At 39.0% G+C, this 57,671-nt stretch carries 49 protein-coding genes and 1 tRNA gene (2 of these 50 cut by a window edge); 31 read left to right on the top strand and 19 right to left on the bottom strand.

What is annotated here, in order from left to right; all coding sequences use genetic code 11:
- The 7 genes from glpK to mnmA form a co-directional block, all read left to right on the top strand.
- Positions 1 to 631, top strand: the final stretch of a protein-coding gene (gene glpK / locus NST97_RS09140) for a glycerol kinase GlpK (RefSeq protein WP_311066448.1). The gene continues 860 nt to the left of window position 1, outside the view; only the last 631 of its 1,491 coding nucleotides appear in the window; its start codon lies off the left edge, out of view; its stop codon occupies positions 629 to 631.
- Between the two features lie 276 nt (positions 632 to 907).
- Entirely contained in the window at positions 908 to 1,348 is a 441-nt protein-coding gene (locus NST97_RS09135; RefSeq protein ID WP_094244569.1) for a hypothetical protein, read from the top strand.
- A gap of 338 nt (positions 1,349 to 1,686) precedes the next feature.
- Positions 1,687 to 2,037, top strand: a complete 351-nt coding sequence (locus tag NST97_RS09130) for a n-acetylglutamate synthase (RefSeq protein ID WP_198318546.1) — start codon at positions 1,687 to 1,689, stop codon at positions 2,035 to 2,037.
- Between the two features lie 552 nt (positions 2,038 to 2,589).
- Positions 2,590 to 3,174: a DJ-1/PfpI family protein gene (locus tag NST97_RS09125; protein ID WP_341343142.1), complete on the top strand. Its 585-nt coding sequence runs from the start codon at positions 2,590 to 2,592 to the stop codon at positions 3,172 to 3,174.
- Between the two features lie 947 nt (positions 3,175 to 4,121).
- A complete protein-coding gene (locus tag NST97_RS09120) occupies positions 4,122 to 5,480 on the top strand; it encodes a transposase family protein (protein ID WP_341343141.1) in 1,359 nt (452 codons plus the stop codon).
- Between the two features lie 285 nt (positions 5,481 to 5,765).
- Positions 5,766 to 6,200, top strand: coding sequence for an RrF2 family transcriptional regulator (locus NST97_RS09115; protein ID WP_063387215.1), 435 nt, complete (start codon positions 5,766 to 5,768; stop codon positions 6,198 to 6,200).
- An 82-nt stretch (positions 6,201 to 6,282) separates the two neighbouring features.
- The gene (gene mnmA / locus NST97_RS09110; RefSeq protein ID WP_082829590.1) at positions 6,283 to 7,395 is read left to right on the top strand and encodes a tRNA 2-thiouridine(34) synthase MnmA; all 1,113 of its coding nucleotides are present in this window, start codon (positions 6,283 to 6,285) and stop codon (positions 7,393 to 7,395) included.
- 44 nt (positions 7,396 to 7,439) lie between these two features.
- Here the strand turns inward: mnmA and NST97_RS09105 are convergent, their stop codons facing one another.
- The gene (locus NST97_RS09105) at positions 7,440 to 8,318 is read right to left on the bottom strand and encodes an IS982 family transposase (protein WP_339196453.1); all 879 of its coding nucleotides are present in this window, start codon (positions 8,316 to 8,318) and stop codon (positions 7,440 to 7,442) included.
- 218 nt (positions 8,319 to 8,536) lie between these two features.
- Here NST97_RS09105 and NST97_RS09100 point away from each other — a divergent pair, with 218 nt between their 5' ends.
- From NST97_RS09100 to ltrA, 4 genes are all read left to right on the top strand, one after another.
- The gene (locus NST97_RS09100) at positions 8,537 to 9,481 is read left to right on the top strand and encodes an LLM class oxidoreductase (RefSeq protein ID WP_063387217.1); all 945 of its coding nucleotides are present in this window, start codon (positions 8,537 to 8,539) and stop codon (positions 9,479 to 9,481) included.
- Positions 9,482 to 9,524: 43 nt separating this feature from the next.
- Entirely contained in the window at positions 9,525 to 10,169 is a 645-nt protein-coding gene (locus tag NST97_RS09095) for an SDR family oxidoreductase (protein WP_063387218.1), read from the top strand.
- A gap of 234 nt (positions 10,170 to 10,403) precedes the next feature.
- Complete coding sequence (locus NST97_RS09090; RefSeq protein WP_339197235.1) at positions 10,404 to 11,057, top strand: sugar phosphate isomerase/epimerase family protein; 654 nt, start codon at positions 10,404 to 10,406, stop codon at positions 11,055 to 11,057.
- Between the two features lie 650 nt (positions 11,058 to 11,707).
- Entirely contained in the window at positions 11,708 to 12,970 is a 1,263-nt protein-coding gene (gene ltrA / locus NST97_RS09085) for a group II intron reverse transcriptase/maturase (protein ID WP_327848818.1), read from the top strand.
- Positions 12,971 to 13,062: 92 nt separating this feature from the next.
- Here the strand turns inward: ltrA and NST97_RS09080 are convergent, their stop codons facing one another.
- Genes NST97_RS09080 through efeO form a run of 3 tightly spaced genes read right to left on the bottom strand, consistent with a single transcriptional unit; the run spans position 13,063 to position 17,006 of the window.
- Positions 13,063 to 14,820: an FTR1 family protein gene (locus NST97_RS09080; protein ID WP_339197232.1), complete on the bottom strand. Its 1,758-nt coding sequence runs from the start codon at positions 14,818 to 14,820 to the stop codon at positions 13,063 to 13,065.
- A 32-nt stretch (positions 14,821 to 14,852) separates the two neighbouring features.
- Positions 14,853 to 16,151, bottom strand: coding sequence for an iron uptake transporter deferrochelatase/peroxidase subunit (gene efeB / locus NST97_RS09075; RefSeq protein WP_341343140.1), 1,299 nt, complete (start codon positions 16,149 to 16,151; stop codon positions 14,853 to 14,855).
- 3 nt (positions 16,152 to 16,154) lie between these two features.
- Complete coding sequence (gene efeO / locus NST97_RS09070) at positions 16,155 to 17,006, bottom strand: iron uptake system protein EfeO (protein ID WP_341343139.1); 852 nt, start codon at positions 17,004 to 17,006, stop codon at positions 16,155 to 16,157.
- Positions 17,007 to 17,548: 542 nt separating this feature from the next.
- On the opposite strand from efeO, the gene NST97_RS09065 reads away from it, so the two are divergent.
- From NST97_RS09065 to NST97_RS09050, 4 genes are all read left to right on the top strand, one after another.
- A complete protein-coding gene (locus NST97_RS09065; RefSeq protein WP_341343138.1) occupies positions 17,549 to 19,399 on the top strand; it encodes a sigma-54-dependent Fis family transcriptional regulator in 1,851 nt (616 codons plus the stop codon).
- A 154-nt stretch (positions 19,400 to 19,553) separates the two neighbouring features.
- Positions 19,554 to 20,546: a thiamine pyrophosphate-dependent dehydrogenase E1 component subunit alpha gene (locus NST97_RS09060; RefSeq protein ID WP_063387224.1), complete on the top strand. Its 993-nt coding sequence runs from the start codon at positions 19,554 to 19,556 to the stop codon at positions 20,544 to 20,546.
- Between the two features lie 26 nt (positions 20,547 to 20,572).
- A complete protein-coding gene (locus NST97_RS09055; RefSeq protein ID WP_063387225.1) occupies positions 20,573 to 21,607 on the top strand; it encodes an alpha-ketoacid dehydrogenase subunit beta in 1,035 nt (344 codons plus the stop codon).
- Between the two features lie 77 nt (positions 21,608 to 21,684).
- Positions 21,685 to 22,902: a dihydrolipoamide acetyltransferase family protein gene (locus tag NST97_RS09050; protein ID WP_341343137.1), complete on the top strand. Its 1,218-nt coding sequence runs from the start codon at positions 21,685 to 21,687 to the stop codon at positions 22,900 to 22,902.
- 151 nt (positions 22,903 to 23,053) lie between these two features.
- Here NST97_RS09050 and NST97_RS09045 read toward each other — a convergent pair whose 3' ends face one another.
- The 6 genes from NST97_RS09045 to NST97_RS09020 all read right to left on the bottom strand — a co-directional run bounded on the left by NST97_RS09045 (position 23,054) and on the right by NST97_RS09020 (position 32,033).
- Positions 23,054 to 24,496 (bottom strand): sigma-54-dependent transcriptional regulator, encoded by a 1,443-nt coding sequence (locus tag NST97_RS09045; RefSeq protein WP_063387227.1) that lies wholly within the window; start codon positions 24,494 to 24,496, stop codon positions 23,054 to 23,056.
- Positions 24,497 to 24,514: 18 nt separating this feature from the next.
- The gene (locus NST97_RS09040) at positions 24,515 to 26,164 is read right to left on the bottom strand and encodes a GAF domain-containing sensor histidine kinase (protein WP_144597045.1); all 1,650 of its coding nucleotides are present in this window, start codon (positions 26,162 to 26,164) and stop codon (positions 24,515 to 24,517) included.
- Positions 26,165 to 26,166: 2 nt separating this feature from the next.
- Positions 26,167 to 27,315: an iron-containing alcohol dehydrogenase gene (locus tag NST97_RS09035; protein ID WP_063387229.1), complete on the bottom strand. Its 1,149-nt coding sequence runs from the start codon at positions 27,313 to 27,315 to the stop codon at positions 26,167 to 26,169.
- Positions 27,316 to 27,574: 259 nt separating this feature from the next.
- Positions 27,575 to 29,062: an aldehyde dehydrogenase family protein gene (locus NST97_RS09030; RefSeq protein WP_063387230.1), complete on the bottom strand. Its 1,488-nt coding sequence runs from the start codon at positions 29,060 to 29,062 to the stop codon at positions 27,575 to 27,577.
- Positions 29,063 to 29,064: 2 nt separating this feature from the next.
- Complete coding sequence (gene adhP, locus NST97_RS09025) at positions 29,065 to 30,084, bottom strand: alcohol dehydrogenase AdhP (protein WP_063387231.1); 1,020 nt, start codon at positions 30,082 to 30,084, stop codon at positions 29,065 to 29,067.
- A gap of 299 nt (positions 30,085 to 30,383) precedes the next feature.
- A complete protein-coding gene (locus NST97_RS09020; protein ID WP_339197223.1) occupies positions 30,384 to 32,033 on the bottom strand; it encodes a ribulokinase in 1,650 nt (549 codons plus the stop codon).
- A 207-nt stretch (positions 32,034 to 32,240) separates the two neighbouring features.
- Here NST97_RS09020 and NST97_RS09015 point away from each other — a divergent pair, with 207 nt between their 5' ends.
- The 3 genes from NST97_RS09015 to NST97_RS09005 all read left to right on the top strand — a co-directional run bounded on the left by NST97_RS09015 (position 32,241) and on the right by NST97_RS09005 (position 35,442).
- Entirely contained in the window at positions 32,241 to 33,329 is a 1,089-nt protein-coding gene (locus NST97_RS09015) for an alcohol dehydrogenase catalytic domain-containing protein (protein ID WP_339197220.1), read from the top strand.
- A 19-nt stretch (positions 33,330 to 33,348) separates the two neighbouring features.
- Positions 33,349 to 34,587 (top strand): MFS transporter, encoded by a 1,239-nt coding sequence (locus NST97_RS09010; protein ID WP_339197217.1) that lies wholly within the window; start codon positions 33,349 to 33,351, stop codon positions 34,585 to 34,587.
- Between the two features lie 90 nt (positions 34,588 to 34,677).
- The gene (locus tag NST97_RS09005; protein WP_063387235.1) at positions 34,678 to 35,442 is read left to right on the top strand and encodes a DeoR/GlpR family DNA-binding transcription regulator; all 765 of its coding nucleotides are present in this window, start codon (positions 34,678 to 34,680) and stop codon (positions 35,440 to 35,442) included.
- A 163-nt stretch (positions 35,443 to 35,605) separates the two neighbouring features.
- Here NST97_RS09005 and ssuE read toward each other — a convergent pair whose 3' ends face one another.
- The 3 genes from ssuE to NST97_RS08990 form a co-directional block, all read right to left on the bottom strand.
- Complete coding sequence (gene ssuE / locus NST97_RS09000; protein WP_117016930.1) at positions 35,606 to 36,145, bottom strand: NADPH-dependent FMN reductase; 540 nt, start codon at positions 36,143 to 36,145, stop codon at positions 35,606 to 35,608.
- Positions 36,146 to 36,424: 279 nt separating this feature from the next.
- Entirely contained in the window at positions 36,425 to 37,186 is a 762-nt protein-coding gene (locus NST97_RS08995) for a class I SAM-dependent methyltransferase (RefSeq protein WP_341343136.1), read from the bottom strand.
- Positions 37,187 to 37,262: 76 nt separating this feature from the next.
- Positions 37,263 to 37,571, bottom strand: a complete 309-nt coding sequence (locus NST97_RS08990; RefSeq protein ID WP_063387238.1) for a hypothetical protein — start codon at positions 37,569 to 37,571, stop codon at positions 37,263 to 37,265.
- Between the two features lie 363 nt (positions 37,572 to 37,934).
- Between NST97_RS08990 and NST97_RS08985 the strand changes: the two genes are divergently transcribed.
- From NST97_RS08985 to NST97_RS08975, 3 genes are all read left to right on the top strand, one after another.
- Positions 37,935 to 38,261 (top strand): VOC family protein, encoded by a 327-nt coding sequence (locus NST97_RS08985; protein ID WP_341343135.1) that lies wholly within the window; start codon positions 37,935 to 37,937, stop codon positions 38,259 to 38,261.
- A 150-nt stretch (positions 38,262 to 38,411) separates the two neighbouring features.
- Positions 38,412 to 39,575 (top strand): tryptophan synthase subunit beta, encoded by a 1,164-nt coding sequence (gene trpB / locus NST97_RS08980; RefSeq protein ID WP_063387240.1) that lies wholly within the window; start codon positions 38,412 to 38,414, stop codon positions 39,573 to 39,575.
- A gap of 1,429 nt (positions 39,576 to 41,004) precedes the next feature.
- Positions 41,005 to 41,078: transfer RNA gene (locus NST97_RS08975), tRNA-Gly, on the top strand.
- Between the two features lie 119 nt (positions 41,079 to 41,197).
- On the opposite strand, the gene NST97_RS08970 is transcribed toward NST97_RS08975, so the two are convergent.
- Positions 41,198 to 41,863: a B3/B4 domain-containing protein gene (locus tag NST97_RS08970; protein ID WP_339193263.1), complete on the bottom strand. Its 666-nt coding sequence runs from the start codon at positions 41,861 to 41,863 to the stop codon at positions 41,198 to 41,200.
- An 82-nt stretch (positions 41,864 to 41,945) separates the two neighbouring features.
- Between NST97_RS08970 and queG the strand changes: the two genes are divergently transcribed.
- Genes queG through trmL form a run of 3 tightly spaced genes read left to right on the top strand, consistent with a single transcriptional unit; the run spans position 41,946 to position 44,546 of the window.
- Positions 41,946 to 43,079: a tRNA epoxyqueuosine(34) reductase QueG gene (gene queG / locus NST97_RS08965; RefSeq protein WP_327848606.1), complete on the top strand. Its 1,134-nt coding sequence runs from the start codon at positions 41,946 to 41,948 to the stop codon at positions 43,077 to 43,079.
- A gap of 40 nt (positions 43,080 to 43,119) precedes the next feature.
- A complete protein-coding gene (locus NST97_RS08960) occupies positions 43,120 to 44,040 on the top strand; it encodes an amidase domain-containing protein (RefSeq protein ID WP_339193262.1) in 921 nt (306 codons plus the stop codon).
- A gap of 32 nt (positions 44,041 to 44,072) precedes the next feature.
- Positions 44,073 to 44,546 (top strand): tRNA (uridine(34)/cytosine(34)/5-carboxymethylaminomethyluridine(34)-2'-O)-methyltransferase TrmL, encoded by a 474-nt coding sequence (trmL, locus tag NST97_RS08955; protein WP_094244585.1) that lies wholly within the window; start codon positions 44,073 to 44,075, stop codon positions 44,544 to 44,546.
- A gap of 200 nt (positions 44,547 to 44,746) precedes the next feature.
- Here the strand turns inward: trmL and NST97_RS08950 are convergent, their stop codons facing one another.
- The gene (locus NST97_RS08950; RefSeq protein ID WP_327863191.1) at positions 44,747 to 45,859 is read right to left on the bottom strand and encodes a glycerol dehydrogenase; all 1,113 of its coding nucleotides are present in this window, start codon (positions 45,857 to 45,859) and stop codon (positions 44,747 to 44,749) included.
- A gap of 450 nt (positions 45,860 to 46,309) precedes the next feature.
- On the opposite strand from NST97_RS08950, the gene NST97_RS08945 reads away from it, so the two are divergent.
- Positions 46,310 to 48,205 (top strand): PrkA family serine protein kinase, encoded by a 1,896-nt coding sequence (locus NST97_RS08945; RefSeq protein ID WP_339193261.1) that lies wholly within the window; start codon positions 46,310 to 46,312, stop codon positions 48,203 to 48,205.
- Between the two features lie 198 nt (positions 48,206 to 48,403).
- Entirely contained in the window at positions 48,404 to 49,570 is a 1,167-nt protein-coding gene (gene yhbH / locus NST97_RS08940) for a sporulation protein YhbH (RefSeq protein ID WP_339210287.1), read from the top strand.
- A 269-nt stretch (positions 49,571 to 49,839) separates the two neighbouring features.
- Here the strand turns inward: yhbH and yidC are convergent, their stop codons facing one another.
- Positions 49,840 to 50,616, bottom strand: a complete 777-nt coding sequence (yidC, locus tag NST97_RS08935) for a membrane protein insertase YidC (RefSeq protein WP_066250911.1) — start codon at positions 50,614 to 50,616, stop codon at positions 49,840 to 49,842.
- 480 nt (positions 50,617 to 51,096) lie between these two features.
- On the opposite strand from yidC, the gene NST97_RS08930 reads away from it, so the two are divergent.
- From NST97_RS08930 to NST97_RS08920, 3 genes are read left to right on the top strand one after another with little or no spacing between them, the layout of a single operon-like run.
- Positions 51,097 to 51,657, top strand: coding sequence for a biotin transporter BioY (locus NST97_RS08930; protein ID WP_063387249.1), 561 nt, complete (start codon positions 51,097 to 51,099; stop codon positions 51,655 to 51,657).
- Between the two features lie 11 nt (positions 51,658 to 51,668).
- Positions 51,669 to 53,150, top strand: coding sequence for an AMP-binding protein (locus tag NST97_RS08925; RefSeq protein ID WP_341343134.1), 1,482 nt, complete (start codon positions 51,669 to 51,671; stop codon positions 53,148 to 53,150).
- A complete protein-coding gene (locus NST97_RS08920) occupies positions 53,147 to 54,295 on the top strand; it encodes a thiolase family protein (protein WP_130156496.1) in 1,149 nt (382 codons plus the stop codon). Before NST97_RS08925 ends, NST97_RS08920 begins: the two co-directional genes overlap by 4 nt.
- Positions 54,296 to 54,496: 201 nt before the next feature.
- On the opposite strand, the gene NST97_RS08915 is transcribed toward NST97_RS08920, so the two are convergent.
- Together NST97_RS08915 and NST97_RS08910 are read right to left on the bottom strand one after the other, a co-directional pair.
- Positions 54,497 to 55,114: a DedA family protein gene (locus NST97_RS08915; RefSeq protein ID WP_117016936.1), complete on the bottom strand. Its 618-nt coding sequence runs from the start codon at positions 55,112 to 55,114 to the stop codon at positions 54,497 to 54,499.
- 101 nt (positions 55,115 to 55,215) lie between these two features.
- Positions 55,216 to 55,455 (bottom strand): hypothetical protein, encoded by a 240-nt coding sequence (locus NST97_RS08910; RefSeq protein ID WP_339210283.1) that lies wholly within the window; start codon positions 55,453 to 55,455, stop codon positions 55,216 to 55,218.
- A 198-nt stretch (positions 55,456 to 55,653) separates the two neighbouring features.
- Between NST97_RS08910 and NST97_RS08905 the strand changes: the two genes are divergently transcribed.
- On the top strand, positions 55,654 to 56,229 hold the full coding sequence (locus NST97_RS08905; RefSeq protein ID WP_327848599.1) for an NAD(P)H-dependent oxidoreductase: 576 nt from the start codon (positions 55,654 to 55,656) through the stop codon (positions 56,227 to 56,229).
- A gap of 81 nt (positions 56,230 to 56,310) precedes the next feature.
- Positions 56,311 to 57,135: an aldo/keto reductase gene (locus NST97_RS08900; protein ID WP_094244595.1), complete on the top strand. Its 825-nt coding sequence runs from the start codon at positions 56,311 to 56,313 to the stop codon at positions 57,133 to 57,135.
- A 441-nt stretch (positions 57,136 to 57,576) separates the two neighbouring features.
- Here NST97_RS08900 and NST97_RS08895 read toward each other — a convergent pair whose 3' ends face one another.
- Positions 57,577 to 57,671: the 3' end of a thioredoxin family protein gene (locus tag NST97_RS08895; RefSeq protein WP_339210281.1), read on the bottom strand. 379 nt of this gene lie beyond the right edge of the window; 95 of the gene's 474 nt are visible here — the last part of the coding sequence; its start codon lies off the right edge, out of view; it ends in the stop codon at positions 57,577 to 57,579.

The raw sequence follows: 57,671 nt of genomic DNA, 5'->3' as shown, positions 1-57,671 counted from the left end.
AACGATTGCTTGGGGATTAAACGGAAAAGTGGAATATGCTTTAGAAGGAAGTATTTTTGTTGCAGGATCTGCCATTCAATGGTTAAGAGATGGACTTCGTATGTTAAAAAATGCTGCTGATAGCGAACAATATGCAGAACGTGTAGAATCCACAGACGGTGTATATGTAGTACCGGCGTTTGTCGGATTAGGAACACCGTATTGGGACAGCGATGTTAGAGGAGCTATATTTGGTCTGACACGGGGAACGCAAAAAGAACACTTTGTTCGTGCAACTTTAGAGTCCCTTGCCTATCAAACAAAAGATGTGCTGACTGCTATGGAAGCGGATTCGGGTATTTCCTTGAAAACCTTGCGTGTAGATGGCGGGGCAGTAAAAAATAATTTTCTAATGCAATTCCAGAGCGATTTGTTAGGTGTCCCTGTTGAACGTCCTGTTGTCAATGAAACTACTGCTCTTGGAGCGGCTTATTTAGCCGGCTTGGCAGTAGGATATTGGAAAGATCAATCAGAGATCGCGACACAATGGAACATTGACCGTACATTCGAACCATCTATGAATGAAGAAAAACGTAACAAATTATATGAAGGCTGGCAAAAAGCTGTAAAAGCTGCGATGGCTTTTAAATAAGGTTCTATGTCAATTGTTGGGGTGCACTTGATATGAAGTGCACCTCTTTTATATGTATGGAAGGTAGATCAGTGAGCATATTCCTTATTTCTGAGACGATCAAAGTTGCGGAAAAACCATAAAAAATTTTTTCTCGGTATAAGTTATTCATCTCAAAGTGTATTCAGCTTACTCTAACTTACGGATATAATTTTATATGAAGTATAGTATAGTTATTCTAAATTCTTTAGTATACTTCAATGAAAAAGGAATCCAAAGTTAGAAAGATGATATTTAATGTTCAAATTGGTAAGAATGCTAAAATTGCGAGATCTAGAATTGTTTCGTATAGATAATCAAGATAATGAAACTATCTGTATGCTGTTGATTTTAGATTACAGAAGACCAAGTGTTTTGGATGATTTTCCAATTTTAAAGGAAATAGAGGATGAAAATTCATTTGAAGGCGCGGAGAATTATATCCACACTGTAATAATTTCAGAGGAAAAATTAGAAGAAAATATTGTCGGTCGAATTATTGAAGTAATTGAAGGATTAGTGGAGCATAAGCCAAATTGTGACAATAACAATTCATTTTATATTAGTAAATTTCCTGATCATTTTGAGGCTGGTGCACATTTAATAGAATATATTAAACCTATTTTAAATAAGATGAATTTTGGAATTGATCTAACATATATCACTGATAAACATTTCAATTATTTAACTCAAGAATAATTTTTTCATTAAAAGTAAAAGCGGTATCAAAAATGGAGATCTACTTTTAACTTCTGCTGAACTCGGGGGAACGAAAGTAAGGAATCCGGAGAAGCTAAAGGCAGAGCGATAACCCCGCCTTCTTGTACTAAAATTTAAGTTCGGCATTGGATGTATCAAGGATTCCTGCTGAATGTAGGAATCCCTTTTTGACAGATTCCGCACTAGAAAATCTGATTAAGTATTTCTCAAAGTATCCCTTGTGAAATAGTTGAACATGAGAAAATAAATTTGATGGCTAAAAAAGGATAAAACATGTGGTAAAATAGTGAAAATTAAAAATTAGAGGAGCGTTGTTTGTGATAAATTATAATGGCCGCAAGTTTGTTTCAATTGAAAATACAGATAATGGAGAAGTTTCTTCAGAAACGCTTTTTGAATATAAACAAGAAGGAAATATAATCTCAGCAACGTATAGCGGTGGAGAAATTATAAAAGGATTCTTAATTGGGATAGTAAAAGAAGATGGATGCTTAGAGTTTAGGTATAACCATGTGAATATCAAAAACGAGATTAGGGGCGGAAAATGTACTTCTACTCCAAAAATCTTACCAGATGGGCGAATTAGACTGTATGAGAATTGGAAATGGCTCGATGATAAGGAAACGGAAGGAAATTCAATTATTGAAGAAGTTGTTGAAAATCATTGATATATAAATTTGAGTTGAAAAATAAAGATTGCTGCGCTGCTGGTAGTATAGTGATGAAAAAGTGAAAAGAGAATTTATTGTAGGTAATTATAAAGATAAACAAATAAACATATGGAGTTCCATTTTTTTCTCTTACGTATATTGCATCACTTTTCTACCCTATTGATCTCTCAATGAATTTAGACATTTGATTTTATAATCGTATCTTATAAAAGAGAGGTCTTAAGACAGCCGATATCAATTCCTGTTTGCATACCGTGCGGGCGTTTTTCAACTCAATTGTAAATTCCTTATAAACACCCTTTCCTTTCATACACACATAAAAACAGCTTTCTTAAATAATAATCCCTCCCAACTTGATATACCTTTACTTCACGAAAATCAATCATATTCTTTAGCAGACAATAAATTTGGCGAACGATGAATGGATAAGAGAAAAAGTTATTCAGAGAGATTTCAGCTGAAAGACAAAATAAAAGCTTGTAAGTATGAAAAGCAATGCCGTATGATAGCAATAAGTTAGGCAATTTTTTCAATTTTTGGAGGTATTCTATGAAAATTGCATTTATTCTTTTTGATCGAATGACAGCTCTTGATTTTGTAGGTTTTTATGATGCGGTAACACGCTTGAAAACAATGGGTTTTAATGAAAAATTAAGCTGGACCTTGTGTGGAATGAAAGATGAAATAAGTGATGATCGGGGAATTACAGTTAAGATTCAAGAAGTGGCTCCTGATTTATCTCAGTATGATTTGTTATTTGTCCCCGGGGGATTCGGTACTCGAGAATTATTGCATGATTCTGAATTTATCGAATGGTTAAAAGCGGGCAGCAATGCGACGTATAAAGTGTCCGTTTGTACAGGTTCCATACTTTTTGGCGCTGCTGGTTTTCTTGATGGAAAGAAAGCGACGACCCATCCAAATGAGTATGATTTATTTCGATCTTATTGTTCAGAAGTTATAGAAGATCGAATTGTGAAGGACGGTTATGTTATTACTGGCGGCGGGGTCGCAACATCGGTGGATCTCGGTTTATTTATTTGTGAGCTGCTTGCAGGCAGAGAAGCTGTTCTTCGCATTCAAAAACAAATGGACTACCCATATTACAAAGTTAGGCAATATAATTTAGACTAAGTTCTTCCATAAGAAGCTTTCTTTTTTTGTTGTTATTTATTTTCAGAATTGTTATGATACTGCTTTCTCGTTGAATACTTAAATGCTGCAAATTACGGATTATCACCGGTTTTGCTTAATCACTAATTAGGCGAAGAGTTTCGGAACGATGCCTGTTTAACAGGGGTGATTTTATAGGGATTAGTATAAAATTATTTCAAACGAAAGCGCCTCAATAAATTTAGACGGGGTTTGCACAAGCAAAAGTATAAACTAGGCGAAAACCGCATGGAAATTCCGTAATTTTTGCACCAGATTGGAAGCAGATTACTCGGACTTATGCAAGATAAAACTTTCCGTACTTATGGAACTCTAAATACCGCCAACTGGATAAGCGTGGAAAAAATAAAATGAAAGCTCTCTGCTCCTCTTTGAGATTCACTTTTCAAAGAGGAGTATTTGTTTTGATAGTATTCTTTCTTAACTAGCAGGTTGCTCTCTGATGTCAGTCTATATAGACACAATGAGCAGATAATTGTATAGTAAATCTATCGATCATGTCTATAATGAAATAGCAAAAGGTTTCTGCCAATGTGAAGATTTTTTACAAAGAATTTTTTAATCGTTGCGCTACATGTAAACACTGTACATGACTAACTTTGATCGTCTGGAAATGAATCGATGCTCTGGCAAAGCTTCAGCAATCGCAGCTCATATAGTTGAATGGAATCATGATTAAAATGCTAATTTTTGTTTTTTTCTAATGAGCTTTATATCGCTTATTATCATTACTACTCGACACTAAATTTAGGCCAATGATCCGAATTTTTTTATTTGCGGCTGATGAAAAGAAGTACAGCCCTGAAGAGTAAAAATTCTTCGAGATAATTCCACCCAAACTTTGCCAAATATGTGATAATAAGGGTATATAAAAAACCTAATATATTGGCATTTGGGGGGATTTTTTTATGGTAACGAGGAAAGAAAAGCGTGAAATGGAAAAAGAGGTAAATTATTTATTCGAGTTGCTAAAAACGCAAAATCACTTTTTTAAAAATTTGAACAAATTACTTAAAGATGTTGATGATCCAAGGCACCAAAGCTATATCACCTATGACACGGAAGTCCTTTTGATGATGGTTATTTTGAAAAATGCATGCAACTTAAAAAGTATGCGCGAAATGACAAACGAATTTAATAAGGAAGAGTGCATTAAAAATTTGGGGAAATTGTTGGGGAATGAAGATTTGGAAGAACTGCCCCATTATGACACAATCAATGATTTTTTGGCACGAGTGAACCCGGCAGAACTTGAAAGGATCCGAATCGATATGATCAAGAAATTATTCAAAAAGAGGTGTTTTGAATCCTATCGTATCAACGGGAAATACTGGGGTATTGCCATAGATGGGACCGGTATTTTTACTTTTGACAAAAAACATTGTGAACACTGCCTGAAACGGGAGCGCAAATACATAGACAAGGAAACGGGTGAAGAAAAAATAAAGACCATCTACATGCATCATGTCTTGGAAGCCAAGTTAATTGTGGGAAATATGGTACTAAGTGTGGCCTCCGAGTTTATTGAAAATGAATCAGAGGACGTGGAAAAGCAAGATTGTGAGTTGAATGCTTTTTATCGACTGACTGCTAGACTGAAAGACACCTTTAAAAAACTGCCTATCTGTCTGATTGCCGATAGTCTTTATGCCTGCGAAAATGTATTTAAACAATGCAAGGCGAATAATTGGAACTACTTATTCCGTTTTAAGGAAGATCGTATTAAAAGCATCACCGATGAGTTTCAAGCGTTAAAAAATATGGAAGAGGAGGAAGGCAAGAAAGCCAATGTGGTAAAGATACGTGAAAGCGAACAGCGAGGGGAAATCACCTGGGTGAACGATATTGATTACAGAGGCTTTGGGGTGAATGTTTTCGAATGCGAATTAGAAGATGAAAAAAGAAAACAAAAATTTACCTTTATCACAGATATAAAAATCACAAAAAACAATGCAAAGAAACTGATGAACGCTGGCAGAAGCCGCTGGAGAATAGAGAATGAGGGGTTTAACAGACAAAAAAACCTGCGCTACCACATTGAACACGCAAGCAGCCAAGATTACAATGCCATGAAAAATCACTACCTATTAACCCAAATTACAGAGATTATCATGGTGTTACATGAGCATGGGTCAAAAATATTGAGAAGCATGAAGAAAACGATAAAAGAAATATCCTCGCGATTGTTAGAAGCCTTCCGTGGGCAAACACTAACAGACGAGGATATCGCACAACTGGGAAAACCTATGCAAATTAGGTTTACCTAGCGAATTAATTGTACCAAAGGATGTGATGTTTGGCAAAGAAAAAAAGTTATCCACAACAAACAAAAATAAGTTATCCACATTTTTTAAAAAAATAAGCAAAATTGGTTCTTTTTGACCCTTTTTGTAAATAAATTTAACTGGAAAATTTTACCAATTGTGAATAAGTCGTATTTCCACAATACTACCAGAAATTGATAAATTTACTCTTCATAGCTGAAAGAAGTAATTTTAAGTTGACAATATAAACTGTAATCATTATTATTACACTTAGGAGGAAGGTTCAATATGAATAGCGATTTTTCGATTGCCGTTCACTGCGTTGCGTATCTGGCTGAAAAGCAAAATCAGCGAGTAACCAGTGAAGACATTTCTCAAAGTGTTTCTGTCCACCCAGTAAGATTAAGAAAAATCTTAAGCATATTAAGAAAAGAAAATATAATTGCTTCTAAAGAAGGGGCAAAGGGCGGATTTTCGTTAAACGCTCAGCCTGAACAAATTACGTTAGACAAAATTTTTAGAATCACTAGTGAGGAAACGCTTGTGCCGAAATGTCCCGATTCCAATGACAACTGTATAATAGGCAAACATCTGTCAGATGTACTCATTCGTATTTTTCATAATGCAGAAGAACATTTTTTAAACTATTTAAAAGGTGTGACAGTCCAAGATATCATTAATGAAATTCATAATAATAGCTCAAAAAGTTCGTTTCATGCCTGAAACAAAATAGTTTGTTGCGGCAAAAATTTTTTTTAAATAAAACTGTAATCAAAAACGTTTCAGTTTAAGGAGGTGAATGATGATGAAGAAAAAACGAGTAGTCGTCGGAATGTCTGGAGGAGTGGATTCCTCTGTAGCTGCTTACCTTCTTAAAAAAGAAGGGTACGACGTCATCGGGGTATTTATGAAAAACTGGGATGATACGAATGATGATGGTGTATGTACGGCAGCTGAGGATTATGAAGATGTTAAACGAGTTGCCAACCAACTCGGGATTCCTTACTATGGCGTCAACTTTGAAAAAGAATATTGGGATCGTGTATTTACGTATTTCATGGATGAGCTGAAGCGAGGCCGAACACCGAATCCAGATGTAATATGCAATACTGAAATTAAATTTAAAGCGTTTGTTGACTATGCTCTTTCACTTGATGCGGATTATATCGCAACGGGTCATTACGCAAGAATCAACAGAGAAAATGGCCAAATCACCTTGCTGCGTGGAAAAGATGCGAATAAAGATCAAACGTATTTTCTTAGCCAGCTAACGTCGGACCATTTGTCTAAAGTTCTGTTCCCGCTGGGTGAGTTAACGAAGGGTGAGGTGCGAAAAATCGCCCAAGAATTGAACCTTATTACCGCCAATAAAAAAGATAGTACCGGAATCTGTTTTATTGGAGAACGAAATTTCAAAAACTTTTTAAAGAATTTTTTGCCGGCACAGCCTGGAGAAATTCGTTCGCTTGATGGGGAAGTGCTCGGTACTCATGATGGTTTAATGTATTACACAATCGGCCAACGAAAAGGGCTTGGCATCGGCGGCAAAGGAACAGGAGAACCTTGGTATGTCGTCGATAAAGATTTAGACAACAATGTTTTACTTGTTGCTCAAGGCAAAGACCATCCGGCATTGTTCTCTACTGGACTGATTGCATCTAACCTGAACTTGATAAATGGGGATGTTCGTCTTAGTACGTTTGCATGTACAGCTAAATTCCGCTACCGTCAAGAGGATCAAAAGGTGCGTGTCCATATTCGTCCGGATGGAACGGTGTTTGTAGAATTTGAAAAACCAGTTAAGGCTGTGACACCAGGGCAAGTAGCGGTATTTTATGAAGGTGAGATTTGTCTTGGCAGCGCCATTATTGACAAAGTGATAAAAGACGATGCTGCTATTGCCGCGGCTGCATCATAAAAAGTTCGTTACAGATATAATATACCCATGGTGCTAGTTGAGCGTCAACGCTCAACTAGCCCAAGAACAACGAGCGAATAGGCCAACAAAATGGCATCAAGCGCCGTTTCAAATCCAGAGATCGAATTGGCGCGAATTTTCGTGATCCGAAATGAATCCACTAAAACCGAGAACGCGGTTTCGACGATTTTGCGTTTTCGTTTCATCCATCGTTTCCATGCTTTCGATTGATGGATTTTCTGGTTTTTCCGAACGGGCGTCCAAAAAGTGATCTTGTATTCATCATACAGCTTCTTTTGCAAGTCTTGGCTCACATATCCTTTGTCACCAAGTGTATACGGATGAGGAAGTTGGGCCATCACGGTTTCCGCAGCTGTCCGGTCGTGACAGGATGCTTCGGTGACGACATATCCCATCGGAAGCGCTTGGTCAGTGATCTGGAGATGAAGCTTAAACCCATAGTAAGCCATCTTTTTGGATGCACAATACCCGATATCTGCGATTCCTTGAAACCGTTTGACGCGATACATTCGTGCGTGGTGGCAGAGTTCAATAGGTAAGCTATCCACTACCGCATAAGCGTGATGTTGCCCACGTTTGGCTAGTTGATATCGTATCCATTTGACGGCAAAGCCAAGATTTCGACAACGGCGGTTATATCGAGAACGTTCAGGAAATAAATCTTTCGAAAATAAGTTTCCGATCACAAATCGGTGCCAAGCTCGTTCGGATGTAAAACCTAACAACTTTCCAAGAACATGGACGGCGATGATGACTTCATCTTCTTGCTTCAACAAATGGTGATTTCGGCGTTGTAAATACATCTGAATCAAAGACAATTGTCCAGATACAAAGAACAAAATCGCTGCATATTGTTTTTGAATTTTCGCTTCGTCTGTTGTAAAATGAAAGTGCTCTTGCATGGGACTTCTCCTTTTAAATGTTTGGTAGCACTTTCATTTTAAAGGAATTTTCCATGCAAGGGCTATTTTTATATCCTGTGATCTTTATCTAGCACCACAGGTATAATATATGTTTTTGTACAAATTATAAATATTGTTCATATCTGTAAAACAAATTATTTTAAACAGGGCCTTTCCTTTATATACGGCCCACCTTTTCTTAAGGATTGGTAAAAACAATGGAAAAATTTAAAAATCATAAAGGGTATTCACGCATGTATCAAGAGAACAAACTGACTTTAGGGCTGTTCTTTCCGATTGAATCGTATATGGGAGACGTCCCTGAGATGAATATCGAAAAGCAAATGAAGCTGGCAAAACGAGCAGAAGAGCTGAATTTCGCTTCATTGTTTGTGAGAGATGTGCCGCTGCGCGATCCAAATTTCGGAGATGTTGGACAAATGTATGATCCGTTTACGTATTTAGGGTATGTTGCGGCTCACACAGATAAGATTGCTTTAGCAACTGGAAGCATTATTTTAACGCTGCGTCACCCGCTTCATGTGGCAAAAGCGGCAGCTTCTGTAGACAGATTATCTGGTGAAAGACTCATTCTCGGCGTCGCAACTGGTGACCGTCCAATCGAGTTTCCAGCATTTTCTGTGAATCCTGAAGAACGGAGCGAATTATTCCGAGAATCAGTAGCTGCTATAAGAAAGGTTTGGCGTGACCATTTTCCGACGATTAACACGACACGAGTGCATATGACAAGCGGAGATATGCTGCCAAAACCAAAATTGTCAGATATACCATTAATGGTAACAGGTCACAGTGGACAATCTCCTGAATGGATTGCTGAACATAGTGATGGATGGATATACTATCCGCGTGGAATTAAGTTTCAAAAAGCATTAATCGATAATTGGCGTTCGCTAACAGAAGAATTTAAGCCATTTTCCCAATCTCTTTACATTGACTTAACGGAAGATCCAAATCATGTACCAATTCCGATACATCTTGGATTCCGTACGGGACGAAATTTCGTAATCGAATTTCTTGGAGCTTTACAGGATGCAGGTGTGAACCATGTCATCATCAACTTAAAATATGGACAGCGTCCAGTCGAAGAAGTGATTGAAGAATTAGGCGAGTATGTGCTTCCGCATTTCCCTGCTTTAACATGATAAGAAAATTTAAAAACCATCAATATGAGAAAGGATGGATATGATGAAAGTTTTGGTCATTGGAGCCAACGGGCAAGTAGGACAACAAGTAGTAAATATGCTTCATGCGCATGAACAGCATTCTGTTCGTGCAATGGTTCGAAAGCAAGAGCAATTGGAGGATTTTCAGAAAAAAGGAATTGAAGCGGTGCTCGCTGATTTGGAAGGCACTGTCGATGAAATTGCCGAAGCGGCCAAAGGCTGCGATGCGATCGTATTCTCAGCTGGTTCAGGGGGACACACAGGCGCTGATAAAACATTGCTGATAGATTTAGACGGCGCTGTAAAAGCCATGGAGGCTGCGGAAAAAATCGGAATTGAACGTTTTGTTATCGTGAGCTCATTCCAAGCCCACAATCGTCAGAACTGGCCGGAAAACCTTAAGCCATATTATGTCGCCAAACATTATGCCGACCGTGTGTTGATGAATAGCGGCCTAAATTATACGATTATTCGTCCTGGTTATCTAAAGAATGAAAAAGGTACAGGACTGGTTACCGCAGCTGAAAACTTACCTGTCGGTTACATTCCTCGCGAGGATGTAGCAAGAACGATTGTTCAAGCTCTTGATGAACCAAATACGTATAGAAAAGCATTCGATTTAATGTCAGGAGATAAAGAAATTAGCGAAGCGTTGAAATCACTGTAATGAACCGTTCAGTGGAAAAGGAAAGGAGAAATTGGAAAATGGCTTACCCTTTTTACGCAATGGATTTTGCTTTCTATAATTCAATGGGTATTTATAGTTTTGAAGCTCGATGTGAAATGTTAAAGGAAATAGGCTATGACGCAACCCATTTATCCGTCTGGCACGGAGAGCGATGGAGAGATGTAGAAAAGCTCAAAAACGTTAAAGGAGAAATATGGGCTGGACGTCGCAGGCGTGTACGTTGTGTTAGATCTTTCACTAGGCGAGGACCATCCAAGAAATGCAGGCATTTTAAAGATGCTGGAAATTATGGAAGGGTGCAGCACGGTTGAGCTGGCGATTCAATCTGTCGGAGAGCATATCCGCCCTTCAGATCCAAAAGGGGACGACATCGCAGTAAAATGGCTGGAAAAAGCATTGAAGATTGCCGAACGAAGAAATATTAACATTTTGCTTTACACGCATCTATCCTTCTGGATTGAACGCCATGAAGATGCAGTGAGACTATGCAAACGCCTGAACCATCCTAATCTTGGAATTGTCTTTTGCGGCTACCATTGGTATGCGGCAGATGGAACAAATCTAAAAGGAACGATTCAAGCGGTAGCTCCTTACTTAAAACAAGTAAACATGTCCGGCAGCAGCCGCAATCCGCACGGTTTTGGCGGAGTGGCAACAATCGAGCCTTTGGATGTTGGGGAGTTAGATAATTTTGCGTTGCTTGGACAGTTAAAAAAGATCGGTTATAACGGAATGATCGGCTACTTAGGTTGGAGTGAAGGCGGCGACGCTTATAGTAAGCTGAGACGTTCACTCAATGCGTTCCGTGATATGGAGCGTAGAGTTGAGGCACACCCGCACTGGGCGGATTTAAAATTAACTCCATAATGAAAAATATTGAGGTGCTAGTCGAACAATAATAAAGTTCAACTAGCACCTCGTGCATTCAGCCAATGTACTGCGGTATTCACCGAAGTACATTTTTTTATGTGCGCCCGGCATGGGTGTAATCTCTAGGGTGAAAGTCCCGAGCCACGAAGGCAGAAGTAGTGGTTAGCCTAACGCAAGGGTGTCCGTGGTGACGCGGAATCTGAAGGAAGCGAGCGGCGAACTTCCGGTCTGAGGAACACGAACTTCATATAAGGCTAGGTATCATTGGATGAGTTTGCATAACAAAACAAAGTCCTTTCTGCCAAAGGTGATATAGAGTAAATGAAGCAGATAGATGGAAGGAAAGATTACACTCTTACCCGGGGAGGTCTGATGGATATGTGAAGTACCCTTCATAACCTACTTAGTGATAAGTAGCTGAACCATCAGAAGTCAGCAGAGGTCATAGTACGGATTGGTCTAGAACAATTCGGAAGGACCGAACAATTAAGAGAGAATAGCCCTTTGCATTCAGTGCGTCATGTTGAACACAGAAAACATAGTACCTCACTTGAGGGAGGAAGCGGTGAATCCCGCAGGGGTCCTCTTGGAGGGTGGAGTGAGCACTGGCATAAGAAGACCAGCTATTCACGGAAGGAAGAATAACGATGCTCTTGAAACGAATCCTGTCACGGGAGAATATGCTTTTAGCTTTACAAAGAGTAGAAAAGAATAAAGGTAGCCATGGAGTAGATATGATGCCCGTACAAAACCTACGTCAGCACATAGTCGAAAACTGGATATCCATTAAAGAAGCCATTCTCAAGGGTACCTATGAACCAATGCCTGTCCGACGAGTCGAAATCCCGAAACCCGATGGCGGTGTTCGGTTATTAGGTATTCCAACCGTGACAGACCGTTTGATTCAACAAGCAATAGCCCAAGTACTATCCAGGATATATGACCCTATGTTCTCCGAACATAGTTATGGGTTTCGTCCAAATCGAAGTGCCCATGACGCAGTAAGGAAAGCAAAAGGTTATATCAGGGATGGTTATAGATGGGTAGTGGACATGGATTTAGAAAAGTTCTTCGATCGAGTGAATCATGACAGGCTGATGAACACATTAGCCAAGACGATTAAAGAAAAGCCACTATTGAAGCTAATCCGCAAATATCTACAAGCTGGTGTCATGATTAATGGTGTGGTTTCAAGTACAGAACAAGGGACGCCGCAAGGTGGCCCTCTAAGCCCTCTACTTTCGAATATTGCACTAGATGAACTAGACAAAGAATTAGAGAAAAGAGGACATAAGTTTGTTCGTTATGCCGATGATTGCAATATTTATGTGAAGTCGAAACGAGCTGGGGAACGAACAATGGCTAGTGTTCAACGATTTATTGAGGGGAAACTACGTCTAAAGGTCAACGAGAAAAAATCGGCGGTTGACCGACCATGGAAACGGAAGTTTCTTGGATTTAGTTTTACATCTTCAGAAGAGCCAAAAGTTCGAATCGCCAGAGAGAGTATAAAACGAATGAAGAAAAAGGTACGAGAAATTACATCAAGAAAGATGCCATACCCAATGGAATATCGAATTGAGAAATTGAATCAATATTTAATTGGTTGGTGTGGATATTTTGCATTAGCAGACACAAAGAGTATCTTTGGAAAATTAGATAGCTGGATACGACGAAGACTCCGGATGTGTTTATGGAAAAGCTGGAAAAAGCCAAAAACCAGAATACGCAACCTCATAAAGTTAGGAGTTCCTAGCTGGAAAGCCTATGAATGGGGGAACAGTCGTAAAGGTTACTGGCGAATTTCAAAAAGTCCCATATTACACAAAACCCTTGGAAACCCCTATTGGAGTAACCAAGGGCTTAAAAGTCTACAAAAACGTTATGAATTCTTGCGTCATCTATCTTAATTGAACCGCCGTATACGGAACCGTACGTACGGTGGTGTGAGAGGACGGGGGTTAATCTCCCCCTCCTACTCGATTGAAGCTTTTAAGATCCTTTATTTTTCAACAACTGCCTTTTCATTTACAGCCGTTTTTTTCACATACATCGTTACGCCGATGATGATAAGAATAAGAAGCAGCTGCGGCACTACTGTTTCAATCGTCGGATAGAAACCGATTGGTTCAATATAAGGAACATTCGGCAATGAATGTGTTGGCAGCGTGTTTGCTATCTGCATGGCATGAATACTGATTCCGAGCATTTTGAATGATAATACATAAATAAGCAGCGTTGCGCCCATAAAGAACGGCCGGACGGGAATCGCTGAACTAAAGCGGATGATAATAAACCCGAGGATCACTAAGATCGCCATGGCGATAGCGATTCCTAAAATTAACTGGCTGATTTCCATCGACGGAGCCATTCCGGCATAGAAAATAATCGTTTCGGCACCTTCGCGAAAAATTGAGAGAAAACTTAGCAAGGCCATGGAAAACAAGCTTCCTTTTGCCAATGCGTGTCCGAGATGCTCTTTAATATATTGATTCCAGTGGGCGATATTTGACTTTTTGTGAAGCCAAGCGCCAACCGTCAGCATCATTACAACAGCAGTGATGCCGACGATTCCTTCGATCGATTCGCGGCTTCCGGCAACAGTTATTTTGGAGAAAAACATGTTCATGACAACAGCTAGAATAGCACTAGAAATGATGCCGCACAAAACGCCGATCCAAATCCAACCTTGTTTGTCGGCATGATTCGTTTTCTTCAAAAATGAAAGCAAACCGGCGATGATTAAAAGAGCTTCAAATCCCTCACGCAGTAAAATAAGCATAGCATCTATATACGTATAGCTTGTTTTGGCTGCGATGAGCTGAAGGGAATCATACAATTCACTAATCATCGTTTGAGCTTTTTCTACGTTTTTATTGTCAGACTGCAATAAACTGATTGCGGAGGGAATTTCAGTTTCCATGCGATTGTATAGGGAGTAGTCTTTTGTCCGAACCTCCCCTTCAACTACCGGCCATATAAGCAATATTTTGTTTAAATGTTCTGATGCCTCGGATGGGTTATGATCTTTTAGCGACTGTACGCTTTTTTCCAATAAATCTGTTACATCACTTAATGTGTATTCATTTCCAGCGGATTTTCCCGCATTTTTCCCGCTTAAAAAATTTTCAACAGAAGCTGTCAGATCCTTGAGGCTCTTTAAAGCCTTCTCTTGATCAGGCGGAGTTTGCGTCAGTGAAATTCTTAACAAAGCAAGCTGTGTTTCAATTTCGCCATACGAAACAACGCTTTCGGTACGAACAATGTTCTCGTTTGCCGTCCAAGTGGAAAGTAATTGCTGATATTTCATGGCCGCCTGATCAAAATTATTGTTTTGAATCATTTTTTCGATTTCATCAATAAATTGATACATCTGTTTTAGCTTTTCTTTTTCTTTTTGCGGATCTGTCGGATTTTGTTCTTCTTCGTACGAAGTAAGCGCTTTTGATAAAGCGGACAAATTTTCACTTATTTTCGTTGCATCTTTTTCAGATTGAGCAAGGGCGTTTTTCGCATTTTTTAACTGTTTATCGACTTCAGCTGTTTTTTTGCTATCAACAGCTTTTACTTCGTTCCATTGTTGTGAGAATTGTTCCAAATTGTCCTGTACGACATCCCAGTTCGCTTCCTTTGTTTTCATGATGGCATCGCCTATCAAAACATATAAATCATCAAGGTTCTCTGCGGCTACGGCTTTATTTGAGAAAATACCCATTGTGAAAAGAATTGCGAAGGCAATAAGCCCTAATTTTTTATACATCAGCTTCAACTCCTATGAAAGAGAGAAAGGGATTATGAAAATAACGTTTCTCCAATATATCCGCCTTTTTTTACTCCAGGAAGACAGGCAAATACAGCACTTCCTCGATGGACGATATATTCGTTTAATTCATCCATTTGCGAAAGCCGCTTTTGAATTGGGATAAATTGCTTGCTTATGCTGCGCTGAAAGCTGATAAACAATAATCCGGCATCAAATGTTCCTGTTTTTGCATCTATTCCATCCGCATATGAATAAGAACGGCGCAAAATTTTCTGTTTTCCGTCACCGTGAGCGACTCGAACATGGGCGGTCATTGGAATGTAGTATTCTCCGTTTTCATCCTTCTTTTCAAAATCCGGCGGATCGAACTCATTTTTTTGCCCAAGGTATGCACCTGAATCCCGGTATCTGCCAAACGTATTTTCTTGTTCCTTTAAAGTAGTCCGATCCCAAACTTCGATAAACATTTGAATCCGCCTTACTACTAAATACGTTCCGTTCACGAGCCAATCAGGTCCGTCACCGGGCTGCACCCAAACGTATTGATTCATTTCAGCAGAATTTTTCACATTTGGATTCACTGTTCCATCCTTAAAGCCAAATAAATTTCGCGGCGTTTCCTTTTTCGGACTCGCTTGCTTTGTACGCTGGAAGCCGGCCTGTGTCCAGCGAAGAACCGCTTTGCCGCGGGCAATTCTCGCTAAATTTCTAACCGCATGGAAGGCAACCTGCAAATCATCCGAGCATGCTTGAATACAAAGATCTCCGCCTGTCCACTGCTCTTCCAGTGAATCAAGCGGAAACTTCGGCAGTTCTTTTAGTTCATCCGGCTGCTTTTTTTGCAAACCAAATCTGTCCTTATTGTTTTTTGTAAAAAGCGTCGGGCCGACGCCGAAAGTAATGGTTAAATTTGACGCATTAAGTCCTGCAGCTTCCCCCGTATCATCTGGAGGAAGGTATTTATTATTAGCTGGATCTCCAACCGATTTGCCTTCTGTCATAGCTGCGGCAGCCTTCGTCCATTCTTTAAAAAGCTGAATAAGCTCGTTTCTGCCTTCAGCCGTCACGTCAAATGCAGCAAAATAAATGTGGTTTTGCACTTCAGTTGCAATGCCTGCCTGATGTTTTCCGTAAAACGGAACAACCGCATTTGTATTTTCTTTTTTTTGAGAGGTCGGCAACACGTCAGCCAATGCTAGCGCTCCACCAATGCCGGATGCACCGATTAGCACGCCGACTCCTCCGATGCCCGCAGCCTTCAACACATCTCGTCTTGATACGTTCTTGTTAAAGACAGATGTCGTTTCTTTTTTATCAGGTTCAGACATTGGTTATCCCTCCAGTACAACCCCTAGTTTAGAAAGAGGCTCTGCCAGTTCATTGATCGATTGGCTCAATTCTTTTACTTGATCCTTGGTTAGTTCAGTATATGAAATATACCCGTCGCCTTTTTTATATTTGTCAAGAAGTGCATAAACTGCTTGAAACCGCTGTTCGATTTCCTTAGCGAGCGCCTCATCCTTTTCCTTAAGGGCAGGGCTCATTAATTCATAAATCTTTTCAGCACCCTCAACATTGGCAGCAAAATCGTATAAATCTGTATGGGAATAACGATCCTCTTCCCCTGTAACTTTTGATGTTGAAACTTCATTTAAAAGGTCGACTGCGCCGGTGATCAAAAGATCGGGTGTCACATCAACAGTTTCAACTTTTGCGCGCAAAAGCTTCACATCTTTTATAAGCTGCTCAGCATATTTTTCATAGCCTTTCGTCGTATTTTCAACCCAGAGTCCCTTTTCAATCCGGTGATAACCTCCCCACTCTGCATCAGGGACATCACCTTCACGAGCGTCAATTTTCGGATCGAGTTCTGCAAACGCTTCAGCAATTGGTTCAGAACGCTCATAGTGCATGCGAGCCGGCGCATAAAGTTCTTTTGCTTTTTCCACATCCCCAGCGATCACTGCATTGGCAAACTCTTCTGTCTTTTTAACAAATTCATCTATTTCAGCGATCGCAAACGTGCGATAATCTGTAGATATTTGATTTAAATCAACTTGGGAGCTTTCTTTCGCTGTCTCTTTTTTTGCCGGTTCCGTTGTTGAACTTTCATTTGATTGGGAACAGCTAAACAACAAACTGCTTGATAAAAATAATATGACAGGCAATTTATAGCGCTTCATGCAATCAACAACCCCTCAAATTAATGATTTTCATTCTCAATTATATTGGGAATGAAAATCAACTTCAATAGTTTTTTCCTGTTACTAGAACTTAAAGGTGAAAATTGTATGTCAATATTGCTCGCTAGATAAGCCTATACGTTTTACTGCATGAAAATATTGAATGACTAACATCCTCGAAATGCAAATGTTAAGATACTTCCAGAATTTCAGTCTTTCAGTCTTTCAGTTTCATATATTTGATTATGACGAAAAACCATTTAATCAATGTTTGGTCAACACAACGTTTCATTGTTTTCACCGCATCATAATAATCTGATTTTGACAATGAAAAGTTCCATGGCTGTCGCTTGGATCGTTTTCATTTTCACGATGACCTATGAAGCGTTTATCTAAAAAACTTTTCCAGACAAGTCGCTATCTAAAATAAAAAACTGTTCAGCAGTAAAAGCTTTAATTCAACGATTAGCGTATTTCAAAAGGAATTTTGCATAAAAAGTCGAATGTTCATATTGGTGGAAAATGTGGGAAGGAGGAGAAAAATGAGTATCGTTGATCCTTTGAAACACGAAATTTGGCGCCGTTTTGTTCGGGAGGGAGTATTGGATCATGGGAGGATGAATAAAAGAATTGAAGAGTCATGGTATATTTGCCGCCGACAAAATGTCGATCCTTATGATGGAAAAGGAAGGATTGTGCTCGATTCGCAGCTGTTGACGGAAAGAAGGAAAAAGAATCAAAGATTGCTTCAAATTGCTGCTCCGATATTAGGACATTTGGAAAAAGTGTTTCAAGAAACGAAATCAATTCTTCTTCTCGCTGATAGTAACGGATACGTTTTGTATATGAACGGCCATAAACAGGCCATGAACAAGGCAGAAACAATCAATTTTATTGAGGGGGTGAAGTGGACTGAAGATGAGGTGGGGACGAACGCAATTGGAACAACATTGAGGATTCGTGAACCTATTACGGTTACTGGGTTAGAGCATTACTCTCTTGCTTCTCAGCAGTGGGTATGTTCAGCCACGCCGATCTATGACGAAAAAAAAGAACTTGTCGGAATTATCGACTTATCTTACCCCATCGACTGCTCTCAATTTTCCAACCATGCCTTAGCCACTGTTGTCGCTGCAGCGTATACGATTGAACAACAATTTCACATGAGAAAAAAGGACGATATGTTGGAGTTGCTTAAATATTCATCGAAAGTGAAAAATCCTCATTTCCCTTCAATGATATGTGATGATCAAGGGAAGATTGTATGGATCAACCATTGTTTACGTTCTTTCTTCGCGAGCATGATGGATCAACCGCTTGAAGAAATTTGTGATAAAAATTGGCGAATCAAAACGAAGACTCCTATTTTTTCTTCCATTTACCATGATTTGATTGGCTATGAAGTTACCCTGCAGAAGACGAATTATCATGAAGCTTTTCCATTTCCTACAACAATTTATCACTTTGAAGGAGTAGTTGGAAAAAGCTTATCATTTCAAAATCTTTTAAAGATCTGTGAAAAAGTTGCAAAAACGGAGTCGACTGTTTGTATCATGGGAGAAACAGGAACAGGAAAAGAACTCATTGCTCGTTCGATTCATCAAAATAGTGTGAGAAAAAATGAGCCGTTTGTTGCAGTAAATTGCGGAGCTATTCCAAAGGAATTGATCGGCAGCGAGTTATTTGGTTACGTTGACGGGGCATTTACAGGAGCCAAACGGACGGGGCATAAAGGGAAATTTGTTCAGGCTGACGGCGGAACCATTTTTCTTGATGAAATCGGTGAAATACCGTCGGAAATGCAAGTAGCGCTTTTAAGAGTGCTTCAGGAAAAAGAAGTTGTACCGATTGGCGGGGAAAAGCCCGTTCCTGTTGATATAAGAGTCATAACTGCAACACATCGCAATTTATACAAATTAGTAAAGGAAGGAAAGCTGCGTGAAGATTTATTTTACCGCATTTATGTATGCACGCTTAACGTTCCGCCATTAAGAGAGCGTAAAGAAGATATCCCATTCTTTATTGAGTATTATTGTCAAAAAAATGATTGGCTCATTTCTTTTCCAGATGATGTCATACAGTTGTTTTCAGCTTATCACTGGCCCGGAAATATAAGGGAGCTGTTTAACGTGCTCGAGCGTATACGAGTGGAATATGGAGACCGTATTCCATCCATTTCCCACTTGAAATCCATGCTGATTGCTTGGGAGCAAGAACAGGAAAATTCCGAAACATTCCATAAAGGTAATTTGTCGTATCGGGATCAGCTAGAAAGAGAACGCATTCTAAATATGTTGAAGAAAACAAATGGAAATATTGGTGAGGCGGCTGCTGCGTTAAATATCTCTCGAAGTACACTGTATCGCAAATTAAAAAAATATAAATTGAGCTAATTTGCGACAAAACGATAAAAATTAGGACAAAATGAGATGAAAAAAATATTTTTTATAAAGCGCTTACAAAGAATGTTGATTTGTAAGCATTTTTTTATTGGCATGATAGTTGCAAATGAAAAAAGTGAAGCCAATCAAATAGGAGGTTATCTTTATGACGATTGCCAAATCAACATCTACTCCCATTACACAAGAAAAAGCAAAATGGATATTTCAGAAAATGCATGAAATTCGCCAGTTTGAGGACAAGGTTCATGAAATTTTCAGCAAAGGAGTGCTGCCTGGCTTTGTCCATTTATATGCTGGCGAGGAAGCGGTCGCTGTAGGAATTTGCGCGCATTTAGATGACAAAGATTATATCACAAGTACGCATCGCGGACATGGACATTGCATTGCCAAAGGCTGTGATTTGAACGGAATGATGTCTGAAATTTACGGAAAGGCAACAGGATTGTGCAACGGAAAAGGAGGATCGATGCATATTGCCGATGTTGAAAAAGGAATGCTTGGGGCCAACGGAATTGTCGGCGGGGGGTTCCCGCTAGCTGTTGGGGCAGGCCTGACAGCAAAATTGAAGAAGTCGGGAGCGGTTGCAGTTTGTTTTTTCGGAGACGGCGCGAACAATCATGGAACATTTCATGAAGGTATTAATCTTGCAGCTATATGGAAATTGCCTGTTGTTTTTGTGGCGGAAAACAACGGATATGCAGAAGCGACCCCATTTGAATATGCATCCAGCTGTAAAAACATTGCGGATCGGGCTCAGGCCTATAATATCCCGGGAGAAGTGGTCGACGGCAAAGATGTGGTAGCTGTATATGAGGCGGCAGAAAGAGCAGTTGCACGAGCTCGAAATGGAGAGGGCCCGACATTAATTGAATGTAAGACATATCGGAATTACGGACATTTTGAAGGTGACGCCCAGACTTACAAATCTGCGGAAGAAAAACAAAAGCATTTACAGGAGAATGATGCAATTGCAAAATTCCGCCATTACATTCTTTCCAATCAATTAATATCCGAACAAGAATTATTAAATATCGAACAACAGGTAACAAAAGCGGTTGAGGAGGCGGTACATTTTGCTGAAAAAAGCCCGTTTCCGTCTGCTGAGGATCTTTTAAAGGACGTTTATGTATCTTATTAAATCAAAGGAGTTAGGAGGAACGAAAAATGGCAAGAAAAATTTCTTTTTCTGGTGCGGTCAATGAAGCTATGAAGCTGGCAATGCGCAAAGATCAAAATGTTATTTTACTTGGAGAAGACGTTGCCGGAGGAGCGAATGTGGATCATTTGCAGGACGATGAAGCTTGGGGAGGAGTAATGGGGGTTACGAAAGGTCTAGTTCAAGAGTTTGGAAGAGAAAGAGTGTTGGATACGCCTATTGCGGAGGCCGGCTATATTGGTGCAGCAGTTACCGCCGCAGCAACAGGACTAAGACCGATTGCCGAATTAATGTTTAACGATTTTATCGGCAGCTGCTTAGATGAAGTTATGAACCAAGCGGCAAAACTTCGTTATATGTTCGGAGGCAAGGCGAAGGTGCCTGTAACGATACGAACAATGCACGGTGCCGGCTTTCGAGCGGCGGCGCAGCATTCCCAAAGCCTGTATGCCCTTTTTACCCATATACCCGGTTTAAAAGTCGTTGTTCCTTCTACACCGGCGGATGCGAAGGGACTGTTGCTTACCTCCATCTTTGACGATGATCCCGTTATCTTTTTTGAAGATAAAACACTTTATAACCTGAAAGGAGAAGTAGAGGAAGGATTTTATACGATCCCGTTTGGAAAAGCGGATATCAAGCGGGAAGGCAGCGATTTGACCATCGTAGCGATAGGGAAGCAAGTGCACACGGCCTTGAAGGCTGCCGACATATTAAAAACGAGAGGAGTCGAAACGGAGGTAATTGATCCGAGAACACTGTCCCCGCTTGATGAAGAAACGATTTTATCTTCTGTATCGAAGACAGGCCGGTTAATTGTCATTGATGAGGCAAATCCTCGCTGCAGTGCAGCTGCTGACATTTCCGCTCTTGTAGCAGATAAAGGATTTGATTATCTGGATGGACCAATTAAGCTGATTACGGCTCCGCATTGTCCGGTTCCTTTTTCGCCTGCGCTGGAGGATCTTTACTTGCCGACACCGGAAAAAGTGCTTAAGGCAGCGGCTGAAATAATTGGAGACGAAGCGATCGTGACCGCATAAAAAAAGCTGTGCGTGTTGATGCATGGAGACATCAACACGCATAGCATTTCTAGTATTCATCAAAGGAGAGATGAAACATGACAGTTGAAATTATCATGCCAAAGCTGGGAATGAGCATGGAAGAAGGAACGGTAGTAGAGTGGTTAAAGAAAAAGGGCGATCCAGTAAAAAAAGGAGAACCAGTTGTGGTGATCAGCTCTGATAAGATTGAAAAGGATATCGAAGCACCGCAAGATGGCGTGTTATTAGAGATTGCTGCCGAGCAGGATGAAACAGTGGAAGTAGGAAAAGCCATTGGCTATATCGGTCAAGAAGGGGAGGTAATCAACAACATAACGAACGATGCTGCCCAAGAAGTGGCGACAACCATTTTGAAAGAAGAAAGCTTATCTTCTCAAACAACAATTCGCGTTTCACCAGCCGCCCGAAAACTAGCACGTGAAGCCGGGATTGATTTGAGCAGTATTTCGGGTTCAGGGCCAAAAGGAAGAATTACAAGAGCGGACGTTGAAAAAGCGATTCAATCGAAAAAAGCATCCCCCCATTTAGAACCTGAACAAGAAGTAGTAATCTCGACAAATAAGCCGGCGGAAAAGCAAGAAGATATTGCAGTAAAAACTGTCACTGGCATGCGTAAAGTGATTGCATCAAGGATGTTTACAAGTCTGCATCAGACAGCACAGCTGACGATTCATATGAAAGCCGATGTGACCTCTTTATTTGAGCTGCAAGAAAAGATTAAAAGCGAACTGCAAGATGAGCAGAATTTAAAATTGACTATTACTGACTTTGTAGCCAAGGCGGTCATTCTGTCGCTGCGAAATCAAAAGCAAATGAACAGTTTGTATGAAAATGGGCAGATTCAAACGTATGATTCAGTGCATTTAGGCATTGCAGTTGCATTGGAGAACGGGCTCGTTGTGCCGGTTTTGCGCCATGCCGACAAGCTTTCCTTAAACGAAATTTCGAAAAATATCAAGGAACTAAGTAAGAAGGCAAGAGAAGGAAATTTAAGCAGCGAAGAAATGAGCGGCTCGACCTTTACGATCACCAGTTTAGGGGCTTACGGCGTTGAATTTTTCACCCCGATTTTGAATCCTCCGGAAGTGGGCATTCTCGGAGTAGGAACAGCTGCGGATACGGCAGTGTTTTCAGGAGATACCATTCAAAAGAGAAAAATTTTGCCGCTCAGCTTAACGTTTGACCATCAAGTAATTGATGGAGCTCCGGCAAGCCAATTTCTCGGGCTGGTGAAAAAATATTTAGAAAAGCCGTATCAGCTTTTATGGCTGTGAGTTTTCGGCTTTCAAGCTTGCTTGATTTTTTCACTATAAAAGTAATGCGTTAATAAAACAAGCGGATCTTTCATGATCCGCTTGTTTTAGCTTACGGGCAGCATTTAATTCTCATTCACAATAATTTTTATTTATTTAAAAAGTGCTTAATTTAAATTTTCCCTTTTTCATTAAGCAAATATCGTAGCTGCCGAGTTGTAATGTTTAGTGCTTCTGCTGTTTTTTTTCGATCTCCTGTATGTTTTTTAAGTGATTTGAGGACAAATGATCGGCCAATTTGTTTTTCTAATTCTTTAATGGAATCCAATACTTGTTCAAGGTCGATGTCATCTTGCTGCTTCCATAACGATAAAATATGTTTCGTCCAATTCGATAAATAAGCTTCTAAATCATCATGAACTGTGCTAGCTTTTGGAAATTTTGTTAGTTGGAAGCTGAAGCTGGTTTTTAATTTGTCGGGTAAATATTTTGGCGTAATTATGTCTGTCTCTCCATCTGCCAATGTTGCGGCTCTTTTGACAATGTTAAATAGCTCTCTTACATTTCCCGGCCAGTTATAGTTTTTCATTAGTTCAATGCTTTCATCTGAGAATGTAAGATGTGAAGCGTTTATCTTTTTTAGAAAATAATCCAAAAACAGCGGGAGATCTTCTATTCTGTTTCGCAGTGGGGGAATTCTTAATTTCACTACATCTAAACGATACAATAAATCTTCTCGAAACGTTTTTTCTTGGACAGCCTCGGCCAAATTTTTATTCGTGGCCGCAATGATCCGTGTATTCGTTTTACGGATCGATTCACCGCCTACTCTGAAATATTCCCCCGTCTCTAGTACTCTTAGCAGCTGTACTTGAATGGCCTGGCTTGCTTCACCAATTTCATCTAAAAACAGTGTACCGTTATTGGCTATTTCAAATATTCCTTTTTTCTGTTTAATGGCTCCAGTAAAAGCACCTTTTTCATGCCCGAATAATTCACTCTCCAATAACGTTTCGGAAACAGCTCCGCAATTTATTCGGACAAATGGTTGATCGTATCTTAAGCTCATGTTGTGAATAAAATGGGCAAGCACCTCTTTGCCTGTTCCTGTTTCTCCTTCAATTAATACATTTATGTTTTTCTTAGCAATTTTTTCCGCCAGCTTGACTAATTCATTCATCTTTTTATTGTTGCCGATAATAAATCCAATCGTATCGGCCAGTTTGTCGGTGTTTGCTGGTGAAGAAAATTTCTCGCTATTTAATAAATCTTCTAATGTTTTCTCTAATTGGCTTATATCATCGAACGGTTTTTCAATATAATCATTTGCACCATTCTTAATGGCCTCTACAGCCGTTTTCACTGTACTGTATCCTGTCATAATGACAGCTTTACAGGAAGGATGAGCTGTTTTTAATTGCTTAAGCAAATGAAGACCATCTGTACCAGGCAGCTTGACATCAATTAGTGCTAAATCAAAGGAATGGAGCGAAATTAAGTTGGAAAAATCTTCAGCATTCAAACCTACCTTTACATCATATCCTTTTTCTTCTAAAAGATGTCGAAAAAAGTTTCCTACTTCACGTTCGTCGTCTATTACTAGTACCTTTTTCATTGCAAATCATCTCCCTTTCTATTCGTGTCTAACTGGGAGCTTTAAAATAAATTCACTGCCTTCTCCGTATTTACTGTTCACGACAATTGTACCGCCGTGTGTTTCAGCGATCCCTAAACTAACGGACAACCCTAGTCCAGTGCCTTTTCCTGGACTTTTCGTGGTAAAAAAAGGATTAAATATTTCCTGCAAATGCTGGTTTTGAATTCCGATTCCATTATCTGTTATGGACAGTGTGATCCATTTTTTGTTGTCTTCAATTATTTCTTTTGTTTCAATCTTGATGATCTTCTTCGGTATATTTTTTTCTTCCAAGGCATCCTTTGCATTAATTAATAAGTTTAAAATGATCTGTCCGATTTGTTGAATATTTCCTTTCACATGATCTATATGCTCAGCCAGTTCTTTTTGAATGATGATATTTTGTTGCTTAAACTGGTCGCTAAAAATTCCTAATACTTGTTCCACCGCTTCATTGATAGAGCATTCTTCGAACACATATTCATCTTGACGCGAAAAAGTAAGTAAATTTTGGATAATGGATTTACACCTTTTTCCACATAAATATATGTCTGATAAAAGTTTGTAGGAGCGGTCGTCCTGTTTGAATGATCTTAATAAAAGCTGAGAATTGCCAAGGATAGCTGTTAAAGGGCTGTTCAGTTCATGTGCGATTCCGGCTGCCATTTCTCCAATAGCCGCTAATTTTCCAGACTGAATTAGTTGAGCCTCCATCTTTCGTTTTTCTGTAATATCGATAATGTAGATGATATATGAATAAACCTCATGGCTCCTATTAAAGATCGGAAATGAGCGGAATTCAAAGACGTGATTTTTTAAATGAAACTCATCAATAATATTTTCTTTGACTGAGAGATATTTTTCCTGAGTAGCTTCCTTTTTATCGATTTCTAATAACTTGTGTATATTCTGTCCGATAAGATCGGTTTTAAAATATTCTTTTGCAGAATCATTCGATTTTAATATATTTCCTTCTAAATCTGTAATAAACATCATATCTGATACCGCACGAAACGTTTCTTCCCATTCTTTTTTGGCTGTTAAGACTTTATGATAAAGACGGACATTTTCGATGCAAACGGCAATTTGATCGGATAGCTGCTGAAAAAACGCAAGGTCCGATTCATCGAAATGATTGATTTTTTTGCTTCCAATGCTTAAAAGACCGATAGCCGCTTCTTTGCTTACGAGGGGAATGACTAAGGCGCTTTGAATACCTAATGATTGATACGCCTTTTTTTCAATGAAATAATGAAGATCATTATTCATTTGGTAAAAAATTTTTTGTGACGACTCAATTGCCTGCCAATATAAAGAATCTTTTTTTGGAAAAACAAATCCAATAGGAAAATATAAAGAATTGGGAGGATATACATTTGTTAGCGTCAGCTTATCATGTTCATATAAAGATAAACTGATTCGTTCAAGCGGAAAAAAAACTTTTAGCTTTTCAAATATATTTTTCAGCATTTCATCTATTGACATATCGATATTGAAGCTTCTATTTACCTCATTTATCACCTCTAGCTGCATGTTTTTCTTTTTGAGCTCTTCAACCATGATTTTCAATTCATTATAGTAGCTTTTTTTAGAAGACTGGACACCAGTCAGCTTGCTGATCATTTCTTCCCGATCTTTTAGCAACATTTCTACCAAGCCTTTCTGAAAAGTTCTTCAATAATTTCGACAGTGACATCCCTTGGATTTGTGATCATACATGCATCATTTAAAGCAGTTAAGCTCATTTGAGGAATTTCTTCTTTTTTTACATGAATTTCAGAAAGCCTTTGCGGAGCTCCAACATCTTGAATTAATTCCTTCACAAGGTCAATCGCCTTTTTGGCTGCTTCCATTTTCGATATGTCGCAATCATTTAATCCAAGGAGATACGCAATATCTGCAAATTTTTGAGGATTTGCTAAATAATTAAATTCCATGACATGAGGCAATAAAATAGAATTCACATCGCCGTGCAAAATAGGATATCTGCCACCAACTGCATGAGACATGGCATGAACAGCTCCTAAAATGGCATTGGAAAAGGCAATTCCAGCTTGTAAACTTGCCATTGCCATATTGGTTTTCGCCTCTTTATTTAATTTAGAGGCGACAGAAGGCCGTAAATATTTAGCGACAAGCGATATAGAATTTTTGGCATGAACATCAGTTAGCGGTGTTGCGGCCAAACTAATATACGATTCAATCCCATGTGTTAAAACGTCGATTCCTGTTGAAGCAGTTAAATGGGAACTTTTTGTCACGAGTGTTTCAGGGTCAATAATAGCAATATCAGGTATTAACGATTTTGAAATAATGGTCATCTTTTTCTGTTTTTCTGTATTTAAAATAATAGAAAATTGTGAAACCTCTGATCCCGAGCCGGCTGTAGTAGGAATCATGATTTGAGGCGGGAGGGGATGCTTAATTTTGTCGACGCCTTCATAATCATGAATGACTCCGCCATTTGTTGCTAACAGAGCAATAGCTTTGGCTGCATCAATAGCGCTGCCTCCGCCAATCCCGATCACCGAATCGCATCCATATTTAAGATATATATTTCGCCCTTTATCCACTTCTGTATCCTTTGGATTAACCGTAATATCAATGAATGTCTCGTATTTTAAACCGGCTTTGACGCAGCTATCAATGACTACATCCAGCCAGCCGGCCTCCGAAATACCGCGATCACTGACGATGAGCACATTGGATGCGCCCAAACGTAAACAGCAGTTGCCGACTTCAGAAATGGAACCGTTTCCGAATATTATCTCCGGCATGACAAATTTATGAATGTTCATTATGTCCCCCCTTTAACATTGACAGTTTTTCCATAAATACATAATTCCATATAAAAATAAAAAAATCCTTTTAATATGTAAAAGGTAAACAAAATATGTAAGTGGCAAGCAACAATTCATTGCTTACCACAACATATTGAAAGTAGCCGGCATCCGCCAGCTACTTTCAGACAAAAATACGAAATCAAGTAGAGAAAAACGATTTGTTTTTCTCTACTTGAATTATTTAGGGGCCTATCGAGCACTCCCCTATTTTGTATTAATTCTGGGCAATCCAGACGCTTTTCACTTCTGTATAGTTGTCTAATGCATAGGATCCCATTTCTCTTCCTATGCCGGATTCTTTATATCCGCCGAACGGACTTGCAGCGTCAAAGACGTTGTAACAGTTTACCCAAACTGTTCCAGCACGGAGCTTGTTAGCAATGTAATGAGCTTTTGTAACATCGCGCGTCCAAACGCCTGCTGCTAATCCATAATTTGTATCGTTTGCACGTTCAATCAACTCATCTATATCTTCATATGGCAAAGCGGCGATTACCGGTCCGAATATTTCTTCTTTTGAAATGGTCATAGAATCTTCAACGTTGGCAAAAATAGTCGGCTCTACAAAATACCCTTGTTCGGAAGGTTTTTGTCCTCCTGTTAAAAGTTCAGCACCTTCTTCCAGCCCTTTTTCAATATATCCAAGGACTCGGTTTTGCTGCTCGGAAGAAACAAGCGGTCCCATTTCTGTATCTGCTTTTAGTCCAAATCCTTGTTTAATAGATTTTGCATGGGATACCATATCAGCCACAACATTGTCATACTGTTTCTTCTGAATGAAGACGCGGCTGCCTGCACAACAAACTTGTCCTTGGTTGAACATGACGCCATTTAAAGCACCCGGAATTGCTTTTGAAAAATCAGCATCAGGCAAAATGATGTTCGGTGATTTACCGCCTAGTTCTAACGTAACGCGTTTAAGAGATTTCGAAGCGTTTGCCATAATTAATTTTCCGACTTCAGTTGAACCTGTGAAGGCAATTTTATCAACTTGTGGATGTTTGACTAATGCATCACCTGCTGTTTCACCAAATCCGGGAACAATATTGACAACACCGGCAGGAAAACCGGCTTCTTCAATAAGTTCAGCTAAATATAAAGCTGAAAGAGGTGTTTGTTCAGCTGGCTTTAATACAACTGTACAACCGGTTGCAAGCGCGGCGCCAAGCTTCCACATTGCCATGAGCAATGGAAAGTTCCAAGGAATAATTTGCCCTACGACGCCAACTGGTTCATGACGTGTATAGTTAAAATACGGTCCATTGACTGGAATTGTTTGTCCGACAATTTTCGTAGACCATCCAGCATAATAACGCATGTGTTCAATTGCCAACGGTACGTCGGCATTGATTGTTTCACGAATTGGTTTCCCATTATCCAATGTTTCTAGCTGAGCCAGTTCTTCTTTATTTTCCTCCATTAAATCCGCCAGTTTATACATGAGCCTGCTTCTTTCTGCTGCGCTCATTCTTGACCACGGTCCACGGTCAAACGCTTCTCTGGCTGCCTTCACAGCGCGGTCGATATCTTCAGCATCTCCTTCATAAACTGTTGCCAATCTTTCTCCCGTTGCAGGGTTAGGAGTGTCAAATGTTTTTCCTGAAGCGCTTTCAACAAAGCTGCCGTTTATATACATTTTTTTCTTACCGGATAAAAACTTTTCAACTTTTTCTTTTAATTTAGGGGCTGCAATTGAGCTCATCATCAATCCTCCTTCAATTTTAGTACGATACGACCGTTGATTTTTCCTTTTTCCATTCTTTCAAATACTTCATTTATTTCTTCTAATTCAGCGGTTTCAACAATTGGACGGACTTTTCCGCGAGCAGCAAAATCTAATGCTTCCTGCATGTCCTTTCTTGTACCGACGATGGAACCTTTAACGGAAACGCCGTTTAATACTGTATCGAAGATCGGAATAGGCAGATCAGCATTTGGCAGACCGACAACAACTAATGTGCCTCCCCGTTTCACTGACTGATAGGCCTGTTCAAATGCTTTTTTATTCACCGCTACACTAATAGCAGCATGAACACCGCCTACTTGATCATGTATCGCTTTGACAGGATCTTCTTTTAAACCGTTGATTGCAATATCTGCACCTAAATCTTTGGCTAATTTTGATTTTTCATCACTGATATCAACAGCTACCACATTAAGTCCCATCGCTTTGGCGTATTGTAATGCAATATGACCAAGTCCTCCAATACCGTAAATGGCCACCCATTCACCTGGCCGAGCACCTGATACTTTCAACGCTTTATATGTCGTTACGCCTGCACATAAAATTGGCGCTACTTCAACTGGATCTAAGTTATCAGGAATTTTCGCCACATAATCTGCGGGAGCTTTACAGTATTCCGCATATCCGCCATCAACGGAATATCCGCCATTCAATTGATGCGGGCAAAGTGTTTCTTGACCAGTTAAACAATATTCACATTCACCACATGCAGAATATAACCATGGGATGCCGACGCGATCTCCCACTTTTATTGATTTAACTCCCTTTGCGACTTCTACAACAATTCCGACTCCTTCATGCCCCGGAATTAACGGCAATTTCGGTTTAACCGGCCAGTCACCATGGGCTGCATGTAAATCCGTATGGCACACACCGCATGCTTCGATCTTAACTAAAACTTCACCTTCCTCTAGTTTTGGTCTTTCCACCTCTTTGATTTCAAGTGCTTTTTTAAATTCGTTAACTACTGCTGCTTTCACTCAAAACAACCCCTTTCATTTTTTTTTTCGACTTTATATCATGCAAGAACCGTACCAAATTTGAAAGCGCTTAATTTGCGGAATATTAGAAAAATACAAAATAGATTTTTGCCGAATTTTTGGCAGACTTGAACAAAATATTGGCAGAATTGTTGCGTGAAAAGAAAAAGCAGGTTGTTCCAATGGGAAACCTGCTAAAAATATAGTGTTCAGTTTTTGCTCAAGCATGAATGATCATATTGCTTTCGGCACTGACGATATGCTTCCATGCAGATATTTTTTGGGGCGACATGTTCGGATTAAAGAGATTTTAAATCCTTCATCCAACTTTTTTTCGTAATTCCGAAATAATTGTGTAATTGCTGATATATTTGAAATAATTTTTTATATTTTTCTACATGGCTGAGAATTGGTTTGTAAGTTTTCAAAATTGGCTGTTTCATCTTTTCAACAGCCTCTTCTACGCTATCATATCCTCCATTTTCCTTGCCAGCTGCAACAGAGCCAAGAATGGCAGCGCCAACTGCAGGGGTATAATCGCTGGCTGAAACAATAATCTCTTTATTTAAAACGTCTGCATATATTTGCATGAGTAAATCATTTTTTTGGGGCAAACCACCGCAAGCAAATATTTCATTAATTTTTAATCCTGCTTGTTCATAATTTGAAATAATCATTTTTGCGCCAAATGCTGTAGCTTCCATATATGCTCTATAGATATCCTCAGGTTTGGAAGCTAGGGTCAGTCCTACAATCATTCCTGAAAGATCTGCATCTGAAAGTATAGATCGGTTTCCATTATGCCAATCTAATGCAATGAGACCAGATTGACCAGGCTCTAGGTGAGATGCCTTTTTTTCCAGTAAATCAAATACTGAAATTCCTTGTTCTTTCGCTTCTTTCATCAATGATTCCGGAACTTGTTTTGCAAACCAGCCAAATAAATCGCCTACAGCGGATTGTCCGGCTTCGTATGCATATAATCTTGGGATAATAGAATTTTTTACTACTCCCGAAATACCCGGTATATGAATTTCTTTTTTGCTCAGCATAATATGGCAAGTGGACGTCCCCATTACCATTGTCAATTGATGCGGTTTGGATGAACCGACTCCTAATACTGCGGAATGAGCATCGATAATGGCAACGGCGACAGGCAGATTTTTCGGCAATCCTAAAAGACTTGACATTTCATCAGTGAGGACCCCAGCTTTTTCACCAATATATCCAATTTTACCTTTTAACTTTGAAGAAACAATGTTTTTAAATTCAGGATGGAGCTTTTCGAAAAATTGCACGGGAAAACCGCTGTTTTCATTCCAAAAAGCTTTGAAGCCTAACGAGCAATTGCTTCTGACAACTTTCCCTGTTAACTGTGAAACAATCCAATCTCCTGCTTCCAAAAATAAGCTAGCTTTTTCATACACTTCACGATCTTTGCAAAAAACTTCATAGCATTTTGGGATAAACCATTCTGTTGAAATGTTGTAGCCGTAATTTTTTAGCCAGCTTTCTTTATGTGAAGAAGCTAATTTGAACATTTCTTCTGTTTCTTTTTTCGGCCCATGATGCTTCCATAATTTTACCCACGCATGGGGATTGTTTTGAAATTCCTTGTGAAAACATAATGGTTTTCCTTTTTCATCTACTGCGACCATAGTAGATGAGGTGAAATCAATGCCAATACCAATAATTTGTGAAGAGCTGATATTTGCATCTTTTATAGCATGAGGAATTCCTTTCATAATGACTTCTAAATAGTCGCCCGGATGCTGAAGAGCATAATCTCTGGGTAATCTCGTCCCATCGTTCGTCGGAAGCATCTCTGTAATCACTCCATGCGCATATGGAATGACACATTGTCCTTTAATAGATCCATCGTCAATGTTTACTATTAAAACTCTCCCAGATTCAGTACCGAAATCAATTCCAATAGTATATTTTTCCATACCAACCACTCCATGAAAATGCTTTCATTGTACTGATTATATTAAACTAATAAAATAAAATTTACAAGCATAAAATTAATATAATCGAGCAAAAATAAACATATTTTTGTTCATTTATATTGACAATTTAAACAGTATCGGATTATATTCATTATAAACAATCAAAAATAAGCAAGAAAGAACATAAATGAACATGGAGGATTAAGGATGACAGATGTGATTTATTCAAAGGCTTATAGGTTAATAGAGCCTGGAAAATTTAAAGAAACAGTTATTGAACATAAAGTAAAGGAAGGTGAAGTTGTCGTCCAGCCTATTTTAGCCAGTATTTGTCATGCAGACTTAAGATACTATACCGGCAAAAGAAGAAAAGAAGCTCTTAACCAAAAGCTTCCGATGGCATTATTTCATGAAGGGATTGGAGAAGTAGTCATTTCAAAAGATGAGTTTATACAAGTTGGACAAAAGGTTGCAATTGTGCCAAGCATCCCTGGTTACAGACTAGAGCAAAAGAAAAAAGAAGATTGTTGTGAATCCTGCAGGAGAAATGTCGCAGATAACTATTGTAAAACTGGAGTGTTTTTAGGAAGCGGATATGACGGCATTGGTCAGGAGTTTTTAGTATTGCCAAGCGAAAATGTTGTACCAATTCCAGAAAAGCTGAAAGATGAGATTGCTGTATTAGCAGAGTTATGCTCAGTTTCACTGCATGCACTGAATCATTTGAAAGAAGAAGATTTTCATAAAGGGAAAATTGCTGTGTTCGGCGATGGACCAGTAGGATATTTAACAGCCGCAATGCTATATCATTATTTTCATATTCCTAAAAGCCAGCTATTAGTGTTTGGAGCAGTGGAAGAAAAACTGAATCAGTTTGATTTTGCCACTGTACACTTAGTTAACGATTTTCCTTTTTTAGAAGCTAAAGGGGTGACAGTTGCAATTGAATGCACAGGTGGCAAGTTTAGCGAAAGCGCTATCAACCAAGCGATTGATTTATTGGAGCCTGAAGGCAAATTGATTTTAATGGGGGTGACAGAGCAGCGTGTACCAATTAATACAAGAGATGTATTAGAAAAAGGGTTGCAGCTTTACGGAAGTTCCAGAAGTTCAAGTGAAGATTTTAAAACTTTGATGCAAGCATTTCTAAATGAAGATTATCAGAAAACTCTCTCTAAGTTGATACCGGAAAAAAGCATAGCAATCCGAAACGCAGAAGATTTAAAAAAGGCAATGGATGAAGCTGCTGAACATAAAGGGTGGAAAAAAACATATTTATCTTTTTCATGGAACTAAATAAAAGGGGTGTAAAATAATGACACAAGTAACTGGAGTGAAATGGACTGAAAAATTAGGTATACCTTCTTCGATTGCATGGGGTTATTTAGGGATTTTAATTTTCATGATGGGAGATGGACTGGAAATTGGCTGGCTAAGTCCTTGGTTAATTGATCAAGGATTTACAGTTCAGCAAACTAGCCTATTGTTTTCGGCTTATGGGGTGACAGTCGCTGTTTCTTCGTGGCTGTCCGGAGTATTAGTTGAAGCGCTTGGTACAAAAAGAACGATGTGGCTAGGGGTGTTATTTTATATACTGGGAACAATTGGATTTTTAAGTTTTGGGCTGCCGAATTTTAATATTTGGTGGATGGTTCCGTTTTATGCATTAAGGGGCTTGGGATACCCGCTGTTTGCATACTCTTTCCTAGTATGGATTGCTTACCGTGCCGATCAGGAGCGTCTCGGAACAGCAGTCGGCTGGTTTTGGTTTGTATTTACAGGAGGTTTAAATGTTTTAGGGGCTTATTATTCCGTAGTTGCAATCAAATTATTTGGGCACTATACTACGTTGTGGTCATCAATCTTTTGGGTCGTATTAGGGGCGATAATCGCATTAATAATTAATAAAGACAAATTAGAACCAAAACAAGGAAGTTCTGCAAAAGAAAAATTATATGAGCTAATAAAAGGTGTCACAATTGTCAAGGAAGAGCCGAAAGTATTATTAGGCGGCATTGTTCGTGTCATTAATACTACTGCGCAGTTTGCATTTCCTGTTTTTTTGCCTACTTATCTTGCTGGACACGGAATTCCAACATCTACATGGTTGGCTATTTGGGGGACAATTTTTACAAGCAATATTTTATTTAATCTATTTTTTGGATATATAGGGGATAAAATTGGCTGGCGCAATACCATCATGTATTTTGGCGGTATTGGCTGCGGAGTTACTACTTTAGCTATATATTATTTTCCAGAGTGGTTTAATGGTAATATTTGGATTGTTGGCTTAGTAGCCATTTTATGGGGCGGATTGTTAGCGGGATATGTTCCGTTGTCTGCTTTAGTACCTTCGTTGGTGAAAGAGGACAAAGGAGCTGCAATGTCTGTTCTAAATTTAGGCGCTGGCTTGCCTGTTTTTGTTGGTCCTGCTATCGTTGGCCTGTTAATTGGTTCAATAGGAAATGCAGGAGTTATTTGGGTGCTGGCAATACTTTATTTTGTAAGCGCTCTATTAACCAAATTTATTACATTGCCTGAAGAAACGAAATAACAAGAGCTGAAAAAACATAGTCGATTGAATTCCTAATGAAAAGAGAATAATATAAGAATAGAAAAATTTAAATTGTTAGGAAGTTCGACTATGTTAGCTCTTGAAAGGCAAAAAAAAATAGTAGAATACGTAAAGGAAAAGAAAATTGCTACTGTGGCTGAATTGGCTGTATATTTTAATGTCCATGAGGCAACGATTCGAAGAGATTTGTCGCTATTAGAATCAGAGGGGAAATTGAGAAGGACCCATGGCGGCGTTGTCATTGAGGAAGATAAAGTAAAATCGGAGCCGTCTTTTCAGGATCGGGAAACCGTTCAGTTCGAGGAAAAACGAAGAATTGGCATGCGTGCTGCACAGTTTATACAAGATGGCGAAAATATTATACTAGACTCAGGAACAACGACCGTTCATATTGCTGAAGCGATATTAGATAGAAAAAACATAACAGTAATTACAAACGATATAAATGTTGCGGCAAAGTTGCGTTTTTCAAATGGGATTAAAGTTATTGTAACAGGTGGCACGCTATATCCGGAAAGCTATATGTTAAATGGACTCATTGCTGATGAAGTGTTAGGCAATCTCCATGTGGACAAAGCATTCATCGGAACGCCAGCCCTTCATCACAAATTTGGCCTTACTCATTTTGATGAACAGATTGCTGCAACGAAGCGTTCTATGATAAAAGCTGCGAAGAGCGTCTATGTTGTAACGGATCATACGAAAGTAGGAAGGATTGCTTTGCATACTGTTGCCAGTCCAAATCAAATTGATGCGGTAATTATAGGCTCTGAATTAAGTGAGATTGAAATCAAAAAATGGGAAAATAGTGGCGTTAATCTTCATCTTGTATAAAGAAAAATTCAATATTTTACTCAAAATGCTTTCATTTTTTATTAACAATAATAATGAAAAAAGCAGATTGCACCGTACGGGCAGTCTGCTTTTAATTTACTATCGGCAATTTTGCGAAATCAAGAACGAACAAAAAAACCTCTGAGTTTTGATTAGGAGCTGATCATGCTTTTTGTCCATTTAAAGCATTCGCAAATTCCTCTACTGCTGCGTCCAATCTTTGCACCAGCTCTTCAGACAAGCTGTATTGTTCATTTTCTTCTCTGGTTACCCAGGCATCAACGGCATAAACGCCTCCTAGAATATATCTGCCTCCCATTGTGGATAACACTGGTTTTAGCGCATAATCTATAGATAGAAGGTGAGCCAATGTGCCACCGATAAACAACGGAAGTATTGTTTTGCCCAAAAGCCCTTTTTGCGGAAGTAGGTCAAGGTATGTTTTCAATACGCCTGTATAAGCTGCTTTATACACTGGGCTTGCGATGATAATTCCGTCAGCTTGTTCCACTTTTTGGTTGGCGTTCAGAATCGCCTCGCTGTCAAATTTTGCTTTGATTAAATCTTCCGCAGGCAGCTGTGCTACTTGAATGTAATCAATCTCAATTCCTTTTTGCTGCAATTGCTGTTCAGCATATTGGATTAATCCATTTAATCTTGATGATGGAAACGGACTTCCATTGATAATTACAACTTTGCTCATTTACTACTATGCTCCTTTCTACGATTCTAAAAAAACATATAAATCTTATTGAAATAGTTCGCTTTATGCTATCATCATTTTTATATTCTGTCAATATATGGAGGCTCTTAGCTGTTATTCTAATAGCCTTTAATTTGAGCATAAATCAAGAGAAAATAAGAAGCAACTTTAAGCTCTTGGAGATTTAGCTTTTTCCAAAATTTTTTTGAGAAAATTACATATTGTTCACTTTCTTTTAGATTCAACAATTCGCGAAGATATGAGACGCCTCTTTACGTGTTATTCTTTAATCCCGATGACGCGAATTCGCTTATAATCGGCAAACCAGATGCCATTTTTATATATGACGTTTTTCAAGTTGTTTTCCACGTTTGTGAAGATAAGATTTTTTGTTTCGTTTGTCAAACTGTTAAACAGGCTGCCAGCGAACATTTCTATCCAATTTTTTACCCCATTCTCCCCATGTAATGGCGTTGGACGGTCAAAATGCTGGGCGAACACGACACGGAACCCCACTTCTTCCATCAACGATGAATATTCACCAATGCTTGGGAAATACCAAGGAAATTGGTCTGCTAATTCCTCCATGCCCAATTTATTCAATTCATTTCGGATGGCATCGGTAATTATTTTGACATTGCCTTTGCCGCCGAATTCCGCTACAAAACGGCCGTTCTCCTTTAAGGCCTGGTATATATTGATTAACGCCTGTTTTGGCGGCTTGATCCAGTGAAGAACTGCATTGGAGAAAACGGCATCAAACTCGTTGCGGTATCCAAGATTTAGAACATCCTTCACCTCAAAGCTTAAACCGGGGTATTTTGCTTTAGCCTGATTAATCATATTTTCTGATTTATCAATTCCGACGACGTCAACTCCTAATTCGTAAAGCTTCCAGGCTAAATCTCCCGTACCGCAGCCGAGGTCAAGAATACGTTCACCTTTTTTTGGCTCCAACAGATCAAGCAAATGCTCTCCAAATTTGGAAACAAATGAATGTTTTGCATCATACAAAGCTGCATCCCAACTGTCTTTTTTCATGTGATAGGATCCCTTCTTTCATTTGTAGTAAAAATATGGGGGAATTTTGCAAAATGCATTTCAATGGAACATTCGCTTATTTTTGGCCATTTCTAAACGGTTCCAGTACTTCATCCACCCATTGACGAAATTTTTCATACGCTTCCTCATTTGTTTGAACATTTTCTATAAATCCACCTTTAAATTTATCATAATAATGCTCTTTATTTACAAATAATTGTTGAAATTCTTCCTCTTTTAAATCATCAAAAAATAAATCCATTGTGCCATCAGTTCTTTCCCAGGCAATTCCTTCGATGAAAGGGGAAAATTCATCTTTAAAGTTGTCTACATGTAAATGATTCCCGGTGTAATTTTTCGAATGAAAGTAGTCATTCTTCTTCATGAGTGTGTCCTCCAAATTGATTTTTACATAATTTGAATTTTTTGCTAAGTATCTCGTTAAGAAAGATTACACAATATAACAAGATGTTTCTTGTTTACCAATTTGAAGAGCAATTTCGGAGCAGGTAACCTGCATCACGCTGCGCTTTTTAACTCCATTTTATATTTTAGAATATTTCAATTGTTTCTAGTAATGCTCTATTTCAAAAAAGATTGTAGCTTGACCCTAGGAAAATGCGATGTTGAATCATTAAACAGAAACAGGAGGCACTCCTCTTCTTAAAAACAAGGTGTCATTCCCTTATGGTAAAATGGTCGAGAAGAATGTTTATCCCTACAATCTGGCAAAGGCGGGTAAACAAAGATGAAAAAAATAATCCCTCATATTTATTTGCATAACTGTAAGGAAGCGTTGCAATATTATCAGCAAGTATTTGGAGGAGAACTTAAAAATGTAGAGACATCCGATGGAAAAGAAATGTTTAAAGGTCACGAAGGAAAGTATATTCATGCCGAGCTGCATATTAACGAATCATGTGTACTTTATTTTGCCGATGTTTTCTCATCGGTGACGAAGGGGAACAATATATGGCTGACATTGGATTTGGAGTCAGAAGATGAAATAAATTCAATTTTTACAACATTAGCGAAAGACGGACAGGTCAAAATGGAATTGCAAGATACTTTTTAGAATTCAAAATATGGTGTGGTAATCGATAAATTCGGTGTAGTTTGGGAGCTAAACTATGCAAAATAATAAGCGGCAGAAATTCTAAAAATAAGTGTTTGATTTGAACATGTTTTGCTATAATTGAATAAAAGCTTAGAGGAGATGAGTAAGATGAGTCAGCAAACAGTTGAGAAGGGTTATTTTGGCCAATTTGGAGGAAGCTTTGTTCCAAAGGATTTGCAAAGAGCATTGGACATACTGGAAGAGAATTTCGAAAAATTTAAAAACGATTCAACGTTTAATGAAGAATTGGCATATTATTTAAGAGAATATGTTGGTAGAGAAAATCCGCTGACATATGCGAAAAATTTCACAGAAGCGCTCGGGGGCGCGAAAGTTTATTTAAAACGTGAAGATTTAAATCATACCGGAGCACATAAAATCAATAATGCAATTGGACAGATCTTGCTTGCCAAACGGATGGGGGCTACTAGAATCATTGCAGAAACGGGTGCTGGACAGCACGGTGTTGCAACAGCAACCGCGTGTGCGATGTTTGGAATGGAATGCACCATCTATATGGGCAAGCTCGATACAGAGCGGCAGGCATTAAATGTGTTTCGGATGGAGCTGCTTGGTGCAAAGGTAGTACCGGTTGAAAAAGGACAAGGACGTTTGAAGGATGCGGTGGATGCAGCTTTAGCTGATTATGTGGAAAATTACCAAAACACGTTTTACTTGCTTGGATCTGCTGTCGGCCCGCATCCGTATCCAACAATTGTCAAGCATTTTCAATCGGTTATTAGTGAAGAGTCGAAAAAGCAGATTCTTGAAAAAGAAGGGAAGCTTCCAACAGCAGTGATTGCTTGTGCAGGAGGAGGAAGCAATGCAATCGGAGCTTTTGCGCATTATCTGGACGAACCAAACGTAAGATTAATAGGAGTGGAGCCGGAAGAGGCACCAACGCTTACGAAAGGTGTTCCAGCTGTTATTCACGGATTTAAATGCTTAACTTTGCTTGACGAAAATAATGATCCAATGCCGACTTACTCTATTGCAGCAGGGCTTGATTATCCTGGAATTGGTCCAGAGCACAGCTATTTGAAGGAAACCGGACGGGCAGAATATGTTACGGTGTCTGGAAAAGAGGCTTTGGAAGCTTTTCAGCAATTATCTAAGTTGGAAGGAATCATCCCTGCCCTTGAAAGTTCACATGCTGTAGCATATGCGATGAAACTTGCCCCGCAGCTAAGCAAGGAGGATATTGTGATCGTTAATCTCTCTGGCAGAGGAGATAAGGATGTCGAGCAAGTGTTTGAAATGTTGAAAAAATAAGGTGAAAATCGGCGTTTTTGAACGTCGATTTTTTACTTGTGCGCCCGGCATGGGTGTAATCTATAGGGTGAAAGTCCCGAGCTGCGAAGGCAGAAGTAGCAGTTAGCTTAACGCAAGGGTGTCCGTGGTGACGCGGAATCTGAAGGAAGCGAGCGGCAAACTTCCGGTCTGAGGAACACGAACTTCATATGAGGCTAGGTATCACTGGGTGAGTTTGCAAGACAAAACAAAGCCCTTTCTGCCGAAGGTGATACAGAGTAAATGAAGCAGATGGATGGAAGGAAAGATTACACTCTTACCCGGGGAGGTCTGGCGGATATGTGAAGTACGCTTCATAACCTACTTAGTGATAAGTAGCTGAACCGTCAGAAGTCAGCAGAGGTCATAGTATTAGTTGGTCTAGAACAACTAAGAAGGACCGAACAATTAAGAGAGAATAGCCCTTGGCATTCAGTGAGTCATGATGAACACAGAAAACGTAGTACCTCACTTGAGGGAGGAAGCGGTGAATCCCGTGGGAGATCTCTTGGAGGGTGGAGTGACCACTGGCATAAAGAGAACAGCTATTCACGGAAGTTATAAAGACTTGCGTCAATTATCTTAATTGAACCGCCGTATACGGAACCGTACGTACGGTGGTGTGAGAGGACGGGAGTTAATCGCTCCCTCCTACTCGATTCTTTTAACGATTCATCAGCTGAATTTTTAGAAGAGCAAGTTGTTTATAGTAATATAAAAAAGGCAGATTTTTGATCCACCGGATAAGTGTATATTTATCTTTGAAAAAATTCTTGACAGCTCTGAAATGGGCAAGGTATGGGAGCTGTAGTCACGAAAGTGCTATAGAAAGTTAAAAGATATGGGATAAGTGCGCTCATCACATTTTTTCAATGAATCAAAATGGTGTAGTTTTTGAGGTATAGTTATCATTTGGTCTTAACTTTACTCTGATTTTATAGGAATTTTCTCAGCTCTTAGTATTTTATGTTGGTTGATAAATTTAGTTTGCGAAGGAATGACTGAGGGGTTCAATCTAACTGTTATCTAAGCTTGCCATGATTTCGGAGTTTACATTTAAACGCCGGACATTTACCACCAGCTTTGTAAATATATGAACGAAATAAGAAAAACTTGTTGATTTAATGCTTTTTTCAGTGGTATAGGGTGTTAAATGGACAGCTTGGTATCTATTTTGTTCACAATTTCGACAAAAACATAAAAAAATGTCGTTTTTTTTACATTTTTCCGTTGCACCGTCATTTTCGCTTTGCTATAATAAAACCCGTCATTGCATTACGGCTACCACGAGCGATGCTTCGATGAATAAGCATCGAGTTGCCTCGACGCATCTCCTTCCTCGAATAAGCTGGAAGAGGAAGAGGCATGGCAAGTGCGTGTTTTTCGTCTTGATAGAAAAGAAATAATGTATGCGGGTGTAGTTTAGTGGTAAAACCTCAGCCTTCCAAGCTGATGTCGTGGGTTCGATTCCCATCACCCGCTCCATACATATCATTCATCAACGCAGTGTTTCGTTTTTATAAGCAAACGAAGCATTGCGTTTTTTCATTATAGAAATTTTGTATATGGCTGCCATGCCATTAAAAGAAAGAAAAGGGAGAGGCTTAAGCGAAAATTTGTTGGCGAGCATCTCCACCGTGAATTTGAACAAACATGTTTGCCATCGCTCCAAGTAATTTTTTTGCTTCTTCTGTCCGCATCGATGGCTTTAAATAAACGATATGTAAAGCGCTTGTTGTCGAAAGCTGTACTGCTGTTCGCTTAGAATCAACATAGGGGCTTCCGAAAGGTCCGTTTGCATCACAGGTTACTAGTTTATTTTCCAAATTCACTTGGCGGCCGTTGATGGCATCATATGAATCGCCATTTTTACCGATTTTTAACGTAATAGGTCCTTTTATTTTGTTTCGGTCGTAGATGCCTAACGGAATTTCATATTTCAAAGAGAAAAAATTATTTAAGTCAACTGCTGAATGGATAGACTGTAAGTATTGCTGTTTTTGAACGCGGCGAAAAAGAGCCTCATTGGATGGGCGGTATCGATTAGGATCAGTGCCAACACGCTTAAAGACTTCCCGCCATTCTCGAATGCCGTCTAATTCAACTGCATTTTTATTTTCTAGATCGAAAAAAATAGATTCTTGAAAGAAACGAAGTCTCCCTTTTAACATTTGGGGGGATTCGGATACTTGAATATGATCATACTCAATTAAGCCTATTTTAAAGTGAGGAATTCGTTGTTTGACCTCTTCAGCAATAAAAAATTCCATTGATTTCCCTCCTATTTTCAGCCATTTTATCTTAACATAGTTTATATATTTTTTGAAATAAAAACAAAGGGGGTGGAGCGGTGTGGATTTCACAGTTCTCAAACAAGAAATTATTGAATACAGCAAGCAAATTGGAATCGATAAAATCGGTTTTGCGAGTGCTGATGTTTTTGAAACATTGAAGGAGCGGCTAATTGTACAGCAGCAGTTAGGATATCAGTCAGGATTCGAGGAGCCTGATATCGAAAAGCGGACAAATCCTGAGCTGCTCCTTCCAAAAGCAAAATCGATTATCTCTATAGCGTTGGCATATCCTTCAAAAATGAAAAATGCTCCCAGAAGTACAAAAAAAGAGCGGCGCGGTTTATTTTGCAGGGCTTCATGGGGGACAGACTATCACGTGATTCTAAAAGATCGGTTAAAAAAGCTGGAAAGCTTTATTTTAGAAAAAGTGGACGGAGCACAGGTTAAATCGATGGTCGATACGGGGGAGCTGTCGGATCGGGCCGTAGCAGAGCGAGCCGGTATCGGATGGAGCGGAAAAAACTGCATGATTATTACACCGGAATTCGGCTCTTATGTATATTTAGGCGAAATGATTACAAATATTCCTTTTCCTTCCGACACCCCGATTGAAGACCGATGCGGATCCTGCAACATATGTGTCGATTCATGTCCGACTGGTGCGCTCGTGCAAGGCGGGCAGCTCAATTCAAAGAAATGTATTGCTTTTTTAACGCAAACAAAAGGGTTTCTGCCTGATGAATACCGTGGGAAAATCGGAAACAGGCTTTACGGCTGTGACACTTGTCAGCTTGTTTGTCCGGAAAATAAAGGAAAGGATTTCCATATCCATTCTGAAATGGAACCGGATCCTGAAATTGCAAAACCAAAATTAAAGCCGCTTCTTCATATTTCAAACCGCGAGTTTAAAGAAAAATTCGGCCATATAGCTGGTTCATGGAGAGGAAAAAAGCCGATTCAGCGAAATGCGATCATCGCTTTAGCCCATTATAAAGATAGAACGGCTTTGCCTGATTTAATTAAACTGATGCACGAAGATTCAAGACCGATTATTCGGGGAACCGCCGCATGGGCGATTGGAAGGATAGGAGATCAATCAGTGCTTTTTGAATTAGAAAAAGCTCTGGAAAAAGAACAAGATGAAGAAGTAAAGAATGAAATTGTCAAAGGAATTGAAATGTTGAAAGCATGATTTTAATTGTCACCATCATACGTATATAGAAGAAACGAAAATGGTGGTGACAAATGTGGACGTACAGGCTGTTTATCGAAAAATAAATGAAAAGCTGCAATTTTTAGTGAACAAATCTGTCAATCACAATCGGCAGCAATCTTCAGAGCTTGAATGGTGTGAAAAGAAAAAAGAGCTGGCAGCAAAACGAAAAGCGGAAATAGTGAAAGCGACTTGTCTCATAAAATGGCCGAAACAGATCGAAGATGAGGCAACCGTTTTAGATTATTTATGTGATTACAGGCTTCTTTATAAGCAAGGTGATTTTTTATATATAGAAGAAATTGGGGAAGAGCGGGTAGCGAAGTTTTCCAATAAAGGTCATTTAATATCTGATGAAGTTAAACTAAAAGACTGTTTTCATAAAGATGAAGAGGATGATTGGACAAACGAAAAATGGCAAGAAAAAGATGAACGGGTTTCTTTTCAATATGATCGGTTGAAAAGCGTCCAATATGCGGAACGGTGGTGGAACAGCAGAAATCCGAATTATCCTTATTTTGACGTAAATTGTACAAATTATGTTTCCCAATGTTTACGTGCCGGTGATGCGCCGATGAGAGGCTACCCGAACCGGTCATCAGGATGGTGGCTTGCGAATAATAATTGGAGCTACAGCTGGTCTGTAGCTCATGCGCTGATGCTGTATTTGTCCACATCGAAAACAGGACTTAGAGCGAAAGAAGTTTCGTCTCCTGAGCTGCTTAAGCCCGGGGATGTGATTTGTTATGATTTTCAAGGCGACGGCAGATTTGACCATTCAACATTTGTTGTTGCAAAAGATAAAAGCGATATGCCGCTTGTCAATGCCCAAACATCCAACAGCCGAATGAGATATTGGTCGTACGAAGACTCAACTGCCTATACAGAAAACATTCAATATAAATTTTTTCATATCATTGATGATAATGAGGATTCTTAAAAATGTTATAATAGTTTTCGAGGTGAATCATTGTGGCATTACACGTTGTTTTATATCAACCAGAAATCCCTGCAAATACTGGAAATATTGCTAGAACTTGTGCGGCGACTAATACAGCCCTTCATTTAATTCGTCCTTTAGGTTTTTCAACGGATGATAAAATGCTTCGACGCGCAGGGCTTGATTATTGGGAATTTGTAAACATTCATTATTATGATTCTCTTGACCATTTTTTTCAGCAAAACCAGAACGGGGATTTCTACTATATAACTAAATTTGGAAAACGATATTATACGAGCTATGATTTTAGTGATCCTTCCAAAGAGATTTTCTTCATTTTTGGACGTGAAACAACAGGACTTCCAAAAGAATTGCTTGCAGAAAATGAAGATCGGTGTTTGCGCATTCCAATGACGGAAAACGTTCGGGCATTAAATTTGTCGAACACTGCCGCTATTTTAGTGTATGAGGCGCTAAGACAGCAAAGCTTTCATGGATTATCTTAAACACTTTTAGTTTTGGGCTTCTTTCGGATTGTAAATATACATTATTTTTGGCGGTTATTCTGTTCAAATATAAAGGAAGTATGAGAAGGAGCGGACTACCATAAGGTTAAAAAAGCAAATACAAAGGCCAGAGCTGTCAAAGCGCCTGGCCTTTTTTGCAGTCAACAAGGTATCCCATGAAGAAATGCCAATTCAAAACGTTATTTGCGGTGTTTTTCTTTATATGCTTTCGCATATTGATCAGCAGCAAAAATCGCATCTGCTACATCATCAGCTGTCACATTGAATGCATTATGGATTGTTTCCCCTTCTGCGGTTGCTGCTTTAGCGACTTTTAGTATATCTTCGCGTGAAGCATCTTTTAATTTAATGTCCTCCAACGTGACTGGCAAATCAAGGCTCAAATAAAGCTCAATATAGCGTTCAATTTCTTGTTGTGAATGTTCTTCGAGAGCGAGCTGGACAAGAGTACCAAATGCCACTTTCTCTCCGTGTGTCAAATGATGTATTTCGCCTTCTAACGCGGTAAATCCGTTATGAATAGCATGAGCCGCTGCCAAACCGCCGCTTTCAAAACCTAGTCCGCTAAGGAGCGTGTTTGCTTCGACGACCGCTTCTAACGCAGGGGTGACGACTTTTGCTTTTACTGATTCATAGGCAAGCTTCCCGTACTTGAATAAAGTTTGTTCACATTTTTCTGCAATTGCTTCAGCTGCAATTGTAGGGATGCCGCCCGCCATCGTTTTTCCTCCTGATTTTATAACACTGCGTGCTTCCACCCAAGTTGCAAGTGCATCAGCGATTCCAGAGGCAAGTAAACGTGGCGGAGCATTAGCGATAATTTTCGTATCGACAAGTACAAGATCTGGATTCTTTTTATAAAAACGGTAGCTTTCAAATACGCCGTCATCAGAATATATAACAGAAAGAGCACTAGTTGGAGCATCAGTTGAAGCAGCTGTCGGCACAATCACTATATAAGCATCTAATTCATCCGCTACCGCTTTTGCGGTATCTAACGTTTTTCCTCCACCAACGCCGATTACAATAGTAGCTTCTGCTTTTCTTGCAATATTCGCGATTCTTTCTACCTCGTTTCTCGAAGCTTCTCCGCTAAAAACTACTTCTTCGGCTGCAATATTTCCTTTTTTTAATTCGTTTACAATTGTATGCCCAGCAATTTTCCAAACTATTTCATCAGCTATCACGACTGTCTTGTTTCCAATTCCTTCAAGATAATTCGCGATTTTTGTAATGACATTTTTACCTTGAACATATTTTGCAGGGCTGATAAATACTCTTTCTACCGCCATAATTAGCACCCCTTTTATGTTTTTGGAGTTATTTTCATGGAACTAAAACAAGCCGCAATTCCCTACCTGCTTTATCGCTTCACAAAATTATCGGGAGGACTACTTGTGAACAAATCATCAATATGCACAAAATTATTTTTTGTTGACACCAGGTTTATCGTTGTATCCTGCAGTGAAAATAGCAATTAAAAATGTGATGCAGACACCTAAAACTAAAGCAGTTTTCATGAAAAAGATCCCTCCTTCATATGTACAACGTAATCAAAAATTACTAGTTTTATTATACATTAACATTCCCAACGAGTGAAAGAATTTCCCTAAGGTTTGTCATTTTGTCAAAATTTTTTAACTCATTTTCAAATATTAAGCTAATCAAAAAGCATCTTTAAGGACATCCTCGCATAAATTGTATTAATCTGGTGCTCAAACCAACGATGGAGGAGGTCCCTGATGGATATTTTGAAAAAAATCGAAAAGCATAGAGAAATGGAAGAGCGCTTAAAATGGGAAGGCACCTTCGCTGAATATTTGGAAATATTAAAAGAAAAACCATGGATAGCCCAATCCGCCCATTCTCGCGTTTATAATATGATAAAAGATGCAGGGATTGAGGAGATTAATGGCCGAAAACGATATAAATTTTTCAACCAGGAAATTTTCGGACTGGACGAAGCATTGGAACGTCTTGTGGAAGAATATTTTCATCCCGCTGCTAAGCGGCTGGATGTAAGAAAAAGAATTCTGTTGTTAATGGGTCCTGTCAGCGGCGGGAAATCTACACTTGTCACTTTGTTAAAAAAGGGATTAGAAGAATATTCGAAAACGGATAGAGGTGCAGTTTATGCAATTAAAGGCTGCCCGATGCATGAAGATCCTTTGCACTTAATTCCGCACCATCTTCGCGACGACTTTTATAAAGAATACGGCATTCGAATTGAAGGCAATTTATCTCCGCTTAATATGATGCGCCTTGAAGAAGAATACGGCGGGAGAATTGAGGATGTTTTAGTTGAACGAATTTTTTTCTCAGAAGACAAACGGGTAGGAATCGGCACATTCAGTCCGTCTGATCCAAAATCGCAGGATATTGCCGATTTAACGGGAAGTATAGATTTTTCTACAATTGCTGAATACGGCTCAGAATCCGATCCGAGGGCTTATCGATTTGATGGAGAGCTTAACAAGGCAAACAGAGGAATGATGGAATTTCAAGAGATGTTGAAATGTGATGAAAAATTTTTATGGCATCTGCTATCTCTAACTCAGGAAGGAAATTTTAAAGCGGGCCGATTCGCGCTCATTTCAGCTGATGAGCTCATAGTCGCTCACACGAATGAAACAGAATATCGTTCATTTATTTCAAACAAAAAAAATGAGGCTCTCCATTCGCGAATTATCGTCATGCCGATCCCGTATAATTTAAAGGTTTCCGATGAAGAAAGAATTTACGAAAAAATGATTAAAGAAAGCGATGTATCCGATGTTCATATCGCTCCGCATACATTGAGAGTAGCGGCAATGTTTACTATTTTAACCCGTTTAAAGGAGCCGAAGAGATCGGATATCGATCTTGTGAAAAAGATGCGGCTTTACGACGGAGAATTGGTTGAAGGGTTTAATGCTGTAGATGTGGAAGAGCTAAAAAAAGAATATCCGGAAGAAGGAATGAGCGGCATCGATCCTCGTTACGTCATCAATCGGATTTCTTCTACCATTATTCGGAAAGAAGTGCCTTCTATTAATGCGTTAGATGTACTTCGTTCGTTAAAAGAAGGTTTATATCAGCATCCTTCGATTTCAGAAGAAGACCGTGAGCGTTATTTGAATTTCATTTCCATCGCGCGGAAAGAATACGATGAAATTGCGAAAAAAGAGGTTCAAAAGGCGTTTGTCTATTCATATGAAGAATCGGCAAAAACTTTAATGGACAACTATTTAGATAATGTTGAAGCGTATTGCAATAAAAGCAAAATCCGCGATCCGCTGACAGGCGAGGAAATGAATCCGGATGAAAAATTGATGCGTTCAATTGAGGAGCAAATCGGCATCTCAGAAAATGCAAAAAAAGCTTTCCGAGAAGAAATTTTGATTCGCATTTCAGCATATGCAAGAAAAGGGAAACGTTTTGACTACAATTCCCATGAGCGGTTGCGCGAAGCTATTCAGAAAAAATTGTTTGCTGATTTGAAGGACGTTGTGAAAATTACAACGTCAACTAAAACGCCTGACGAACAGCAATTAAAGAAAATTAACGAGGTTGTAGCGAGACTCATTGATGAATATGGATACAATTCAACATCTGCCAATGAACTTCTTCGCTATGTAGGCAGTTTACTAAATCGTTGACAATTGAAGCTGGTTTCGTTCATGATTCGCCCAATGGGCGCTATTTTTTTCAAAATTTCTAATCAAAAAAGGTGTGCAACAGCATGTCAATTTTGGAAGGTTCGAGCATATGATAGAATAATCTTTTATTTGTCCAAACGAACCCATTCGTTTGAATATAATAAAAGAATTGCCAAGTTTTTTAAGGGAGGGAAAAAAATGACATCCAAAGGGAACCATCACTTTGTTGTTTCTAGAGAGGATTGGTCCCTCCATCGTAAAGGCCATGATGACCAAGTTCGCCATCAAGAAAAAGTGCAAGAAGCGATTCGCAATAATCTCCCTGATCTTATTTCAGAAGAAAGCATCATCATGTCAAACGGAAAAAATGTAGTAAAAATTCCGATACGGTCGCTTGATGAATATAAAATTCGATATAACTATGACAAAAACAAACATGTCGGCCAAGGAAAGGGAGACAGTAAAATTGGCGATGTTGTTGCGAGGGATGGCACAAATGATGCACAAGCAGCTGGGAAAGGCGATGGCGCTGGAGATTTGCCTGGAGAGGACTATTATGAAGCTGAAGTGTCGATTATGGACTTGGAAAAAGCGTTCTTTCAGGAACTTGAACTTCCAGATTTACAGCAAAAAGAAATGGATGAGAATATTGCTGAAAAAATAGAATTTAACGATGTTCGCCGTACAGGCCTTATGGGAAACATTGATAAAAAACGGACAATGCTTTCGGCATTTAAACGAAATGCGATGGCAGGAAAACGAAGTTTTTATCCGATATATCCGGAAGATTTGAAATTTAAGACTTGGAACGAAGTGGAAAAACCAGAGTCAAAAGCTGTTGTGCTTGCAATGATGGATACGAGCGGTTCTATGGGAATATGGGAAAAATATATGGCGAGAAGTTTCTTCTTTTGGATGATTAGATTTTTAAGATCGAAATACGAAACGGTAGATATTGAATTTATTGCCCATCATACGGAGGCAAAGGTTGTCACTGAGGATGAATTTTTTTCAAAAGGTGAAAGCGGAGGCACCATTTGTTCTTCTGCCTATCGAAAAGCATTAGCACTTATTGAAGAAAAATACTCGCCTTCCCGGTACAATATTTATCCGTTCCATTTTTCCGATGGAGATAATTTAACTTCAGATAACAGCCGATGCGTGAAGCTTGTCGAAGAACTAATGAAAATTTGCAACATCTTTTGTTACGGCGAGGTCAACCAGTACAACAGATACTCCACCTTAATGTCTGCTTATAAAAACATCAACAATCCGAAATTCCGCTATTTTGTGTTAAAGCAAAAAGCAGATGTGTTTCATGCGATGAAAACTTTTTTTAAAAAACAAGAAAGTAAAACCAGCTAAATGTGAAAAGGGGCCTGACATAGGTTCCTTCTTTTGTTTTGCAGTTTCTAGTAACAGCTGTTCAAAAAGATTTTTTGAAGGAAAAATTTCAGCAGATTCATTTGAATGTTGGAGAGAAGATAAGCACGAAGATTTTCACAGTCCCTTTCAACCAAAAAAATTTCCTCCTGCGCTAGACAGGTTATTTTACTGTCTAACGCAAGAGGAAAGATCAATTCGCTAATTTATTCATATTGTTCGCAAAAGGTATTTTTGTACGGCTACTGATTCTACTGTTCAGAGTTCTGGCCTTTTTCTTTTTCTATTGGTTTATAGTAGAGCTTTTGCGCAAGTAATGTTTGCAGAATAAGGAATGATCCGCTCACTGTCCAGTAAAGAGGCAAGGCAGCGGGTGAAGCAAAAGAAGCTGTTCCTATCATTAGCGGCGACAGCATTCCCATCATTTTCATCGGTCCTTGCAATTGATCTTCAGGTACCGTTCTAATGGAAACTTTAAATTGCACATAATAAATAGCTGCAGCACAAAGCGTCAAAATAAGGTCAGGTGTTCCGAGATTAAACCATAAAAATGAATGTGTTGCAATTTCTTTCGAACCGCGAATGGCATAATACAGCCCCATGATGATCGGCATTTGAATAATAATGGGAAGGCAGCCCATTTTCAATGGATTGATGTCGTGCTTTCGATAGAAATCCATCATTTCCTTTTGAATTTTTTGTTGTTCTGCTTGATCCTTCGCCTTTTTAAACCTTTCTTGCAGCTCCTTCATCTCCGGCATAACTTTCTCCATTTTCAATTTCATATTTTGCTGGTCTTTATATTGGCGAAGCATTAACGGCATAAGAATCAACCGAATCAAGACCGTAATTAAAATAATCGCGATTCCATAGCTGCCGTGAAACCAGTCCGCAAAAGTTTTAATAATAATTGAAAAAGGTTCAACGAATGTTTGCTGGAAAAAGCCTGATTGATTTGAGCTGCCAGCGCTGCATCCAGTTAGTGCAACAAAAGTGATCATGACTACGATATACAAAATATTCCGCATCTTTTTCCTCCTTATAAATAAACAAAATGTGTCTCCAACAGGGAAGGAAAAAGATGATCCTCCTTATCGTCCGGTCCCTCTTTCCGCTTTCTTTTCTTTATAAGAAATGAAAGAAAAAGGAAAGTGAAATACGGGATCTCTCTTGAAATGCTGTCAAAAAAGCTGTTTTTGAACTGTTCAAATTTCGCTTTGGCAGAAATTTGATAACCAGTACGGACATAACGATGAAAAAAGTTTAGCCCGATCTGTATGCAGATCTGCAGTGAAAGGGCGATGATTAATGTATCAAAAGTCAGCTCTAGTTCGGGCACAAGAGTCACCTCAATAGCAATTATAAAAATATTGTATCGTGAACAAGCCTAATTGTCATTTCTTTATGAAAAAACATTTTAATGTAAACTTAAATAAATTTCAGGTTTACAAAAATCGTTATTTCAACTATTATGTGATTATAAAATTTTTTCGAAAGGAGTTATTTGTATGAAGTTATATGATATGGTATTAGTATCAATGTTCGCGGCTGTTGTTGCTGTGCTCGGCCTCATACCGCCGATTGCGCTTCCGTTCACGCCAGTGCCAATCACCGCTCAAACATTGGGTGTGATGCTGGCAGGGGCAATGTTAGGATCCAAACGAGGATTTATCAGTTTATTGTTGTTTGTATTACTTGTAGGAGCCGGAGCACCGATTCTTGCTGGCGGAAGAGGCGGGCTGGCAGTATTATTTGGTCCGAGCGGTGGATATATTTTATCTTGGCCTTTTGCATCCTTTATAATCGGTTTTTTAGTTGAAAAGAATTTTGAAAAATTAGCATTTTGGAAAGTGTTAGTATTTAATATAATTGGTGGTATTTTATTTGTTTATTTATGCGGCATTTCTTATTTGTCTTGGATTGCCAATATGAATTGGATAAGTGCGAGCATATCGGCGTTGGCTTATATTCCAGGAGATTTAACAAAAGCGGTGATTTCAGCATTTTTGGCAGTAAGAATTCAAAAATCGTATCCATTGATTAAAGCTCGTAATAAACAGGCTGCTTAAGGGGTGAGCTGATGGGGATCGGGAGAAACATTAGCCAATTTGCATACGAACATCCTCAAAAACCGGCAATTCAACAAATAAATGGACGGACGGTTACATATTATGAACTGTACGAAAATATAAAAAAAATACAAACAGCTTTCATTCGATTGACAAACAAAAAAAATATAAAAGTTGGCATATTAATGGGAAACACTTCAGAATTTTTAGAAGTGTTTTTTGCCGTTATTACACTTGGCGGGATTGCTGTTCCTTTTGATCCAAAATGGAAAAAGCGCGATATCCGGCATGTATTGGAAAGCTGCCAGCTGGATATATGCATTGGAAGCCGCAATTTTTTGGAGCGGACCGGAATAAAGCATGAGAACGTCATGTTAATTGATGAAATAAAAAAAGATGTCCAAACGGATCATCACGAGAAGTGGGAAGAGTTTGATGAAGAATTGTTTTATCTCGGCTTTACTTCAGGTTCAACTGGAAAACCGAAAGGATATATGAGAAATCATAAATCCTGGCTGGAAAGCTTTAATGTAGGAGAACAAATTTTTGGATATGGAAAAAATGATGTCATCATTGCTCCCGGCCCTTTATGTCATTCGTTGTCCTTGTTTGCGGCTGTTCACGCCTTACATATCGGGGCGACTTTTTATTTGCTCCCGGCTTTTTCTCAAAAGGAAACATTCAATATTTTGTTAAAGAGAGAGGCAACTGTATTTTATGGCGTTCCAACGATGATTCAAGCTTTGCTTCAAATGATGAAAAATGAAGAGAAATGCATAATGAACAATGTAACAATCATTTCGTCTGGTGCAAAGCTTTCTTATGAAGCTAGAAAGCAGTTAAAAGAAATGTTTCCGAACGGACAGTTATTTGAGTTTTATGGCGCATCAGAATTAAGCTTTGTCAGTTATGTCGATGATGAAATTTTTAAAAAAGCGCCAAAAAGTGTCGGCATTCCTTTTCCAGGTGTGGAAGTAGCAATCAGAAAAAAAGATGGATCGGAAGCATCCTTTAATGAAGTTGGGGAAGTAGTCGTACGCAGCAATTTATTATTTTCAGGGTATTTCAACAACCCGATTGAAACAAAAAATGTATTGAAGGATGACGGTGCATCAATTGGTGATTTAGGGTACTTAGACGAGAACGGTTTTCTAACGATCGTTGGGCGCGAGAAAAATATGTTCATCAGCGGCGGTTTAAATATTTATCCGGAAGAAATTGAAAAAGTTTTGAAGGAACGGGATGAGGTTGAGGAAGCGGTTGTTATTGGAGTAGAGGACGATTATTGGGGGCAAAAGCCGGTTGCATTTATTAAATGGAAAGAGAAAGCTCAGCATAGAAGCTTCAATGCATTAAAGCGCTATTGCCGATCTGAGCTCCCGTTATATAAATGCCCGCGAACGTTTTATGAAGTGGACGAGTTCCCTTATACATCCAGCGGAAAGATTGCGCGAAAAGAACTTGAATTCATTGTGAAAGGGGAAGAAAAATGACGATCCCTGTCATTGTTATGGCAAAAAGAACGCCTATTGGAAAAATGGGGGGAATGTTTAAAAACGTCCGCCCTGAACAACTGGCTGCTGCAGTCATCAAAGCGATTGTAGACGAGAGCGGAATCGATCCGCAGGAAATTGATGAAGTTATTTTAGGAAATGCGGTCGGTCCAGGAGGAAATATCGCTAGACTCTCACTCCTTTTAGCGGGGCTTCCCGATCAAGTTCCGGGTATTACTGTTGATCGCCAATGCGGATCAGGATTGGAAGCGGTGAATCTCGCTTGCCGGCTTGTCCAATCAGGAGCCGGCGACATTTATATTGCCGGAGGAGTCGAAAGTACAAGCCTTGCCCCTTGGAGAATTGAAAAACCTTTATCTTTATATGAAATGAAGCCACCTAAGATCTATACGAGAGCACGGTTTTCGCCGGAGTCGTTCGGTGATCCTGAAATGGGGGAAGCGGCGGAAAATGTTGCGGAAGCGTTTCAAATTTCAAGGGAAGAGCAGGACTTGTTTGCATACAGCAGCCATCAAAAAGCGGTTCAAGCGATGGAGAATGACAGATTCAGCAGTGAAATTGTCCCTGTAAATGGCATGGATCGTGATGAATGTCCAAGGAAAAGGTTGAGCTTGGAAAGGCTTCGTGCCATGAAGCCGATATTTAAAGAAAATGGCACAGTGACTGTTGGCAATTCTTGTCCATTGAACGACGGGGCTTGTGCCGTCCTTGTCATGTCTGAAAAAAAATGCCGAGAGCTTGGGCTTCTGCCCGTTCTGAAATTTGTCGATTGTACAAGTGCAGGTGTCGATCCGAACCTTTTAGGCATTGGTCCTGTTCCAGCAGTGCAACAGCTGCTGAAACGAACCGGCTTCCAAATGGAGGATATCGATTTAATCGAATTTAATGAAGCTTTTGCCTCTCAAGTATTGGCTTCTGTTAAGCAATTAAACATCCCATTGGAAAAGCTGAATGTGGGAGGAGGGGCTATTGCCATCGGACATCCTTATGGTGCTTCAGGCGCTATTCTTGTTGCAAGGCTTTGCACAGAAATGAAAAGATTGAGAGGCAAACGGGCAATCGCAACATTAGGAATCGCAGGTGGTCTGGGCCTCGCTACATTGTTTGAATTGTATGACGCATAAAACAAATCATTGGAAAGCGCGTTTTCGAAGCAGCTTTCCAATATCCTTTCATTCGGCCAGACAAGTGGAAATAATCGCTTATCAGCGATGAATGGAATAGCTAAGCCTCAATCATCATTGCGAGCGGTATTTGTTTGATTGAGGCGAGCTAAAAGTATAAAAAACGTGCATATATTATTTTTCAGCGCTTCAGGCAAAGCGTTATGATTTGGAGCGTCGGAATCGAAAAAAATACCAAATGATGATTGCAGCAAATACAAGAACGGCGATCACAGCATAAATGATTTTTGAATAAATGTCTATGTATTCGGTAATGAGAGGCCAAGCTTCTCCTAATCCCGCGCCAACCGATACGAGAAATATATTCCATACGAGAGAACCGATCGTAGTGAAAATCAAAAATAAAACGAAATTCATGTTGGACATTCCAGCAGGAATGGAAATTAAGCTTCGCAATAACGGAATAACTCGGCAAAATAACACAGTCCATATGCCGTAACGGTCAAACCAATTGTCTGCTTTATGTATATCCTCTTTTGAAATTTTCAATATGTATCCCCAACGGTCAACAATTTTTTCCAACCTCTCAACATCTAGCAACAGACCGACGCCGTATAAAATGATTGCACCGACAACGGAGCCGCAAGTTGCCGCCAAAATAACTCCTGGAACTGTCAAGTTCGAATAAGTGGTCATAAAACCGCCAAAAGGAAGGACAATTTCGGACGGAATCGGTGGAAAAATGTTTTCTAGCGCAATAATTAAAAAAATCCCGAGGTAGCCATATTGCTCCATAAATTCTGTAATCCAGTTTTCCATTCAAGTTCCTCCTAATAAAGAACAAATTCTCTATATATTATACTAAAGAAATTGTCCAAAAAATGATCAAAAATAAAATCTAGCCAATTGACTGGATGTCCCTAAAGAAGTATATAAAGCTCGTAAAGTGCAAATAAAACGGTGGACACAATGAAAATGTTTTTGGCTACTATTTGTTTTTTCTGTTTGTCGATGATTTTCAATTCTTTTTTATTTACTTTCGAGTGATTGGCTGCAATCCATTGTTTTACTTCCCATTTGTTTTGACAGGTCGCTAAATACGTTTCTCCATTTTTTCCAGTTGCATGAATAATAAAACGGCAAGTTTTTTTTGTACTCAAATAGTATTCCCAACCTTTTCAAAAAAAGATTTAGATTACTGTTATTTTATCAATTTCCAACTAACTTTCAACCTTATTTTATAATTATTTTCCATTTCAAAAATTATGAAAAATGAAAGGGGATTCATTATTTTCTGTCGTGCATGAAGTTTAACAAGAACTTTCATACTAAAAGTAACATCGTCTGGAGGTAGTTTTATGAATTCACTGATTATTTACGCCCATCCAAATCCAAACAGTTTTAATTACGCGATCTTGCAGACTACTGTACAAAAACTTCAGCAAAAGCAGCATGAAATTAGAATTCGGGATTTATATGAAATGAACTTTAATCCTGTCTTAAAAGAGGATTACTTTACAAAACACAATCCAGCCGTATCCAAAGCGATACAAGAAGAGCAAATGCATTTTTCGTGGGCAAAACAATTAATTTTTATTTATCCGACATGGTGGAACGGCATGCCCGCTATTTTAAAAGGATATATCGAAAAAATATTCACGAATGGCTTCGCTTTTACGTTTACGGATGAAGGGGCAAAAGGGCTTTTGCAAAATAAAAGAGCGATTATTTTTCAAACAACATCTCATCCGGAAAATTATTTAAAGCCGTATCAGTTAATTGCATCAATGGAGACAATCGTTGATGTCGGTATTTTAAATTTTTGCGGGATTGAAACAATCACTCATAAGTTTTTTTATTCAGTTCCTTATGTCGATGAAAATACGAAAAAGGCGATGCTAAAGGAAGTAGAAGATATAGTTGAAATGATTTAATTTTTTCGAAATATTCACTTTTTGACAGGGATCATGCATAATAGAAGTGATGCACCATAACTAGAAAGGGAGTGGAGTTGGTTGGTCAAAAGCTTGCAAGATACGGTGACTTTACATAATGGTGTTAAAATGCCGTGGTTTGGTTTAGGCGTATATAAAGTCAATGAAGGGGAAGAAGTAATTCAAGCTGTAAAATCAGCAATTAAAGCGGGCTACCGCAGCATAGATACGGCGGCATATTATAAAAATGAAGAGGGAGTCGGAATTGCGATAAAAGAATCGGGAATACCGAGAGAAGAACTATTTATCACAACAAAAGTTTGGAATGACGATCAAGGCTACGACTCTACATTAAAAGCGTTTGATGACAGCCTAAATCGATTAGGATTAGACTATTTGGATCTATATTTAATCCACTGGCCAGTTTCAGGAAAATATAAAGAAACATGGAAGGCATTAGAACGGTTGTATAAAGACGGAAGAGTTCGGGCGATTGGAGTCTGCAACTTCCATGTTCACCATTTAGAGGATTTATTGCAAAGTGCGGAGATTAAACCGATGGTTAATCAGGTGGAATTTCATCCAAGATTAACACAGGAGGAACTTAGAAAATATTGCAAAGAGCAAAACATTCAATTTGAAGCTTGGTCCCCGCTTATGAGAGGCGGGCTTCTCGATAATGAAACTTTAGCCGAGATTGCTGAAAAATACAATAAAACGATCGCACAGGTGATTCTCCGTTGGGATCTTCAACATGAGGTCGTGACAATTCCAAAATCGACAAAAGAGCATCGAATTATTGAAAATGCTTCTATTTTCGATTTTGAACTATCTCAAGAAGATATGGAAAAAATCGATTCCCTCAATAAAAATGAGCGGATAGGTCCTGATCCTGATACTTTTTAAAAGGTAAGAAATAAGAAATCGGTAATACTACAAGCCTTTCCTATATGCTGTTCAGCAGCTTTTGAAAGGTGAAAAAATGCTTCAGCTTCAATGGAAATACATTTGTGAGCTTGAAGAAGAAATATGTTTGGAAATCTTTCCGGATAAATTGATTATTTTGCGATAGTGATTTGCAAATCATTCATCATTTTGCTGGAGCCAAGCGTATGAAGACGATTTATTGCAGTATGAACAAAATTTCTAAATATTGGAGATACGGATATTCTGTCCGCTTTTCCTGTTAAGATTGACAAAATTTGATTATTCAAAAAGCCGCTTTTGAAATAAAAGCGGCTTTAACTTTCTTGTGCAAGTTTTTGTTTTTCTCCGACAGACAATTGTTCCATATTGCCAAGCAGGCATTTACAGCTTCCATGTTTGTCATGAAAAGACAGGTTTTCCTTATTCTGATTTTGTCCAATTTTCCAGCGCTTCCCGAAAAACGCTTTTTTCCTGTGAACCGACGATACGATCGGTTTCTTTTCCGTTTACATAAT

Source organism: Aeribacillus sp. FSL K6-1305, assembly GCF_038050115.1.
Lineage (GTDB): Bacteria > Bacillota > Bacilli > Bacillales > Aeribacillaceae > Aeribacillus > Aeribacillus composti.
This window is presented reverse-complemented; position numbering and strand designations above follow the sequence as displayed.

What these genes read in the sequence shown, in the direction of transcription:
- NST97_RS09135 (WP_094244569.1), top strand. Translation starts at nt 908, where the DNA reads ATGTTCAAATTGGTAAGAATGCTAAAATTGCGAGATCTAGAATTGTTT.
- NST97_RS09125 (WP_341343142.1), top strand. Translation starts at nt 2,590, where the DNA reads ATGAAAATTGCATTTATTCTTTTTGATCGAATGACAGCTCTTGATTTT.
- NST97_RS09120 (WP_341343141.1), top strand. Translation starts at nt 4,122, where the DNA reads ATGGTAACGAGGAAAGAAAAGCGTGAAATGGAAAAAGAGGTAAATTAT.
- NST97_RS09115 (WP_063387215.1), top strand. Translation starts at nt 5,766, where the DNA reads ATGAATAGCGATTTTTCGATTGCCGTTCACTGCGTTGCGTATCTGGCT.
- mnmA (WP_082829590.1), top strand. Translation starts at nt 6,283, where the DNA reads ATGAAGAAAAAACGAGTAGTCGTCGGAATGTCTGGAGGAGTGGATTCC.
- NST97_RS09105 (WP_339196453.1), bottom strand. Translation starts at nt 8,318, where the DNA reads ATGCAAGAGCACTTTCATTTTACAACAGACGAAGCGAAAATTCAAAAA.
- NST97_RS09100 (WP_063387217.1), top strand. Translation starts at nt 8,537, where the DNA reads ATGGAAAAATTTAAAAATCATAAAGGGTATTCACGCATGTATCAAGAG.
- NST97_RS09095 (WP_063387218.1), top strand. Translation starts at nt 9,525, where the DNA reads ATGAAAGTTTTGGTCATTGGAGCCAACGGGCAAGTAGGACAACAAGTA.
- ltrA (WP_327848818.1), top strand. Translation starts at nt 11,708, where the DNA reads ATGCTCTTGAAACGAATCCTGTCACGGGAGAATATGCTTTTAGCTTTA.
- NST97_RS09080 (WP_339197232.1), bottom strand. Translation starts at nt 14,820, where the DNA reads ATGTATAAAAAATTAGGGCTTATTGCCTTCGCAATTCTTTTCACAATG.
- efeB (WP_341343140.1), bottom strand. Translation starts at nt 16,151, where the DNA reads ATGTCTGAACCTGATAAAAAAGAAACGACATCTGTCTTTAACAAGAAC.
- efeO (WP_341343139.1), bottom strand. Translation starts at nt 17,006, where the DNA reads ATGAAGCGCTATAAATTGCCTGTCATATTATTTTTATCAAGCAGTTTG.
- NST97_RS09065 (WP_341343138.1), top strand. Translation starts at nt 17,549, where the DNA reads ATGAGTATCGTTGATCCTTTGAAACACGAAATTTGGCGCCGTTTTGTT.
- NST97_RS09060 (WP_063387224.1), top strand. Translation starts at nt 19,554, where the DNA reads ATGACGATTGCCAAATCAACATCTACTCCCATTACACAAGAAAAAGCA.
- NST97_RS09055 (WP_063387225.1), top strand. Translation starts at nt 20,573, where the DNA reads ATGGCAAGAAAAATTTCTTTTTCTGGTGCGGTCAATGAAGCTATGAAG.
- NST97_RS09050 (WP_341343137.1), top strand. Translation starts at nt 21,685, where the DNA reads ATGACAGTTGAAATTATCATGCCAAAGCTGGGAATGAGCATGGAAGAA.
- NST97_RS09045 (WP_063387227.1), bottom strand. Translation starts at nt 24,496, where the DNA reads ATGAAAAAGGTACTAGTAATAGACGACGAACGTGAAGTAGGAAACTTT.
- NST97_RS09040 (WP_144597045.1), bottom strand. Translation starts at nt 26,164, where the DNA reads ATGTTGCTAAAAGATCGGGAAGAAATGATCAGCAAGCTGACTGGTGTC.
- NST97_RS09035 (WP_063387229.1), bottom strand. Translation starts at nt 27,315, where the DNA reads ATGAACATTCATAAATTTGTCATGCCGGAGATAATATTCGGAAACGGT.
- NST97_RS09030 (WP_063387230.1), bottom strand. Translation starts at nt 29,062, where the DNA reads ATGAGCTCAATTGCAGCCCCTAAATTAAAAGAAAAAGTTGAAAAGTTT.
- NST97_RS09020 (WP_339197223.1), bottom strand. Translation starts at nt 32,033, where the DNA reads ATGGAAAAATATACTATTGGAATTGATTTCGGTACTGAATCTGGGAGA.
- NST97_RS09015 (WP_339197220.1), top strand. Translation starts at nt 32,241, where the DNA reads ATGACAGATGTGATTTATTCAAAGGCTTATAGGTTAATAGAGCCTGGA.
- NST97_RS09010 (WP_339197217.1), top strand. Translation starts at nt 33,349, where the DNA reads ATGACACAAGTAACTGGAGTGAAATGGACTGAAAAATTAGGTATACCT.
- NST97_RS09005 (WP_063387235.1), top strand. Translation starts at nt 34,678, where the DNA reads ATGTTAGCTCTTGAAAGGCAAAAAAAAATAGTAGAATACGTAAAGGAA.
- ssuE (WP_117016930.1), bottom strand. Translation starts at nt 36,145, where the DNA reads ATGAGCAAAGTTGTAATTATCAATGGAAGTCCGTTTCCATCATCAAGA.
- NST97_RS08995 (WP_341343136.1), bottom strand. Translation starts at nt 37,186, where the DNA reads ATGAAAAAAGACAGTTGGGATGCAGCTTTGTATGATGCAAAACATTCA.
- NST97_RS08990 (WP_063387238.1), bottom strand. Translation starts at nt 37,571, where the DNA reads ATGAAGAAGAATGACTACTTTCATTCGAAAAATTACACCGGGAATCAT.
- NST97_RS08985 (WP_341343135.1), top strand. Translation starts at nt 37,935, where the DNA reads ATGAAAAAAATAATCCCTCATATTTATTTGCATAACTGTAAGGAAGCG.
- trpB (WP_063387240.1), top strand. Translation starts at nt 38,412, where the DNA reads ATGAGTCAGCAAACAGTTGAGAAGGGTTATTTTGGCCAATTTGGAGGA.
- NST97_RS08970 (WP_339193263.1), bottom strand. Translation starts at nt 41,863, where the DNA reads ATGGAATTTTTTATTGCTGAAGAGGTCAAACAACGAATTCCTCACTTT.
- NST97_RS08960 (WP_339193262.1), top strand. Translation starts at nt 43,120, where the DNA reads ATGGTGGTGACAAATGTGGACGTACAGGCTGTTTATCGAAAAATAAAT.
- NST97_RS08950 (WP_327863191.1), bottom strand. Translation starts at nt 45,859, where the DNA reads ATGGCGGTAGAAAGAGTATTTATCAGCCCTGCAAAATATGTTCAAGGT.
- NST97_RS08945 (WP_339193261.1), top strand. Translation starts at nt 46,310, where the DNA reads ATGGATATTTTGAAAAAAATCGAAAAGCATAGAGAAATGGAAGAGCGC.
- yhbH (WP_339210287.1), top strand. Translation starts at nt 48,404, where the DNA reads ATGACATCCAAAGGGAACCATCACTTTGTTGTTTCTAGAGAGGATTGG.
- yidC (WP_066250911.1), bottom strand. Translation starts at nt 50,616, where the DNA reads ATGCGGAATATTTTGTATATCGTAGTCATGATCACTTTTGTTGCACTA.
- NST97_RS08930 (WP_063387249.1), top strand. Translation starts at nt 51,097, where the DNA reads ATGAAGTTATATGATATGGTATTAGTATCAATGTTCGCGGCTGTTGTT.
- NST97_RS08925 (WP_341343134.1), top strand. Translation starts at nt 51,669, where the DNA reads ATGGGGATCGGGAGAAACATTAGCCAATTTGCATACGAACATCCTCAA.
- NST97_RS08920 (WP_130156496.1), top strand. Translation starts at nt 53,147, where the DNA reads ATGACGATCCCTGTCATTGTTATGGCAAAAAGAACGCCTATTGGAAAA.
- NST97_RS08915 (WP_117016936.1), bottom strand. Translation starts at nt 55,114, where the DNA reads ATGGAAAACTGGATTACAGAATTTATGGAGCAATATGGCTACCTCGGG.
- NST97_RS08905 (WP_327848599.1), top strand. Translation starts at nt 55,654, where the DNA reads ATGAATTCACTGATTATTTACGCCCATCCAAATCCAAACAGTTTTAAT.